The sequence below is a fragment of the Undibacterium sp. Di24W genome (assembly GCF_049340325.1).
In the GTDB taxonomy this organism is placed as follows: Bacteria; Pseudomonadota; Gammaproteobacteria; order Burkholderiales; family Burkholderiaceae_D; genus Undibacterium.
The window spans coordinates 1-57,671 of the sequence record NZ_JBMPOP010000008.1 but is presented as its reverse complement, the minus strand read 5'-3'; the positions used below and the strand labels follow the sequence as shown (position 1 = coordinate 57,671).

General features: G+C 45.7%; 44 protein-coding genes and 1 pseudogene (1 of these 45 running past the window's edge). 25 read left to right on the top strand and 20 right to left on the bottom strand.

Annotation, left to right across the window (positions count from 1 at the left end; genetic code table 11):
• Window positions 1–414 carry the 3' portion of a LysE family translocator gene (locus tag ACO0KZ_RS16845; protein ID WP_422997326.1) on the top strand. The gene continues 195 nt to the left of window position 1, outside the view, so 414 of the gene's 609 nt are visible here — the last part of the coding sequence; its start codon lies off the left edge, out of view; it ends in the stop codon at window positions 412–414.
• A 9-nt stretch (window positions 415–423) separates the two neighbouring features.
• Window positions 424–1,884: a PLP-dependent aminotransferase family protein gene (locus tag ACO0KZ_RS16840; RefSeq protein ID WP_422997324.1), complete on the top strand. Its 1,461-nt coding sequence runs from the start codon at window positions 424–426 to the stop codon at window positions 1,882–1,884.
• Window positions 1,885–2,189: 305 nt separating this feature from the next.
• Here the strand turns inward: ACO0KZ_RS16840 and ACO0KZ_RS16835 are convergent, their stop codons facing one another.
• From ACO0KZ_RS16835 to ACO0KZ_RS16800, 8 genes are all read right to left on the bottom strand, one after another.
• On the bottom strand, window positions 2,190–3,971 hold the full coding sequence (locus tag ACO0KZ_RS16835; RefSeq protein WP_422997322.1) for a M14 family metallopeptidase: 1,782 nt from the start codon (window positions 3,969–3,971) through the stop codon (window positions 2,190–2,192).
• A gap of 1 nt (window position 3,972) precedes the next feature.
• Window positions 3,973–5,760, bottom strand: coding sequence for a M14 family metallopeptidase (locus ACO0KZ_RS16830; RefSeq protein WP_422997320.1), 1,788 nt, complete (start codon window positions 5,758–5,760; stop codon window positions 3,973–3,975).
• Window positions 5,761–5,888: 128 nt separating this feature from the next.
• Window positions 5,889–8,012, bottom strand: a complete 2,124-nt coding sequence (locus ACO0KZ_RS16825; RefSeq protein ID WP_422997318.1) for an amidohydrolase family protein — start codon at window positions 8,010–8,012, stop codon at window positions 5,889–5,891.
• 187 nt (window positions 8,013–8,199) lie between these two features.
• Window positions 8,200–8,712: a TPM domain-containing protein gene (locus tag ACO0KZ_RS16820; protein ID WP_422997316.1), complete on the bottom strand. Its 513-nt coding sequence runs from the start codon at window positions 8,710–8,712 to the stop codon at window positions 8,200–8,202.
• Window positions 8,712–9,638 (bottom strand): TPM domain-containing protein, encoded by a 927-nt coding sequence (locus ACO0KZ_RS16815; RefSeq protein WP_422997314.1) that lies wholly within the window; start codon window positions 9,636–9,638, stop codon window positions 8,712–8,714. The genes ACO0KZ_RS16820 and ACO0KZ_RS16815 overlap by 1 nt, the downstream gene beginning before the upstream one ends.
• Before the next feature lie 8 nt (window positions 9,639–9,646).
• Window positions 9,647–10,246 (bottom strand): LemA family protein, encoded by a 600-nt coding sequence (locus ACO0KZ_RS16810; RefSeq protein WP_422997312.1) that lies wholly within the window; start codon window positions 10,244–10,246, stop codon window positions 9,647–9,649.
• A gap of 75 nt (window positions 10,247–10,321) precedes the next feature.
• On the bottom strand, window positions 10,322–10,777 hold the full coding sequence (locus ACO0KZ_RS16805; RefSeq protein WP_422997310.1) for a YhcH/YjgK/YiaL family protein: 456 nt from the start codon (window positions 10,775–10,777) through the stop codon (window positions 10,322–10,324).
• Between the two features lie 239 nt (window positions 10,778–11,016).
• Entirely contained in the window at window positions 11,017–11,349 is a 333-nt protein-coding gene (locus ACO0KZ_RS16800) for a DUF3579 domain-containing protein (protein WP_422997308.1), read from the bottom strand.
• Window positions 11,350–11,797: 448 nt separating this feature from the next.
• Here ACO0KZ_RS16800 and ACO0KZ_RS16795 point away from each other — a divergent pair, with 448 nt between their 5' ends.
• Window positions 11,798–13,252 (top strand): M20/M25/M40 family metallo-hydrolase, encoded by a 1,455-nt coding sequence (locus ACO0KZ_RS16795; protein ID WP_422997306.1) that lies wholly within the window; start codon window positions 11,798–11,800, stop codon window positions 13,250–13,252.
• A 53-nt stretch (window positions 13,253–13,305) separates the two neighbouring features.
• Here ACO0KZ_RS16795 and ACO0KZ_RS16790 read toward each other — a convergent pair whose 3' ends face one another.
• A complete protein-coding gene (locus ACO0KZ_RS16790; RefSeq protein ID WP_422997304.1) occupies window positions 13,306–14,049 on the bottom strand; it encodes a YoaK family protein in 744 nt (247 codons plus the stop codon).
• 768 nt (window positions 14,050–14,817) lie between these two features.
• On the opposite strand from ACO0KZ_RS16790, the gene ACO0KZ_RS16785 reads away from it, so the two are divergent.
• Window positions 14,818–17,451, top strand: coding sequence for a TonB-dependent receptor (locus ACO0KZ_RS16785; RefSeq protein WP_422997302.1), 2,634 nt, complete (start codon window positions 14,818–14,820; stop codon window positions 17,449–17,451).
• 81 nt (window positions 17,452–17,532) lie between these two features.
• On the opposite strand, the gene ACO0KZ_RS16780 is transcribed toward ACO0KZ_RS16785, so the two are convergent.
• Both ACO0KZ_RS16780 and ACO0KZ_RS16775 read right to left on the bottom strand, forming a co-directional pair.
• Window positions 17,533–18,240 carry a DUF6445 family protein gene (locus ACO0KZ_RS16780; RefSeq protein WP_422997300.1) on the bottom strand — a complete coding sequence of 236 codons (708 nt, stop codon included), beginning with the start codon at window positions 18,238–18,240 and terminating at the stop codon, window positions 17,533–17,535.
• Between the two features lies 1 nt (window position 18,241).
• Window positions 18,242–19,774, bottom strand: coding sequence for a tryptophan halogenase family protein (locus ACO0KZ_RS16775; protein WP_422997298.1), 1,533 nt, complete (start codon window positions 19,772–19,774; stop codon window positions 18,242–18,244).
• A 961-nt stretch (window positions 19,775–20,735) separates the two neighbouring features.
• On the opposite strand from ACO0KZ_RS16775, the gene ACO0KZ_RS16770 reads away from it, so the two are divergent.
• The 6 genes from ACO0KZ_RS16770 to nagZ all read left to right on the top strand — a co-directional run bounded on the left by ACO0KZ_RS16770 (window position 20,736) and on the right by nagZ (window position 29,520).
• Window positions 20,736–23,525 carry a TonB-dependent receptor gene (locus tag ACO0KZ_RS16770; protein WP_422997296.1) on the top strand — a complete coding sequence of 930 codons (2,790 nt, stop codon included), beginning with the start codon at window positions 20,736–20,738 and terminating at the stop codon, window positions 23,523–23,525.
• Window positions 23,526–24,076: 551 nt separating this feature from the next.
• Complete coding sequence (locus tag ACO0KZ_RS16765) at window positions 24,077–24,994, top strand: BadF/BadG/BcrA/BcrD ATPase family protein (RefSeq protein ID WP_422997294.1); 918 nt, start codon at window positions 24,077–24,079, stop codon at window positions 24,992–24,994.
• 30 nt (window positions 24,995–25,024) lie between these two features.
• On the top strand, window positions 25,025–25,759 hold the full coding sequence (locus ACO0KZ_RS16760) for a GntR family transcriptional regulator (RefSeq protein ID WP_422997292.1): 735 nt from the start codon (window positions 25,025–25,027) through the stop codon (window positions 25,757–25,759).
• A 5-nt stretch (window positions 25,760–25,764) separates the two neighbouring features.
• Entirely contained in the window at window positions 25,765–26,886 is a 1,122-nt protein-coding gene (nagA, locus tag ACO0KZ_RS16755; RefSeq protein WP_422997568.1) for an N-acetylglucosamine-6-phosphate deacetylase, read from the top strand.
• Window positions 26,879–27,889, top strand: coding sequence for an SIS domain-containing protein (locus ACO0KZ_RS16750; protein ID WP_422997290.1), 1,011 nt, complete (start codon window positions 26,879–26,881; stop codon window positions 27,887–27,889). The genes nagA and ACO0KZ_RS16750 overlap by 8 nt, the downstream gene beginning before the upstream one ends.
• Before the next feature lie 116 nt (window positions 27,890–28,005).
• Window positions 28,006–29,520 carry a beta-N-acetylhexosaminidase gene (gene nagZ, locus ACO0KZ_RS16745; protein WP_422997288.1) on the top strand — a complete coding sequence of 505 codons (1,515 nt, stop codon included), beginning with the start codon at window positions 28,006–28,008 and terminating at the stop codon, window positions 29,518–29,520.
• Window positions 29,521–29,788: 268 nt separating this feature from the next.
• Here nagZ and ACO0KZ_RS16740 read toward each other — a convergent pair whose 3' ends face one another.
• The gene (locus ACO0KZ_RS16740) at window positions 29,789–31,105 is read right to left on the bottom strand and encodes an MFS transporter (RefSeq protein WP_422997286.1); all 1,317 of its coding nucleotides are present in this window, start codon (window positions 31,103–31,105) and stop codon (window positions 29,789–29,791) included.
• 355 nt (window positions 31,106–31,460) lie between these two features.
• Here ACO0KZ_RS16740 and ACO0KZ_RS16735 point away from each other — a divergent pair, with 355 nt between their 5' ends.
• The 3 genes from ACO0KZ_RS16735 to ACO0KZ_RS16725 all read left to right on the top strand — a co-directional run bounded on the left by ACO0KZ_RS16735 (window position 31,461) and on the right by ACO0KZ_RS16725 (window position 34,797).
• Window positions 31,461–32,555, top strand: coding sequence for an acyltransferase family protein (locus ACO0KZ_RS16735; protein ID WP_422997284.1), 1,095 nt, complete (start codon window positions 31,461–31,463; stop codon window positions 32,553–32,555).
• A gap of 187 nt (window positions 32,556–32,742) precedes the next feature.
• The gene (locus ACO0KZ_RS16730) at window positions 32,743–33,894 is read left to right on the top strand and encodes an HD-GYP domain-containing protein (protein WP_422997282.1); all 1,152 of its coding nucleotides are present in this window, start codon (window positions 32,743–32,745) and stop codon (window positions 33,892–33,894) included.
• Between the two features lie 111 nt (window positions 33,895–34,005).
• Window positions 34,006–34,797 (top strand): response regulator, encoded by a 792-nt coding sequence (locus ACO0KZ_RS16725; RefSeq protein WP_422997280.1) that lies wholly within the window; start codon window positions 34,006–34,008, stop codon window positions 34,795–34,797.
• 129 nt (window positions 34,798–34,926) lie between these two features.
• On the opposite strand, the gene ACO0KZ_RS16720 is transcribed toward ACO0KZ_RS16725, so the two are convergent.
• The 8 genes and pseudogenes from ACO0KZ_RS16720 to ACO0KZ_RS16685 form a co-directional block, all read right to left on the bottom strand.
• Window positions 34,927–36,606 (bottom strand): DUF3426 domain-containing protein, encoded by a 1,680-nt coding sequence (locus ACO0KZ_RS16720; RefSeq protein ID WP_422997566.1) that lies wholly within the window; start codon window positions 36,604–36,606, stop codon window positions 34,927–34,929.
• A 165-nt stretch (window positions 36,607–36,771) separates the two neighbouring features.
• Window positions 36,772–36,837 (bottom strand): annotated as a pseudogene (locus ACO0KZ_RS16715) (MJ0042-type zinc finger domain-containing protein); the annotation flags it as partial.
• A gap of 61 nt (window positions 36,838–36,898) precedes the next feature.
• A complete protein-coding gene (prmA, locus tag ACO0KZ_RS16710; RefSeq protein WP_422997278.1) occupies window positions 36,899–37,807 on the bottom strand; it encodes a 50S ribosomal protein L11 methyltransferase in 909 nt (302 codons plus the stop codon).
• Window positions 37,808–37,938: 131 nt separating this feature from the next.
• Window positions 37,939–39,306: an acetyl-CoA carboxylase biotin carboxylase subunit gene (accC, locus tag ACO0KZ_RS16705; protein ID WP_422997276.1), complete on the bottom strand. Its 1,368-nt coding sequence runs from the start codon at window positions 39,304–39,306 to the stop codon at window positions 37,939–37,941.
• A 152-nt stretch (window positions 39,307–39,458) separates the two neighbouring features.
• A complete protein-coding gene (accB, locus tag ACO0KZ_RS16700) occupies window positions 39,459–39,917 on the bottom strand; it encodes an acetyl-CoA carboxylase biotin carboxyl carrier protein (protein ID WP_422997274.1) in 459 nt (152 codons plus the stop codon).
• Between the two features lie 134 nt (window positions 39,918–40,051).
• The gene (aroQ, locus tag ACO0KZ_RS16695; RefSeq protein ID WP_422997272.1) at window positions 40,052–40,489 is read right to left on the bottom strand and encodes a type II 3-dehydroquinate dehydratase; all 438 of its coding nucleotides are present in this window, start codon (window positions 40,487–40,489) and stop codon (window positions 40,052–40,054) included.
• Between the two features lie 79 nt (window positions 40,490–40,568).
• Window positions 40,569–41,108: a TlpA family protein disulfide reductase gene (locus tag ACO0KZ_RS16690; RefSeq protein WP_422997270.1), complete on the bottom strand. Its 540-nt coding sequence runs from the start codon at window positions 41,106–41,108 to the stop codon at window positions 40,569–40,571.
• Window positions 41,098–41,706 (bottom strand): hypothetical protein, encoded by a 609-nt coding sequence (locus ACO0KZ_RS16685; protein ID WP_422997268.1) that lies wholly within the window; start codon window positions 41,704–41,706, stop codon window positions 41,098–41,100. Before ACO0KZ_RS16685 ends, ACO0KZ_RS16690 begins: the two co-directional genes overlap by 11 nt.
• Before the next feature lie 153 nt (window positions 41,707–41,859).
• Between ACO0KZ_RS16685 and mpl the strand changes: the two genes are divergently transcribed.
• The 12 genes from mpl to ACO0KZ_RS16625 all read left to right on the top strand — a co-directional run.
• Window positions 41,860–43,278, top strand: a complete 1,419-nt coding sequence (mpl, locus tag ACO0KZ_RS16680; RefSeq protein WP_422997266.1) for a UDP-N-acetylmuramate:L-alanyl-gamma-D-glutamyl-meso-diaminopimelate ligase — start codon at window positions 41,860–41,862, stop codon at window positions 43,276–43,278.
• Window positions 43,279–43,291: 13 nt separating this feature from the next.
• Window positions 43,292–43,873, top strand: a complete 582-nt coding sequence (locus ACO0KZ_RS16675) for a YqiA/YcfP family alpha/beta fold hydrolase (protein WP_422997264.1) — start codon at window positions 43,292–43,294, stop codon at window positions 43,871–43,873.
• Entirely contained in the window at window positions 43,863–44,453 is a 591-nt protein-coding gene (locus tag ACO0KZ_RS16670) for a chorismate--pyruvate lyase family protein (RefSeq protein ID WP_422997262.1), read from the top strand. The genes ACO0KZ_RS16675 and ACO0KZ_RS16670 overlap by 11 nt, the downstream gene beginning before the upstream one ends.
• 70 nt (window positions 44,454–44,523) lie before the next feature.
• The gene (locus ACO0KZ_RS16665; protein WP_422997260.1) at window positions 44,524–46,602 is read left to right on the top strand and encodes a ribonuclease catalytic domain-containing protein; all 2,079 of its coding nucleotides are present in this window, start codon (window positions 44,524–44,526) and stop codon (window positions 46,600–46,602) included.
• 34 nt (window positions 46,603–46,636) lie between these two features.
• Window positions 46,637–47,533, top strand: a complete 897-nt coding sequence (locus ACO0KZ_RS16660; protein WP_422997257.1) for an energy transducer TonB family protein — start codon at window positions 46,637–46,639, stop codon at window positions 47,531–47,533.
• Window positions 47,530–48,480, top strand: a complete 951-nt coding sequence (gene aroE / locus ACO0KZ_RS16655) for a shikimate dehydrogenase (protein ID WP_422997255.1) — start codon at window positions 47,530–47,532, stop codon at window positions 48,478–48,480. The genes ACO0KZ_RS16660 and aroE overlap by 4 nt, the downstream gene beginning before the upstream one ends.
• A gap of 29 nt (window positions 48,481–48,509) precedes the next feature.
• Window positions 48,510–49,166: a monofunctional biosynthetic peptidoglycan transglycosylase gene (gene mtgA / locus ACO0KZ_RS16650; RefSeq protein WP_422997564.1), complete on the top strand. Its 657-nt coding sequence runs from the start codon at window positions 48,510–48,512 to the stop codon at window positions 49,164–49,166.
• Window positions 49,167–49,183: 17 nt separating this feature from the next.
• Window positions 49,184–50,158, top strand: coding sequence for a magnesium/cobalt transporter CorA (gene corA / locus ACO0KZ_RS16645; protein WP_314861351.1), 975 nt, complete (start codon window positions 49,184–49,186; stop codon window positions 50,156–50,158).
• Between the two features lie 234 nt (window positions 50,159–50,392).
• On the top strand, window positions 50,393–52,660 hold the full coding sequence (locus ACO0KZ_RS16640) for a type I secretion system permease/ATPase (protein WP_422997253.1): 2,268 nt from the start codon (window positions 50,393–50,395) through the stop codon (window positions 52,658–52,660).
• Complete coding sequence (locus tag ACO0KZ_RS16635; protein WP_422997251.1) at window positions 52,657–54,069, top strand: HlyD family type I secretion periplasmic adaptor subunit; 1,413 nt, start codon at window positions 52,657–52,659, stop codon at window positions 54,067–54,069. Before ACO0KZ_RS16640 ends, ACO0KZ_RS16635 begins: the two co-directional genes overlap by 4 nt.
• A 29-nt stretch (window positions 54,070–54,098) precedes the next feature.
• Window positions 54,099–54,701: a LuxR C-terminal-related transcriptional regulator gene (locus ACO0KZ_RS16630; protein ID WP_422997249.1), complete on the top strand. Its 603-nt coding sequence runs from the start codon at window positions 54,099–54,101 to the stop codon at window positions 54,699–54,701.
• A 101-nt stretch (window positions 54,702–54,802) separates the two neighbouring features.
• The coding region (locus ACO0KZ_RS16625) for a retention module-containing protein (RefSeq protein ID WP_422997247.1) at window positions 54,803–57,671 on the top strand (2,869 nt) is incomplete at its 3' end.

Here is a 57,671-nt window from a genome sequence, read left to right as displayed (position 1 = left end):
GGACTCGGTAGTGTGTTCACCACTTACCCGCAGCTACAGCAAATCTTGCGAATTGCAGGCGCGATTTACTTGCTTTATTTAGCTTGGATATTGAGTGGTGCGAACGTCGTAGAAGGACAAGAAATTAAGCAGGTTAGTTTTATCGAAGCGGCGATTTTTCAAGCGCTCAATCCTAAAACTTGGGTCAAATCTGTGACTCTGGCCTCAGTATTTATGCCGACAGGATTTGGCACCTTGTCTGGTGCTATCCTCGTCGCGATGATCGGTGCAATGGTCGGCACACCTTGTAGTGTGATGTGGACACTATTTGGTGTCGCTATCCGTAATTTATTGAGAGATCCTTTCAAACGTCGTGTTTTCAATTTGAGCATGGCGGCGACCTTGATGGTGCTGGCACTGCTGTTTTTGCGTTAAACTGCGGTGATGTTCTCACTCGACCGCACCTCACCCATCGCGCTATCACAACAAATCGAAAATCGTTTTCGAGAGATGATAGAAAGCAGAGCCTTGCCCGCTGGCGCAAAACTGATGTCGATACGGCAGTTGGCGACTCAGCTTGGCGTCAGCACCAATACCGTGGTGGTGGCGTATGATCGTTTGGTGGCGGCGGGTGTGATTAGCTCGCATGGTACTGCAGGATTTTTTGTCAGCTCGGTGCATGACGCGACTCATGCGATGCCCGACGATATCACCTTAGAAGCGGGCGATGAGCAAGAACCTGTGTGGTTGGCGCAGCAGTCAAATGATCAGCGCGCAGGCGTCTTGCTGGCCAGTAGCGGCGCGCTGCCGCCTACCTGGTTGCAAGATGCGGTACCAGCCTCGATTGTGCAACGTGCTTTGGCGAATAGTTCCGCTGGTATGGCATCGCGTTGTCCACCCCAGGGTTTGCCAGAATTACGCGAACAAATAGCGATGTTAATGCGCGGGATTGGTGTCCCTATTGACGCTGGAAAATTGCTGACTTGTTTTGGTGGTACCCACGCAATTGATTTAATTTGCCGCAGTTTTCTCCAACCGGGTGACACGGTCTTGGTCGAAGATCCCGGTTATTTCTTGATGTTCAGTAAACTGCTACAGTATGGTGTGCGCTTGATTCCTATCACGCGTAGACCCGATGGTTTAGATCTGCATGAACTTGAAGATGCGTGCAAGCTACATAGGCCAAGACTGCTGTTTGTACAGACCGCTTTGCATAGCCCAACAGGCTGGAGTAGCAGCGCCGCCAACTTGCATAAAATTTTAATGTTGGCCAAACAGTATGGCGTATTAATTGCGGAAGACGATGTCCATGGCCATTTTTTACCCGGCCACGCAACCCGTTTGGCGGCACTATCGAGCCTAGATGGTGTGATTTATTATTCCAGCTTTTGCAAAGCTATGAGCCCTGCAATGCGGATGGGCTATATCGCCGCTGAGCCTGCTCTGCTGAAAATTTTATTGCGCGCCAAAATTTACTCGATACTCACCACGCCTGCCTTGAACGAGTTTGTGCTGTTAGAAGTGCTCAAGGCGGGAAATTGGCGTAAGCATTTAGATCGATTACAGCGCAAAATGACGGTCGCGCGCAATCAAAGTTTGCGCCAATTAACCGAGGCGGGAATTCGTTTCGAACATGTGGGTGAAGCGGGTATGTTTTTGTGGGGAACACTGCCCGACGGCATCGATATTGATGTGCTGGTACAAGATGCCTTTCGCCACAAAATTCTCTTGATGCGCGGAGCCGCTTTTTCTGCCAGTGATGCATCGAATCGCTATATCCGTTTTAACATCGCGTTTTCTCAGCAACCACGTCTTAGCGAGTATTTGAAAGAACGCTTGGGTGCGATCAAAGCTGCACAGTCATTAATCGAGCAAGGTCGCGGGAAAATTTCCTCGACGACTTAAGGTTCGTGTGATTAGCCTACCAATTGTGTCTATGGGTTTATCCGAACGTATCATCTTGCTGGGATCAATTGCTTAGTGAGACCTCTGCACAACCTACTGCGCGGTCGAATTTTGAATTTCCGGTGCTCGCTGTGCTCGAGCACAGGTCCGCTCCTCAATTCAAACTTCGACCGCTCGCTACGGTTGTGCAGAGGTCTCTAGTAGTTCGTGAAATATTGTTCACTGTAAAAGTATCGCCGTAAAAAAGCCACCATGAAAATTCCATGATGGCTTTTTGCTTTGACTAAGAATGACTTCAAGTCGATTTATTTCAAGTTGACTTTTTGACTCAATTTGCCGCCTTTGATACTGTCGTAATTGACGACGATATCACCGCCATTACTTTCCACTAAAAAGAACAGCGTTGTGTTTCCAAAACCCGGAACACCATCCACCATTAAACGCTCTGGTCGGTTCTGTTGCAAATCAATTTGATTAGTGTAAGGATTACGTACGATACCGCTGGAAATGACTTTGCCGTGATTGACGGTTGCCAGATCTACGCGATGCAATTTATTCGCGATGACAATGCTACTGACGCTAGGAATCGCACGTTCATTAATCAGCGGTAGTTCTACATGCCACAAATTTGCGCCTACTTTTTTGACGGTCGGTTCTAGGAAGCGCAGCTTCGGTACGTTCATCGCATTGAGTAGTACGAAGGCGGCATTGCGATGCGTTTCCTCCTCTAGCATCCAGCCTTCTGGCATGCGGCCCGTATCTTGACGCCAGCCGCCGATTTCTATCTTGCCGTATTGCGGATGATCGGCTTCTTTAAATGGAATGAATTGGCGGCCAAAGGTCAACATATCGTTCCATTTAACTTGATCGTAACCTTTAGGTCCCGTTGGCGCAGGACGCACAGGATCGCCAACTTTGGGTGCTGGATCAAATCGGATGATATTGTTATCGTCCATGACACGACCGAATAATTCGGGCACAAATCCAAACGCACCAACCACACCGTAGAAGTGATCGGTAGTGCTGCCGTAAGCGGTGTATAGATCACGCCAGGTAATCATGTAGCTATAGCCTGGCATCATTTTTTCACCTTCGCGACCGAGATAATCGAAGGTGCGATTATCAGCGGCGCTAACGGGTGTTTGTGTCGGCGAACCCGGACCACGCAATATCATGCGGCCAGAATTATGGAAACTGATGACGCTGGAGACTTCCAGATGATCGAGCGCCCAATTGGCGATACTGCGGGTTTCTGGAATCTGTAATGGATAATCGGTCGCACCATTTTGAATATAGCGCGGCGCCCAGTCATAACCCCAAGTGCGATTTGGATCGGCATAGCCGACACTGTCTTCGCCCATCAAGCCATCGCCATCTTGATCCACCGCTTCTTGACCAAGGAATAAATAGTCGCCGAGCTCACCTGGTTCTAAAGGAAGTAAAACGCGTGGGTCTTTCGGATCTAGCTTACGGTTACCCATGCCCATTTGGACTTTCTTGCGCATCGTAGTGATGACGCCATCTTTGTTGATATCGACGGGGCCATCTTCGTCAACTTTGCCATCGCGGTCGTCATCAAATGGCCAAGGTGAAGAGCGTGGATAACTTGCTGTGGCGGGTTCATCAAACCATTTTGCTCGACTGTTTGGGCTGACACTAGGTACAAAGTACAGCGTTGATCGATCCACTGTTTCGGTAATCTTGTCGAGCTTGCCGTAATTTTTGAGGATGTAATCAATGGTGTAGAGCACCGTGTCGGCTGCTTGTGCTTCGTTGGCATGGATCGCACCATCGACATAAGTAGCGGGTTTGTCGCCAGCTTTGCCAGTCTTTTCATTATTAATGGTTAGCATCCACATATCGGTGCCGGCCGCTGTTTTGCCTAAACTTTTTACTGTGACCAGATTCGGATAAGCGGCGGCATAGGCCTTCATGTATTCCACAATTTCTTTATTGTGATGGACACGATTGAAGTGCGGTTGCGGCGCTTTGGCGGTATCGGCAAAGCTGGGTGCTGCGAACAAAGCACAAGCGAGACCGATGGCGCTGAGTTGAATTTGTCTTTGGGTTTTTATTGTCGTTTTCATCTCAGTGCGCCTTTCCTAAAGTAATCGTCGTCAGTGCTTGTCCAGCTTGATCTGTCCACAGACCAATGTTGACTGTGCTGCCGCTTGCGCCTTTCACTAACCATTCGCCTTTAATTGTGCTGGATGGCTCTAAACGTTCTGTGGTTGCGGCACGATTTAAAGTGAGTGCGGTGACCCCTTTGCCTGGACGCATTTCTAAGCGTACAGGGAGTTTGTTGCGCATTCTGGTAGCTAGTTTACTGTGGGTTGGGAATTCACCTTGCATGCCACCGATGACGGTGATCTGCCAGACATCATCACCTTTGGCGATGGCCTTGGTTTCTAATATTTCCAATTGCGCGAGTTTTTCGCCCCAGCTTAAGATTTGTTCAGTGTGTACTTTTAGGGCAGGTTCTAATACTTTGGCTGCCGGTGCATATTCGGCATAAGGATCTATACCACCCACTTCAACTTCAGTACCGTCGGGGAGTTTTACTTTTTTCCAAGCAATGATGGATTCTGGTGAGTTGCTGGTCAGATAGCTGATCAGGTCATTTTCAGCATCGCTCTGTTTTGCTGCCGGATTGGCACCGCTTCCGCTTGGTCGCGCTGCGTTTCCGCTTCCGTTGGCGGTAGAGGTTGACCCAGGGGCAGCCGCAGGAACTGAATTGGCTTCCGGTGCGTTCGCCTTGGCAACTGGTGCACCCCAAACATCTAACTCGATAGTTTGCACGCCATAATGAAAGTACAACCAATTTGCGAGGCTACCTTTACCAGTTTGTTTGGCACTGCGCTTGCTGTCTAATCCAGCTTGATCTAAGGATTTTTTGTAGGCTTCACCTAAGTTGGCTAGCACTTTCAGGTCATCGGCTTCAAGTTTGTTGACTTCAGCCGCTGGTGTTGCGCCAGGTGGTGTGATGCGGTCGAAACCAGTCGGCGCGGATAGCAATTGATTAGCCGGGCCGAACACGACTGCCATGGCAATATTTTTGTGAGAAAGTACCGCATCCATAGTCGCTTTCGCTTCTGGTGTCACACCTGGCCAGGCACCTGCGCTTGTGTCTGCCACAGGAAAACCAGCAGGGAAGTTACGATCTGGATGCACACCACCGATGCCGTCTTCGTTATACATACCATCTTTGTCGTCGTCTTTACCTTCGATAAACACGCGATGGGTACCACGTTCGCCTTTACTGATATCGGCTTTAATCATGCGGCGGGGGTCTTTAGGATCGACAATCATATCGCCGCTAGGATCTTTAATTCGCATCTGCGTGATGATGCCATTACCATCGAGGTCATCAGCGCCGTCTTCTGCGACTAAGCCATCAAGGTCGCGATCGAGTTTGCCGTCGTTACCTGCGCGTAATTGGCGCGGCGTAGCGAACAAGCCATTGTGTGCGTCAGGATTTAAAACAGGCGCGACATAAAACGTTCGCTTGGACAATAGATCTTCAACTTTTTTCTCATTGGAATTTGCCAAAGTCTCGATCAGATGCATGGCAGCTTCAGAGCCAGCATTGTGAAATCCAGCGATATTAGCGCCAACAAATAAAGCAGGGCGCTTGTCCGCGTTGACATTGCCTGCGCCTGCAACTTGTACGAAATACAGAGCGCGGCCGCCAGCGCTTTTACCTACGGATTGCAGCTTAATACGCTCAGGATGTTTTTGCGCAAGGCTTTGTAATTGTTTTTCTATCGTCTCAAAGTTGCGATAGTCTGTATTGGCAGCGAGGCTGGATAGCGATGTTGCGCCCAAGCATAAGCTCAAACTTAGTTGTATTGCGGATTTTTTTAGTGGTCTTACCATGTCACCCTCCATTGGAAATGTGGGCTTTTGACCGTTTTACTTAATTTTTAGTTCAAATCTTAGGCTCGCATTTCGCGTTGAAACTTGCTGACAGACTGCACTAGCCTGTCAGCGTCTTGTTATGTGCTTTAGTCGTGACGTGCAGTACCGAAATAACGCTGCATGGCACCTTCATTGATACCAATAGCGTTGGACGTTGATATTGGTTTTAAGGCTTTTAACTCAGGCTTACTATCGACAAAGGGTTTGATCCCCATGTTTTGGTGAATCTCGCTTGGGTAGACCAAAAAACCTCGCGTTATCACGGCCGACACTTTACGCACATCCTCAATATTTTTAGTGGGATCACCATCGACCAAAACCAAGTCAGCCAGTTTGCCAACGGTGATAGAACCACGCTCGTTTTGGGTGCGGGTATAGATAGCGCCGTTACGTGTTGCGACTTGTAAAGCCTGCGCTGGTGTCAATCCGGCTTTCACCAATAGCGCCAATTCAGAATGCAAGGTGAAACCTGCTAATTCATCCGTACCTGCGACGATGGGTACACCTGCTTTGTACAAACGGCCGACGAAATCGACCATCTTGGCGTATGATTTTTCATAACGTTTATGTGCTGCTTCATCCGCAATCTTCATGGTGCCAACCGAGAAGCCTCGTCTTACATCAGGTGGCATATGATCTGCAATGGTGGCGAAAGGTTCATTCATCGTGCCGTCTTTTTGGCGCAAGAAAGAGAAGGTCGCAAGCGTAGGATCAATCGCAATTTGTTTGGCTTTCAAGCGGGCGATAAAGTCTTTCACTGGTTTAGAATCGAAATCCAGATCGGCCGTTTTCTCAGATGGCAAAATGAAGCGATCTAAGGTGCGAGTATCGGTTTTTGGTGTCGCTAAAAAATTCAACATGACTTGATTAATATGTTGAATCTCGTCGTATCCCGCATCTAAAGCTTCGAATGCGCGCAAACCAACAGGGATGTGACCGGAGACGCGCATGCCACGAGAGTGGGCGTAAGCAACTGTGTCCTTCAAAATTTCTTTAGGAAAGGAATTGTAAATCTTCAGTTGTGGGTAGCCATGTTGCGCATACCAGTCGATCGCATTCTTGGCTTCTGCCAGATTTTTGATTACAAAGCCATTGTTAGCAGAAAATGGACTTTCGCCTTCCAAGAAACCTGCAGGCACGACTTGTGGCCCCAGTAGATCGCCTTTATTGACTTCATCGAGAATCAATTGCATCTGCGCATTGTCATTACCCATATCGCGGACGCTGGTGACGCCGGCGGCGATATTCAAGCCACCATCCCAACGTCCTACGTGACCATGCATGTCAAATAAGCCGGGTAACAAAATACGACCTGCCGCATCAATTTCAGATGTCGCACCACGCACTGGCGAACCAGCTGGCAAGATCGCTGTGATCCGACCACGCAATACATAGACATCGGATGCCGCACCGACTTTGGCTTTTTCACTATCAAAAATACGGGCGTTACGAATGACGGTTAAACCAGATAGCGGATGTTGTAATTTTTTTGCCCAATCAACCAAGACTTTGCTTTCGGCGGCTTTCTGAAAATTGGCCATTGCCTCGCCATTCGCTTGCCAACCTTCTTCTATTGCTTTCATGTAGCCAGGAATGACCACTGCAAACAAGCGGGGGTTGTCGCCCGTTGTTGCCCAGGCAAAGCTAGGTGACAAACCTATGCCAGTTTGTGCCAGTAACTGCACGGTTTGTTTTTTGTCGCCATTGACGACTTCTAGCTCACCGATTTTGCTTTGCGATAATGTGCCAGAAGGGAGTAACTGTAGTTTTTTATCCTTTGATTTTTCTAAGGCGGCGATTGAGAGAGAAGCGATCGCAAAAGAACTATTAAGTGGAATGTAGAGTGCAGATCCAGCGACGGTTTTACTGCCTTTCTCTGACGTCGATTTCCATTCTGCTTGGTCGCCTACCCGCTTGTAACTTTCATTGATTACCGCGCCAAAAGTCGAGCTGCCAGTAACCTTATAGTCGGCGATTAGGCCATCTGCACCCAAGCGAAACTCTTCGTTAAGCTCAGGGCCGCGACCGTTGTCTTTGAATACAAAACGAACCTTGTGCAAGCCACTGTCATCTCGCTGCACGATTTGCTCACCAGCTTGTTTGCCGTTCTCAACAAAGATTAAATACTTAGTGGTTTGGGTATCAGCGAAGGCGCTGGCTGCGTACAGGGCCAGTAGGCTGGATGCAAGAATAGTTTTGGCTAATTTCATGGGAATGCTCCATATTGAATGAATTGAATTTTTTGAAGGATAAAGACGAAAAAAAGCCCGGCTACTTTAGCACGGGCATGTAAGCTTGAATATTCGCTTTAGGATAAACGGGCGTTTGGTGTGGGCAAAACGCGAATTTGGTGGATAGTCGTGAAGATGTAACTTGATCCGGCTTGTTTTTGCAGGTTCAGGGAATGAAAATTAATTCATTGCTTAACTCATTTGGATTATTCACTTGTCTATCGATAGGGTAGTGCTGTCGCAATAAATTACCGAAATCGGTAATTGCCTTACTTAAACCTTCAAGTACTTGATCAGTACCCAGTTGATTTTGCAGTTGCTGACAGATCTTGTTCCATTCTGCCTGTTCCACTAGTTTTGCAATACCGCGATCTGCAACGATTTCAATCTTACGTTCAGCAAGTATTAGATAGAGCAAAATGCCAGAGTTTTCTTCAGTATCCCAAACGCGTAAATCGGCGAAGTAGCTGATGGCGCGTTGACGTGGTGAAATGCCGGCTAACACGATGCCGATTGGTAATTGGCTTTCCACCACAACACGAATTTCACCGCGATGACCTAGTTCAGCTGCTGCGATTTTGTCGCTAAGCAGCTTTGTATTCTCTGCATTAAAGTGTTGGCGATAAGGGTTGCTACGCAAATGCGAACGCAAGTTTTGCCAGAGTCGATTATTCTTCATTACCAATCTCCAGAAGCGCCACCGCCGCCAAAATCGCCACCACCGCCACTGAAGCCATCGTTGCTGCTATGACTACCACCGCCATGTCCACCGCCAAAGCCACCAACCGCACCGCTTTGCAATACCGCACCTGCAATATCCCAAAAGACACGACTTGCTAGTAGGCTATACACAGCTACCATCATTAAACCTGCCAATATAGCCATGACCAGCGGCGTACCGGCAATCATTGCGGCTGCAGTACTGCCAGCGGCCAATCCGCCACGACCTAACCACGGGCCCAAAACTTTACTGAGCACCAAGCCCGCAACCAGAAGTCCCAACCAAACTAGTGGATTGAGTCCGAATATATTCAGATCTGCATTATAGTTGGCGCTATGACCTTTGCTCGGTGGCGGTGCTGGCAGCGCTTCACCTGCAATTACTGCACTGATTTTATCAATGCCAGCATCAATCCCGCCGTAGAAATCATTTGTCTTGAAGGCGGGGCGTACAAATTCACGAATAATTCTTGCACTGCTGACGTCGGTCAAGGCGCCTTCTAAGCCGCGTCCGACTTCTATGCGTACTCGCTTATCATTTTTAGCGATGAGGAATAAAACGCCATCTGCTGTGCCTTTGCGTCCCAATTTCCATTCATCGACCACGCGTATAGAAAACTGTTCTATACCTTCTTCACCCGTAGTTGAAACGATCAAAACTGCGATCTGGCTACCTTTGGCTTTTTCCACCGATTCCAGTTTCTGCGCCAAGGTTTCAACTTGTTGCGCCGACAGAGTTTGCGTTAAATCGGTAACACGTTTAGATAGTTTGGGAACCGGAATTTGTTCTGCGCTGGCATCACTACTTCCGAATATAAAACAGAGCGGGAGCAAAAGTGCCAGTGAGGCCAGAAGCGCAAAACAGAATTTCTTATATGACTTCACAGTCAACATTATTTCTTACCGAAGTCGACTTTAGGTGCATTAGAAATCGCTTTTTCGTTTTCTACTGTGAAGCTAGGTTTCACTTCCATGCCAAACATTTTTGCTGTTAAATTGCTAGGGAAAGAACGTACTGTCACGTTGTAAGTTTTGACCTCTTGAATATAACGATTACGTGCCACTGTGATGCGGTTTTCTGTACCTTCTAATTGCGCTGACAAATCGCGGAAATTATCATTCGCTTTTAAGGCTGGATAGTTTTCGGAAATCACCATCAAACGTGATAAAGCGGATGTCATACCCGCTTGCGCTTCTTGAAATTTTTTCAGTGCTTCTGGGTCTTTTGCCAGCTCTGGTGTCATTTGTATGCTACCAACTTTAGCGCGCGCTTCAGTCACCCCTAATAAAACGTCTTTCTCGTGATCAGCATAGCCTTTGACGACGTTGACTAAATTGGGTACCAGATCAGAACGACGTTGATACTGATTTAAAACTTCAGACCACGACGCTTTTACGGTCTCGTCTTGCGCTTGCAAAGTGTTGTAGCCGCAGCCACTCAGACCTGTGACTAAACTAGTTGTTAATACGGCCGTCAAAAATAAGCGTTTCATTGAAATCACTCCAAAAAAATAAGAAAAATAAGGAACCTGCGCAGCATACTCTATGCGCTGCTAAAAAATCTTCGGTTATTTGGCTAAAATTTTGATCACCACTTTTTTTATCTGCATTGCTTGCGCTACGGCACGGCAGGGACGATGCAATTCGCCTGGGAAAAAGATCGCATACATGCCGGGTGTTAGCACAATCCTTGTTTCATGGGTTTGCTGCGCTACAAAAGCGATATCTCGTTCCTTTAAGCGATCATCGTGCGGTACCAGCTCCTGATTAGCGGGTAAGTAGCCTAGCGCTTCTTCTCCACTCAGAAGGTATTGCACGTCAATATGGCGCTCATGAAATTCTGGAAAACCAGTCTCCCACGCTTGCGTTATTGGATCTTGTACCAGTGCAAACATCTGATCGCCGTGAATAGGATATTTGCCAGGTTCGCGCAGGAGATAATCGTTTTCCCGTAAGTGTTGCAGTGCCATTTCTAGGTTGGCAGCAAGCGCTGTGTGAGTATGCTTAAGGTGGCCCAGGATCATATTGTAAAGAGTCATTTAGAATGACTAAAGTAACTTCGACAGTCTAATTATGGCAGAGATTGCCAAGCTGGCTTAAATAGATGAAGACAGATTATTTATGCGCTCGAAGGGATTTGATCGAAACGAAAACAAATGCATTGGAGAATTTTGACTTTTGCAAACCGAGTTATCACATCGGTCGGCATGCCCATCCAGATAGGCGGGAACTACGGAGAAGTCAGTTGCTCGTGCTGCTAAAGTCAGGTAGCTGGAGGCTCAGGGAGTAAGCACGCATCAACTATTTGCAGGTCATTGTCTTTGGCAAAGCTCATGACGAAATGAAATGCGAGGGGCTCAATTTCTCTTAAAGCCTCGTTGACAACCACGGAACGAACGCCATTGAGCAGAATTGGGCGTACATAGGGAGAATACTGTAAATGCGCGTTGCGCCCGCCTTCGGGACGAAAGCACGACATAGCACCGCATAAGCGTTCAGCCCAATCACTGGGCCGAAACTGTTTGCCATCGCTCGTGAGTCCTTGGATAAAGAACTCGCGTTTCGGCGTCGAAGGTTTGCTTGCTGTATCGGTCATGTGATCCGCACACTAAAACTACGTTGCTGCTATGTTGAAAATTGCTTGAAGAAAACGATCAAAAAAGTTCAGTGCTGTTTGAATGCACCAGGACTTTTCATATTTTAACTTACCTAGGTATTATATCTTATAGAAGACTTGAACTAAAAAACGATTTAAAAAATTTCTTTAGTGCAATGATGTTAAGTATAGTCGATATTCATCTGGAGTAAAGTTTCGCTTGAAATCTATTTGCTATTGGAAAATAGTTATTTGATTCAAAGGCTTAAGATTTTGAAGAAACAGTTCTTAAGTCAATAGTAGGTATTCGTCGATACTTGATTTCGTGTATTTGGGTTCGTTTCACGAAATATGAAGAATCAAAACCGCTGAACTTTTCTTGCAAAGCAAGGTCATTTCATTTAACCATCTTCAATGGCAACACAAAAACATTAAAAAAGGGAAAAACATGTTTATTCGTCAAGATATCATCAAGGTTTGTAGGCAATCAGTTCTGTGCCTTTTGGTCAGCTCTACTTTTTTGCACAGTGCAACTGCTGCAGATAAGCCCAACGTTGCACAGTTATTTACTGAAAAAGAATTGCAAACCGCGACCTGGATACGTGACGCGGCCCGCAACGATAACCTGAGTTATAAGATTCTTGAATCATTGACGACTGAAGTCGGGCCTCGTATGGCAGGCTCGCCAGGTGATGCACGCGCAGTGGCTTGGGCTGAAGCGAAATTCAAAGAGTTGGGCTTTGACAAAGTTTGGAAAGAGCCGGTGACCTATCCTACCTGGACTCGCGGAATTGAAAAGGCGGAAATTGTTGCACCATTTCCGCAGCCGCTTTTGATTACCGCTCTTGGCAATAGCGTGGCGACACCTGCAAATGGGCTAACCGCAGAGTTAGTTGAATTTGCCAGCTTGAAAGAAATGATGAGTGCCCCTATAGAAAAAATGCAGGGCAAAATTGTTTTCATCAATCACAAAATGCAAAATGCTAACGAGTATGGATTGGTCGTGCCCGGGCGTTCTGCTGGCGCTTCAGAAGCAGCGCGCAAAGGTGCAGTCGCGATTGTTATCCGTTCGGTAGGTACCGACAATCATCGTTTTCCACATACAGGCGTTATGCAATATGCACCAAATGTGGCGCAGATCCCTGCTGCTGCAATGTCAAATTCTGACGCTGACATGGTGGCGCGCATGATCAAACGTGGTAAGCCAGTTTCTTTGAAGTTGGAATTAAGTTCTGCCGCCGCCGCAACTTATACCTCCTATAACGTAATTGGTGAAATGACAGGTACCGAGCTACCTAATGAGTATGTCTTAATTGGTGGTCATTTGGATTCGTGGGACTTGGGTACTGGTGCAATTGACGACGGCGCCGGCTGTGCGATTACGATGGCAGCGGCCGAATTTATTAAACGCAGTGGTTTGAAGCCTAAGCGCAGTATCCGCGTGGTTTTATTTGCCAACGAGGAGCAGGGCCTATTTGGCGGTAAAGCTTATTTAGCCGCGCATCAAAATCAGATAGCGCAGATTCAAGCCGCTGCTGAGGCCGATTTGGGGCAAGGTCCGGTGATCAAAATGGCGTCGTTTGTGCGTAGTGAAGCCTTGCCATTGGTAAAGCAAATGCACAGCGTTTTAGCTCTATTGGGTATAGAGCCGGGTGACAATAATGCCTTCCCCGGTCCAGATATGGGTGACTTGCGTATGGCGGGTGCAGCGAGTTTTGGTTTGTCTTTAAAGGCAGATGACTACTTTAATTTACATCATACGCCTGACGATACTTTCGACAAGATTGAGCCAGCGAGAATTAATCAGGCAGCGACTACCTATGCCGTATTCGCTTGGATGGCAGCGCAGGCGCCAATTAATTTTGGCTCAGGTCAAGAATTATTGAAAGCGGCAAAAAAATAAGTTTATGAGTTAAATTCATTTGGCGGCGTATCTTGAGCATAGATGCGCCGTTTTCATTTGCCGCTTGTTTTGGAAAATGCCGGTGCAATCGCCAGGCTTATCAATGCCAGTGATAAGGGCACACTGGCGATAAAACCTAAATACTTAAATCCCGCAGCTCCCATCACAGCACCGATTGCAAACGATAAAACGAGTTGACTGTGCAGTCTGAGTTTTTGACGATTGACTACGACTTTCGTCTCTTCTGCATGTGCGTCATCACGGTTCCAATACAACATTTTTCCCAGTTCGATTCCGATATCAGTGACTAAGCCGGTGATATGTGTCGTACGAATTTCTGCATTTGAGATCTTTGTAATCAAAGCGTTTTGTAAGCCCATCATGTAGCACAATAAAATCGCTGTGAAAGATACGGTAATCATTTCGTGCTTCAGCAAACCTTGACCTAGCATGCCGAAAATCAGTAAAAGTATCGCCTCCCAAAATAATACGGGAGCGTATACGTAACGAGGTATATGGCGTTTCGTGTAATTCACTATGAGTGCAGTGCATGCCGCGCCACAGATAAAAGACAGCAACATTAACAGGGCTGCCAATGCCGCCTTGCTATGTCCTAGTATTAGTTCGTCTGCAGCGCTAGATAAGAGCCCGGTCATGTGTGATGTGTACTGGCCCACGGCTAAAAAACCTCCCGCATTTAGTGCTCCGGCAATCCAACACAAGGTTACACCTAAGTGCAAATTAGTTTTTGCGCTGCGTTGTGGTGAGCTCAATTGGGCGAGATAGTGCTGTGGCATGGCATGCTTTTCGTGGCGGGAGAAAAAGCCGGTGAGTGGTCATCAACGTATCGAAGTTCTAGCCTTAATAGTACACACAATGAACCCGTCAAGTAAGATTAAGATCAAATTTCGAATATTCTCGTGCGTTATTTTAAAAACAGAAAATACGAATAATTAATTTGAGTGGAGATGAATCTGAGTCTTTTCTTTAAACACGTCACGGCCGAAAAAAAAGTCCTTTTTTTTCAATTGGTATGTTGGATTGAGTCAACATACCAACTCAAGAAAAAAGCAATTGTTTTCTATAAATAGCTATTCAAATCAAACGCTTATAAATGTTGCCCCTGATTTGCTTGCATACCAATCGCAATAGTTGCGCAATACCAATTAAATAAAACTAATACCACATGAATACCGATTGACAATTGGTATTGAAAAATCTAAAGTTCAGTTACCTCGAAAATCATTGTGTTTGGTTTCAATGAAGTAGCAAAACTTGAGATATAGCGTGGTGAGTGTTCCTGTGGGGGGAGTTTTTCGAGGAACTACAAGATGCAAAAAAGAGCTAACAAAGTGGGTTGAACCTTGTTGGTTGTAGGGGACGATAAGCCGATAGATCTCATTGTAAGTGGCTCTAATCTGGTTTTATAAATCCTTATAAAGTGGTTTTGATCCACGTGACTCTAAGTAATAAATAGTAATTTCGCGCCCGATTGATTTTGTTAGTTTAAGTCTATCTGGCATTAAATCCGTTTTTAGTTTTTATGGAAGTCTTGGGGGAAATAAATGAAAAGTAATTTGAAGCCTGGTTTGACGCCAATCGCAGCAGCTGTTTCTGTCTTGGTTATGACGGTAGCGATGTCCGCACAAGCTCAGCAAGTAGAAGCAAAGAAAGATGAAGCCCAGCAAGTGACGGTGACGGGTATCCGTATGGCTTTGCAAAGTGCAGTAAATATCAAACGTAATGCTAATTCTGTCGTTGATGCCGTTTCCGCGGAGGATGTCGGTAAGTTGCCAGATACTGATGTGGGTGAATCTCTGGGTCGCATCCCAGGCGTAACGGTTGGTCGTGCTTTTGGTCAAGGCGCATCAGTTTCTGTGCGTGGCTCTGATCCGCAAATGACATACACAACTTTGAACGGCCAAACGGTTGCTTCTACTGGTTGGTATGATCAACAGGCTTTAGATCGTTCTTTTAACTATTCTTTGCTCCCTTCTGAATTGATCGGTGGCATGGATGTGTACAAGTCTTCTCAAGCAGATTTGACTGAGGGCGGCATCGGTGGCACGGTCATCGTAAAAACCCGTAAGCCTTTAGATTTGAAATCCGGTACTGCGTATGTTGGCGTAAAGGCGGGTAAAGGTAGTGTCAGCGATAAAGTAGCGACGGATATTTCTGGTTTGGTTAGCTGGAAAAATGATGCTGATACTTTTGGTATTTTGATTGCTGGCGCAAATGAAAAAGGCGATTACATTCGTCGCGGTGTTGAATCTGATTCACGCTGGTCAGCTGACGTTGCGCCAACAACTTTTGTGCAAGAACGTAAGCGATCCGCATTGAATATCAATTTACAAGCTCGTCCAGTGCAAGGTTTAGATCTTGGCTTGAACTATATGAAATTGGAACTCGATGCCGATAATTCCAACACTAGTCATTATATTTTCCATGACCCAAATTGCACGCAGCGTAATACTAGTGTGAAATCTGCTTTCAACCCAGACGGTGTTTGCTTGAAGAGCAATACGGTAGCAACAAAAGCATCCGAAGCATTTATTCAAACTTGGGCTCGTCAAGGAAAAATGACTTCTGACAGCTTTACTCTGAATGGTACTTACAAAGGTGATGGCTTTAAGTTTGATGCTGTTGCTGGTACGACCAAAGCAGATGGCGGTACTTCTGCTACAACCAACTATTCTTATTTCGGTGGAAATTTGCCGAAGTGGACGGGGGCGATTGACGCTACCGGTAAACAAATTGTGATCACGCCAGCTTCAAATCAGAACGTTTCAGTGGCTAATTTTCCTGCATCGACAGGCCCAGCGGGTTCATGGGCAACTTCACGCGGCCCAAATTCTGATAAAGAAAATTTTGCACAAGCTGATTTGTCCTTGAACGTCAACTGGGGTGCGATTACTTCTTTCAAAACTGGTTTGCGTAAATCAGACCATACTTTCCAAAAGCAGACTGATCGTGCGGTGTTCGCTGCAACTGCTAAAGAAGTTGCTACATCTAGTTTGTATGATGGCACGATGGCGATGGGTTCTTTGGGCTGGGTTTCTCCACGCCCTAACATCGCGGCAATGATGGCTAACACGAATCAAAACGTGACTGGTTGGATTGAAGAGCGCGGTGGCTACGGCAAGCTGAAAGAGGACAATACTGCGGTGTACGGTATGTTTAATTTTGAACAAGATAAATTGCATGGTAACTTTGGCTTACGCTATATCAGTTCTGATGTAACTGCTGAAGGTTACAAATTGGACGGTACTGCAGTTGCTACAGGCGACATCGCTCAAAATGCAGGTTGGGGTCGTTCTAAGAAAACAGAGACAGCGAAATACAACGATGTATTACCAAGTTTGAATGTGGCTTATGATGTGAATAGCAACACGATCTTCCGTGCGACAGCAGCACAAGCCATTACGCGTCCAAACTATGAAAATATGTTTATCGCGACTCAAACGGGTTTCCAGGATACAGTGGCTGGTAACGAGTCAGTGAGTTTCGGTAGCGTTGGTTTGAAACCGATGAAGTCGACGCAATTTGATTTGGGTCTGGAATACTATTACGGTAAGGGTGACCTGATCTCCGTGATGTACTTCCACAAAAATATCAACAACTTCATCACGACAGCAACCAAGATCAATCAAAGTATTGGCGTAGTAAGCCCAGATAGCAAGAAAGATAGCTGGACTGTGAATCAATACATCAATGCTGGTGGCGGTAAAATTGATGGTATCGAAGCACAGATCAATCATTCTTTCGATAATGGTTTTGGCGTAGTGGCAAACTACACTTTGTCAAACGCGACAGCACCATCGACGAGCTATCAAGATCAGTTGAACGTGTTCACTTTGTCCTCTAAGCACAATACGAATTTGGTAGGCTACTGGGAAAATGAAACTTACTCTGCACGTTTAGCTTACAACTGGCGTTCAAAGTACATGGTTCGTGAAACTGGCTGGTATGGCAATCGTATGCATGATGCCTATGGTACATTGGATGCGAGCTTCGGCTGGAATATCAACAAGAACTTCAGAGTAGCATTCGAAGCGACTAACTTGCTCAAGCAAGATGATATCCAGTATGGCGCAGCGGCAGCAAATACGACGGTGAAAGATCCATTGAAATTAGGTTATCCAGCTTGGTCCTTCATCGGTGAAAGAACTTACCGTATAAGCCTGAGCGCGAAGTTCTAATTGGACGCTGAACTTAGGTCGATTCAGAGCTAAGTAGTCATTTGGTTTGAAATGGCCCGGTTTTTGCCGGGCCATTTTGTTTTAAAAATCGTAGAAAGTATTGACGGTTAAGCGCCCACTGTCTGGTCGCGCGTCTATGCTAATCGCGGGATTAATACAAGCGGTATGCAACAAGCTGCCACGATAGATCACTAAGCGATTGAACTTTGCCGGAATCATTCCAAGAAAAGTGAAGTATTCATTCGAGTTATCGAAATATCGTTGAGCCGGACGTCTGCTATTGATCTCCTGATAGTACACATCAAGATAATGTTCGCGGTTTGCCTCAGTGATTTGTTGTAATCCGGTGGCTTTATGGCGATAGAAACCGGTTCCTCCATGTTTTTCATTGCAGAGGTAGAGTAGTACCGCCATATGGTGTGGTGTACTAGAGTCAAAATGTGGCGTTCTTTGTAGCGGCCCAAGCTCCGCCGACGGCATGGTAGTCAGAGAGAATGCACAAATACTTTTACGCAGCTCAAGAGGTTCCGGTACCTTGAAATGTGCTTTGATTAAAGGTTCAAGAAAAGTGGTAATGTTGCCGGAGTAGTTTTCGGGCGCTTGCGCTCGAATACCTGGGTAGCCCTTGTGTTCAGCGTAACCCGGATAGTTCTCAAATTGGCTTCGCCTTGCCACTTCTAGCATGGCATCTGGATTCTGTAAAAAGTCATCGATGATGAGTGCTTGGTGCTCACCGATATTCACCGCTTGCAGGTCGGGTGTTAGGTTGATTAAAAAATCTGCTTTCATATTATGCTTTCAACGACTGGCTATAAGCCACTTTGAATTTCTCCAGCCATTCGCGATGCCCCAATAATTCTTGGGAGAGTTTGAGTCCTGTGAATTTTATATTTTGAATTTCATGTTCGTAGTATTGTTCTTCATAAGGCGTCATGTTTTTCTTGTTTGTTGTAAATTTCATGCCATACAACACGAAGAGAAAATTATCCACATCGAATAAGTCAAAACGGCTAAAAAAGTCGGATTTCTTTGGTGCGTTTATTTTCCATATGGCGAGCCTTTCGGTTAGCACTTCGGATAACTTTGTGTCGTATTTATTAGTGCGCCAAAAGCTCGAATCTTGACGATCTGAGAGGTAGTAATGCAACTGAATAAAGTCGATAACACGCTCCCACGTGTAAGTGACCACTTTATTACAGTAATCCGCGGCTACTGACATGCTGTCTTTTTCAGTGGAAAAGTTGCGGGCGAACAGTTCGGCGGCAAAGTCGGTGACAAAGATAGACGTGGCTTCTAAAGGTTCGACAAAACCCTGTGCAAGTCCTAGTGCGACAGCATTTTTATGCCAGAATTTTTCCCTGTAACCCATGCGCATAGGAATTTTTCTAGGAGAGAATTTTTCAGCATCCAATTGAAGATGTCGCGATAGTTGTTCAATTGCAGCCGATTCGGTCATGTGGGCGCTCGAGTACACAAAACCTACCCCGCGCCGATTGGTCAAGGGAATATCCCATAGCCAGCCAGCTGAGTGTGCCTTTGCGAGAGTATAGGGCGGTATTTCTGCTGTTTGCTCTGTAGGAATCTGCACTGCGAGAGCGGTATCTGTCCTTATTTGAGAGGATTTCTCAACGAAAGGGACATTGAACATTTTTCCCAGAATTAAAGCGTGAAAGCCTGAGCAGTCGACATAAAAATCGAAATGAAGTTGTTCGCCTTCCTTACTAATTAAGTAGTCGACTTCACCGCTTGCATTCAACTGTGCATCGATGATGGTCGCTGCCTTGTGTTGTACGCGTAATTTTTCTTTCGCGTTCTTCGCTAAGAGTTGCCCAAATTTGACCGCATTAAAATGGTAAGCATAGTTAGTCCAACCTTCATATTCAATCGAGGAAATTCTTTTTGGGGATTTCATCGCTTCAGCTAATTGGGTAACCTCAGTCACTTCCGAAAAATTCATCGATTTAGAATTTTTTAAGTAGAGTGAGGTGACATCAACACCTGCGGGATAGGGCGAAGAAAAAGGGTGGTAATAGAAGTTATTTGAAGGATCTTTACTTGGAGCCATCCAATCAATAAATTTGATACCTTTTTTAAAGGTCGTGTCGCAGCTAGCTAGTAATTCAGCTTCTGAGATGCCAAATTTCATTAGTGATTTTCTGATGTGTGGCACAGTGCCTTCGCCAACACCAATAATGCCGATTTCAGGCGATTCGATCACTGTGATGGTGATATCTGTTTCTGCTCTTAATTCTACTGCTAAATGATTCGCAGCCAACCAACCTGCGGTACCTCCACCAATAATCGCAATACGCTTAACTTTCATTTTTCCACCAAGTTGAAATAAAAAAGGGATAAAGCGCAACGCTTGCTGCGCTTTCTTTACATCAATGTGGGAGGAGGATTTTGTTTCGTGAAGGTGGTGAGATCAAAATAGCTGAGCTTAAGTATTCCATATTTTTAGGTTGATCACAAGTAGGGCATCTCTAAGTCAAAAGTAATCCAGAAAAGTATGATGAAAAGTTGGCAGTCATCAGCAAATAAATTGAATGGCATGTCCTGTAATACTTTTTTATTGATCAATTGCATCGGAAAAGTCAATCTAGTCTATATCGCATCAGAGATGCTCATATAGACTGAAGCTTGCCAAGTTCGCTATCGACACAGGCCATCTTTTTTAAATATAGCCGCAAAAAAAAGTGTCTTGAATAAGGATTGCGGCAGCAAATTCTGATACTTTCGACTGCAATGTATGTTGGAAGTGGTATTTTTCTATTGGGTGTTGGATAGAGTCAACATACCATTGCATGCCAATTGGCAGTGAAATGCAAAAAAACCTTTTATAAACATGTACTTGTATATGTAGATGGGTATTTGGCATTAATACCAATGCCTAAAAATTATGCAATACCAATCAATTAAATCTAATACCACATGAATACCGTTTGACAATTGGTATTGATGAATTTAAAGTGAAGACTCTTCAAAAAAGAAAATGTTTGGCTGATGCTTGATGTTGATGTATGAGTAGTGATGTCGTAAATATTCCTGTGGGGGGAGTGTTTGAAGTCGCAGTAGTCATATAAGTTATGTTTAGCAAAGTTGGAGATTTCGCAGTGATTGGGTTGATGTAGATTAGACGTGTTAACCCGATTCTTGTAGAAGGATATCAATTGGTTCGATTTTTCTTAATAAGTGGAAATTCGCGCAAAGTAAATCCTAAATCGATAAATTTACTGAGCCAAATTACCTTTATAAATGTCTTTATGGAAGTCTTGGGGGAATACATGAAAAGTAATATGAGACCGGGTTTGACGCCTATAGCATCTGCTGTCACAGTTTTGATGATGACCGTGGCAATGTCTGCACAGGCACAACAGGCCGATACAAAGAAAGCTGAAAAAGAAGAGCAGCAACAAGTTATCGTGACTGGTGTTCGCGCTTCAATGCAGCAATCTTTGAATCAAAAACGCAATGCAGAATCACATATTGAGGTCATTACTGCCGAAGACATTGGCAAAATGCCAGATAAGAACGTTGCCGATTCTTTGCAACGTGTTTCCGGTGTGACGACCAGTTCCGCTTCTGGTAATGAAGGTGGTTTCGATGAGAATGATCGCGTTAGTATGCGCGGTACTAATCCAAGCTTGACGCAAACGCTGATCAACGGGCACAACATGGCGGCAGGCGATTGGTTCGTGTTGAATCAGTCTGGTGCAGGTGTGGGTCGTTCTATCAGTTACACATTGTTGCCTTCGGAATTGGTGGGACGTATTGAAGTCAATAAAACCTCTCAAGCTAGCTTGGTAGAAGGTGGCGTTGCTGGTTCTATTAATGTAATTACGCGCAAGCCTCTGGAGTTTAAGAAGCAATTGACTGCAGAAGCCTCTCTTGGCTTGGTTTATGCTGATCTGCCAAAAAAATCTGACCCTCAGTTGAGTGGTTTGATCAACTGGAAAAATGATGCAAACACGTTTGGCTTGATGGTGCAGGCATTTTCTGAAAAACGTAGCTTGCGTCGCGATGGTCAGGAAACGTTGGGTTGGTCGCAAATCTCTGCGACTAGTCCTATGGCAAAAACCAATCCAGATTTGGCCGGCGCTTACTATCCGAGTTTAATGGGTTCTGCGTTGTTCGAACAAACTCGCCATCGCACTGGCGGTTTGATCAGTGCGCAATTTAAACCAAGTAATGAATTTGATGTGGTCTTGAGTGGTTTCAGTTCTAAATTGGATGCAGCAAACTACAACCGTAACTACATGTTGTGGGGTTCTCATTTTATTGATAATGGTAATGGTCAGGCGCCAGAGCCAGGCTATACCGTTGCTACAAAAAATGGCATTAAGACTTTAACTAGTGCGACTTTTAAACCAGTGTCAGGAACGACTTACGGCGTTTATGATCAGATCTCTCGCCCAGATGCCGGCTCCGAGGTCAATTTCTTCAGTGCTGAAGCGACCTGGAAAGCAAGTTCTGATTTGCGCTTCAACGGTCAGCTGGGAACTTCAAAAGCTAAGGGTAAAACGCCGACTCAAGACGTGGCTGAGTGGAACGTAGGTAATGGTTCTGGCGCATCATATAAAATTAACGGCGTGAACAATGCGGCGGACTGGAGCTTGGGCAATACCAACTATGCTAGTCGTTCAAAAGACACTTTAGGCTGGGTTTTCGGTTATCAAAATACCTTGGTCAATGATGAGGAATCATGGGCAAAATTGGATGGTGAATATCAGTTGAATCAAGGTGTGTTTAGTTCTTTGAAATTTGGTGTTCGTGCTACCGAGCATAAGCGTGATAGTGGTGCAGCTTTAGGTCAGGGTCCTGGTTGTAAGAATAGTGCAGGTACGCAGGCAGCATGGGACTGGTCGCAATCTACTTGGTGTCCAGTTGGTACGGTTGCACAAAACGATCCAGCTAAATTCCCATCAGCGGTCAGTCAATATCCATCGAATTATGGTTCTGGTTTAGGCGGCAAATTTCCTTCTAACGTTTGGTATTACACGCCAGCGCAATTGGCTGAGTTTAATAAATACTCAAATCGAGATAACAACGGAACACGTCTCGATTACGGTACTCAGTTTGCTTTGAAAGAAAACGTCAACGCTTTCTATGTTCAGGGTAATATGGAAGGCCAAGGTTGGAGTGGTAATGTTGGCGTACGTGTTGTTCAAACTAAAGAGAGTGTGATTTCCACTTTGACTGGTCCAGGCGCAGGGGAGAAAACGTCGGACTTTGGTACTTTCCATTTCGAGAAGAGCGACAATACGTACAATGATGTACTGCCTAGCTTGAACTTGCGCTTCGATGTGCAAAAAGATCTGGTAGCCCGTATCGCTGTTTCTAAAACGATGACGCGTCCTGATTTTGGTGCTTTGGCGAGTGCGATTAGCTTGAGTCCACCGTCGACCGCAACTGGTACAGGAAGTGGCAGTGGTGCGAATCCAAATTTGAAACCAATTCGTTCGAATAACTTTGATGCATCTTTGGAATGGTACTTTGCACCACGCGCTTTGGTGTCTGGTAGCCTGTACTACATGGATCTGACTAGTTATGTCGGTATTGGTCAAACGACACAAAGCTACTTCACTACCAGTTCTGCGATTCCTAAAGGTGCAATGGTTCCTTACGTGTTGAGTGTTCCAGTTAATTCTAGCGCTAAGGTTAAGGGTTTCGAATTGGCGTACGAACAACCAATTAGTTCAAACTTTGGTTTCGCAGCAAATTTCACTTATGCTGATGCTAAAGATGCGAAAGATCAAGAAGTCGTTGGTGCTTCGAAGAACACGTATAACTTGAGTGGCTACTATGAAGATGACACGTTTAACGCACGTTTGTCTTATAGCTACCGTTCAGCCTTCTATAGTGGTCTGGACCGTGAAACAGCGTTCTCTCAAGCTGCGACAGGTTCTTTGTCGGCTTCATTGGGTTATAAAATTAACGAAAACTTTGCTGTTTCTTTCGATGCACATAATTTGAATAACCCAACTTTGAAGTATTTTGCTTTGAATGATAATCAACCACGTTCAATTTATCAAAGTGGTCGTCAGTATTATTTGACTCTGCGCGTGAAGATGTAATTTAGGCGTAAGCCAGATCGGCGCAATTGATGAACTTGGTAGTTCAGTTTTGTGCGATTTGGTTTATGTATCTTTAACTGTAATTAAGAAAGGGTGACGAGGCGGAAATTGCTTCGTCACTTTTTTTTAGGCCATGTTATTTGTTGAGCCTATTGCTTGATCAAATAGTTGATATTTAAGAAGGTTTATTTTTTCTTTTTTGCTTGTGAGTTAGTGGTCTTGGATGAAACTGTTGGCCTTGATTGAGTCGGTCTCGGCCGTAATTTTCCTTTTCCTATGGACTGATTTGGTGCTGGTTCATAAAGGTAAAAATAAGATTTTTGGGAATTTGTCGCAAGTTGAGGTGTCGTGAAAACGATTCGATTTTTGTCGTAAATTATTCAAAAATAGAGATGTAAATTGTAAATAGTTTGAATACCACTTAAATACCTATTGACAGCCACTTTGGAAACACCTAAAGTGTACTTAAGTCGTAATTTCTGTTTAGATTTCTGTTGCACTATGCCAGTGTTGGCATAGCTGAGAGCAGAGTTTTTTTGTTGGATGATGCCGTGAACGATTTTAAGCAAGCGCAGCCGCAACTTCAGTTCCAGTCGCAGTTTCAATACCTGATCGGTGTGGACGGTGGAGGCACGGGAACCCGTGTTTTATTGGTCGACAAAGACGGTACAGAATTGGCGCGTGCTAGTGCTGGTCCTTCAGGCTTGATGCATGGTGCAAAGGCCGCATGGGAATCTATTCTAACGGCAATTGACAAAGCATTTGCAGAAACTGGTATTGCTACCCCCGCGTTTGAGAAAATGGCGATAGGTTGTGGGTTGGCCGGTGTAAACAACAAGGTATGGGCAGATGAATTTCGTGCCACCAACCCGGGTTTTGCTGGTTTGGCATTAGAGACTGATGCAGGTACTACGCTACTTGGTGCGCACCAAGGTCAGCCCGGTGTCATTATTGCGCTGGGAACTGGTAGTGTTGGCGAGGTCATGCATGCGGATGGCAGTCGACGTGAAGTTGGTGGTTGGGGTTTCCCTTCTAGTGATGAGGCGAGCGGTGCGTGGATGGGCTTGCGCGCCATGAATCACGTACAGCATGCACTCGATGGTCGTAGTCCTATGGATGTTTTCGCTCAAGCTCTGATCGATTTTTGTGGTGGCAGTCGTGATGCGGTCTTCGCTTGGCTGGGTGGCGCAAATCAAACTAAGTTCGCACAATTGGCACCTTTAGTAATTGAGTATGCGGGTCATAATCAAAAAGCGAAAAATATCTTATTGGACGCTGGTCTAGAAGTTGAGAAAATGGCGCATGCCTTAGATCCAACTGGTATTATGCCAATTGCACTTTGCGGTGGTTTGGCAGACGCAATTTGGGCGTATTTGCCAGAAAAATTATTGCAACGTGTGACTAAGCCTATTGGTGATTCTGCCGCAGGCGCCTTGATTTTAGTCAAAAAGCAATTTTTGAAGTCGTAATAATCATAGCGAATTCAGAGGATAGAAAAGATGTTGGCACAACTACTTGATTTCAAACCTGATGGTGATAGTTCTACACCACTTTATTTGCAACTCGCGAATAAGTTGGCAAACGGTATTCACAATGGCTACTGGCAGCCTGATGAGGCTTTACCCTCTGAGCGCATGCTAGCTGAAGCTTTAGAAATCTCGCGCGTCACGGCTCGTAAGGCCATCGAGATGCTTTGTGAGCGTGGTTTGCTGACTCGTAAGCATGGTTCTGGTACTTACATCACGCCGAAATTGGAGCAGCCATTGTCACGCCTCACTAACTTTAGTGAAGAGTTACGCCAACGTGGTTTTATGCCAGGATCTCAATGGTTGTCACGAGATACTGGGGTTGCCTCTCCAGAAGAGATTTTGTCTTTGGGTCTGTCGCCGCATTCGGTGGTATCGCGCTTGAAACGATTGCGTACTGCAGACAATGTGGTGATGGCAATTGAAAGCACGACCATCCCAAATGCGTATTTGCCGAATCCCAAATTGGTCACGGATAGTTTATACGGTTATCTGGATCAAAATAATGCCTCCCCAACTCGCGCTTTGCAACATATTCGCGCGGTGAGTGCGACCGCAGAACAGGCAAAGTTAATTGGGCTTAAACAAGGCACGGCGATGTTGTTAATTACTCGCGTCGGTTATCTCGCGAATGGTGCTGCGGTCGAGTTAACACATTCCTATTGCCGTAGTGATTATTATGACTTTGTTGTGGAGTTGTTTAGATGAGTGCAATGGGATCAGTCGCACAAAGTATAGATGGCAATGTGTTGACACCAACCGGTTGGGTAAGCGGTCGTATTAGTTTCGATCAAAAGATCACCGCTTTGCCAACCCAGGCAGTCGATCCAGATGCAAATCGGGCTTACTATGTTTTGCCGGGTTTTATTGATCTGCATGTTCATGGCGCGGGTGGTAAAGACACGATGGAAGGTGAGGGCGCGATTGATGTGATTTCGCGCATGCATGCACAGCATGGCACGACCAGTATGTTGGCAACCACCATGACGGCCCCCATGTCTGATCTAGAAAATGCTTTGCGGGCTTTGACGGCCGTTTGTCAGCAACGTGCTAGCGGTGCTGCCAGAGTGTTAGGCGTACATTTGGAAGGTCCTTATATTAATCCTGGCAAGTTGGGAGCTCAACCTGACTTTGCCCATGCTGGTTCGTTGGAGCAAGTACAGTATCTGGATAGTATTGCGCCCATTAAATTGATTACTTTGGCACCTGAAGTTGAAGGTAACCTAGCGATGGTGCGTCAATTGACGGATCTAGGTATGCGTGTGCAACTTGGTCATACGCTGGGTACTTACGAAGATGGTGTCGCTGCATTAGAAAACGGTGCAAGTAGTTTTACGCATCTGTATAACGCGATGTCGCGTTTAGATCATAGAGCACCAGGCATGGTTGGTGCTGCGTTGGCGCATGCGAATTTCGCCGAAATTATTCCTGATTTATTGCACGTGCATCCGGGTGCAATCCGCGCCGCTTTGCGTGCGATTCCTAAAGTGTATTGCGTAACTGATTCCACTTCAGCCTCAGGTATGCCTGATGGTGAATATATGCTGGGACGTCAAGTCGTGCATAAGTGCTTGGGCGGTGTGCGCCTGGCTGATGGCACGCTAGCTGGTAGCACCTTGACCATGGATCAGGCATTAAAGAATTTAGTCAAGATTGGCTTAGAGCTGGAAGATGCGTCTAAGCGTGTTTCTACCTACGCAGCAGATTTTTTAGGATTATCTGATCGTGGTCGTCTGCAAGTCGATGCTTATGCGGACCTAGTAGTTCTTGATCGGGATTTGAATCTAATTGCTGTTTATATTGAGGGGGAAAAAATTGAGCTCAAAGATGCTTAAAGAAGCGTGTTCGTCAGGGGAATTTGTCGCTGCACAGTTAAGTCAAGATCGTGATCGTTTAGTCGAGTTGGGACAATCTCTACGCGCAACGCCACCGTCATCAGTCGTTACTATTGCGCGCGGAAGTTCTGATCATGCGGCAAATTATGCAGCGTATTTGATCATGGCGCGCTTAGGTCATATCGTCGCTTCTTTACCTATGTCCTTAGTGACTTTGAACAAAGCACCACTGCACGTAAAGAATGCATTGGCAATCGCGATTTCACAATCGGGTCAAAGTCCAGACGTGGTGGAGCCGATTCGTTACTTCCGCGAAAATGGCGCAACGACAGTCGCGCTGGTCAATGATGCAAGTTCACCCTTAGCGCAAAGTGCGCAATGGACCATGCCCTTACATGCAGGCCCTGAGTTAAGTGTTGCAGCGACAAAAAGCTTTATTACATCCCTGGTGGCTGGTGCACGTCTGGCAGGGCACTGGCAAAACGATCCGGCGTTCCTTGCTGGCATTGAAGAGTTACCTCAGGTCTTGCATGAAGCGACCCAGTTGGATTGGTCCAATGCTTTGGACGTGTTAGCACCAGCGCAGAGAATTATGGTAGTAGGCCGTGGCATTAGTTTTTCTGTCGCTTTGGAATCAGCTTTGAAGTTTAAAGAGACTTCGGTAATTCAAGCGGAAGCGTTCAGTGGCGCGGAAATTAAACATGGCCCTATGGCTTTGATTGACGATGGTTATCCATTGTTGATTTTTGCAACACGTGGCCCAGCGCAAGCGGGTCTGATCGCATTGGCTGAGGAGATGCGCGGTCGTGGTGCAAATGTATTGTTGGCAGCACCTGTTGACGTTAAGGAACGTAATTTGACTTTGGCTACTGCTGCGACGCCTGATCTTGATCCTATCGCAGCGATCCAATCGTTTTACGTAATGGCGGCGCATTTGTCCGTCGCACGTGGTTTAGATCCAGATAAGCCACGTCATTTAAGTAAGGTCACCAAAACGAATTAATTAGCCGAAGCGGGAAATCAGACAATTTGATTCCCGCTTTTCTTTGGGTATTTTTTTCCGTATTTTTAATCCGAATTTTTAATTTCGTATCTCTATTTGGAGAACTTGGAAAAGCAATGAGTAACCTGATCAGTAAAGAAGAAGCACGTCGTATCGCTGGGCAATCGATCATGATCCGCATGCCAGAAACGGTCTTGAGTGAAGCGACTGCCAATTTTATTCGCGACAATCATATCCGTGCTATCTGCCTGTTCCGCCAGAACATGGTGAATCAAGAGCAGTTATCAAAACTGACGGCTGATTTGCGTGCAGTGATGGGACCTGAGGCGTTGATTGGTATCGATCAAGAGGGTGGTGCGGTCGTACGCGCTACTTGGGTGCCGCAGCCACCAGCAGCGATGTCCTTAGGGGCAAGTAATGATCCCGATTTATGTCGCCAAGTTGGTGCCGCAGTTGCTCGTAGTATAAAAGCTTTAGGCTTTAATTGGAACTTTGCACCAGTCTTGGATTTAAATAATAACGTGAATAATCCGGTCATATCCGAACGTTCATTTGGGGCGGAGCCAGTGCACGCGCATAAGCTTGCTAGCGCCTGGATGGAGGGTAGTTTGGCCGAAGGCGTTGCTTGCTGTATTAAACATTTTCCTGGTCATGGCGATACGCATGTCGATTCGCACCGTGATTTGCCGGAAGTGGACAAGTCTCGCGAACAGCTTGATGCTTTAGAGTTAGCGCCATTTAAGGCGGCAGCAAAAAATGCGCCAGCAATGATGACCGCACACATTGTATATCCGCAAATTGATCCAGAAAATCCAGCAACGATGTCGAAGACGATACTCACGGGTATTTTACGTGATGAATGGAATTATCATGGTGTCGTGATTACCGATGGTATGGATATGCACGCAATCGCAGGTCGTTACGGCGTAGGAGTCGCTGCAGTGAAGGCATTGGCCGCAGGTGCGGATATGGTCATGGCTTTGGGTAATACTGAAACTCAATTAGAGACATTGGATGCGCTGAGTGCCGCGATCCTCAATGGAGAAATTGACTACGCTAGCTTGCAGAAAAAGTTGGCGCGTATTCGACACTTAACTGAAACTTATCCTAGTCTCAGCGGTACTTATACTGAACAGACGGATGCAGCAGATCGTGTGCTGATGGCGCAAGCTTGGCAACGTGGATTGACGCCATATCGCCAACCTCACGCGCCGCAGTCAGGGAGTAAAGTTCGATTGGTAATCAGCGCAGATGTCGTGAGTGACGGCGTCTCCGAAGCCGGCATTCCTGCGCATAAAGTCGCCGCCATGCTGGCGCAAATTTATGATCTCGAAATAACGACATTTGACGATGCCAATAGCTTCGAATGGTCCAGCATACCTAGTGATGGGCGTACCGTGATTCTGGCTTCTACGGTGCGTATTCGTTACAACGATTATGCGCGTAAAACCTGGAAGCCAGATTTGCATCTGGTTCTGTGGAATCCCTTCCAGAGCTTGGATATCGCGGCACCGGCTTTGATTACTTATGGTTTCGCCGCACCCGCAATAGAAGCGGTGGCTAATTGGTTATCTGGTAGAGCTGACGCCACAGGTCAGGTGCCTGTGGCTGATTTTGACCGACTTGCTTGATGCAATATTGGTTATGGAAACTGTCGACGTAAGTCGAATAAAAGCAAAAAAACCGAAATGCAGATTTGCATTTCGGTTTTTTTGTTTGTTAAATTCGAATTCGATATTGGCTTCTTGGCCAGTCTATTGTTAAGTAGGCTTCGTGAATACTTTCAATGTATAGGCGGCATTCTCTTGATGCACCGTGTTATATCGAACAGAAAACCCTATACAAGTAATTTTCTGTGCGAGCTATTTAAAAGCTTCCGTCTCCACGGTTCTTAAAAAATTAAGCCTTGGCGCTAACTTCATTATCTTTAGTAACGCTGTTTTCAATTGTGCTAGGCTCTTGATCTTTGATCTTCAAGAAGCGACACATCAATAATACAGGTAGTGCTGATAGCAAGACCCAGATAAAGAAGTTGTGATAGCCAAGCATGGTTTGGATCTTGCCGCTGATCATTTTTGGGATGACAAGACCTAATTGCATAACACCGGTTGCTAGTGCGTAATGAGCGGTTTGATATTTGCCGACTGCGACCACTTGCATCATGAATAGAATTAGTCCAACAAAACCGAAACCATAACCGAACATTTCTATGCTGAGTGCCGAGCCTATGATCAATAAACTTTCTGGCATTGTGGTGCTGAGAAAGAAGAACGATACATTCGGAAAATTCATCGCAATAATGAGCCAAGGTAAGGCGCGACGTAAGCCTAGCCATGATGTGAAATAACCCCCGAGTATGCTACCAACCAAAAAGGCAATAGTGCCAGCGGTACCGTAAACTAAGCCTACCTGTTCATTACTCAGACCAAGGCCGCCATTGGCTTTCATTTCCTTCAAAAATAGTGGGCCTATCGTTTGGATCTGACCTTCTCCCGTTCTAAACAAAATGATGAAGAGTATCGCCATCCAGATTCCCGGCTTTTTGAAAAACTCAATGACGACATCCACTGTAGTGGTGTAGATGCTATGCATAGATTGTTTCGATTCATCTTGTTTTGTATTTGGTAAAGACCAACTGTGATACAGCGCTAGGGCAACCATCATAGCTCCCAACAAACCAAAAATAATTGACCATGCCTGTGCAGGGGGCATGCTCTTTTCTAGATGACCAGCTAGAATGACTAGGCCACCAAGAGAGATAAATTTGGCTGCATTGAAGAAAGCACCTTGCCACCCAGCATAGGCAGCTTGCTGTTTGTTATTTAAGCTGGCGATGTATAAACCGTCGGCTGCAATATCGTGGGTCGCCGATGAAATCGCGACTACCCCGAGCAAGGCGATGCTAATAGCGAAGTAATTGGGTAGTTGCATAGATAGCGCCACCATGCCTAAGCTCACGCCACCGATTAATTGAAAGCACACTACGAGAAATTTTTTGCTACGTGCGGCCTCTAAAAACGGACTCCATAAAGGTTTGAATACCCAAGCAAAACCAATTGCGCCAGTCCAGTAAGCAATGTCCTCGTTCGAGACACCCAAACTCTTATACATTAAGCCCGCTACCAGAGCGACCGCGAAGAAGGGCAGTCCTTCTGCAAGATATAAGGTCGGCACCCAAGAAATAGGCGAACGCGAGTGATTTTTTTTGGTTGTCATGAACGAATTCCTAATGATGACATGGTGATGATTTAGCTTTTTTGTGCTTTACATCGTACAACATACTATCCTCAATTATTCAGGTCAACTGGTTTTACATAAATAATGCCACTTAAGTACCAATATACAACTAAATCTTGTTTTTCATGGTTCATTTATTACAAAGCCTGATAAAAAAACCTATAATTTGAAGAAGTTAAGACTTGTCGACCTAGATTTTAAAAGTGGTTGAACCTAATCGTTGTTTCTACTCTTTCCTTGAAAAAAAGATGAACTGGTATGGTGTTAGTTGTATGAGCCGGGTGCTAGGAAGAATGGCTTTTTTGTTAGTTTTTAGTTTGCGAAAGAAATAAATATGCTTGAAGTGAAGAGTCCTCAACGATTTTTATCTGTTGATGCCCTACGCGGCTTGTCCGTCGCCGCGATGCTGCTGGTAAATAGTGCCGGTGATTGGGATCACGTATATCCATGGTTGGAGCATGCAAGTTGGCATGGCGTCACGCCCGCAGATTTTATTTTTCCTTTTTTCTTGTTTATTGTAGGCGTCTCTTTGTATTTAGCATTGACGCCGAAGTTGGAAAAAAATTTGGCGAATGGGCTGAGTAATTCAGTATTGGCGCGCGTTGTAATGTGGCGTGGCGCACGTATCATCGCCTTGGGTGTGTTCTTACATCTCATCGCTTACGCATTAATTCCTGGCCGCGAGTTTCGCTTGATGGGGGTGCTGCAAAGGATAGGACTGTGTTTTATCTTCGCAGGTTTGTTGCTAATTTATGTGCGGCGTTTTTCTGCACTCGCGATAATTTCCGGGGCAATTTTATTGTTCTATTGGGGTCTTTTAAGCTTGGCTGGATCGTATGAGCCACATATCAATTTGGTAGATCAAATTGATAGCAGAGTGTTGGGTAAGCTTGCTTATAGTTTTGATGCGAGGACCGGATTGGCGCAGGAGCCTGAAGGATTATTGAGCACCATACCTGCTCTGGTTTCTGTGTTGCTTGGGGTATTCGCTGGCACCTTACTACGCACAGGTCAAACACAACGACTTTTGCAATTCGCGATTTTTTTCGCAATATTGGCATGGACTTGGTCCTTCTATTTCCCCATGAATAAGCAGCTTTGGACTTCGTCTTTTGTCTTGTGCACGACTAGTTTTGCATGTGTCGCATTATGGCTGGCGCATCGATTGATTGATCAAGCTCAGTGGCCCGCGATTGGCATAAGTTTTGGTATTAATGCTATTGCGGCTTATGCTGGCTCCTGGATATTGACCTGCATTTTGGCTGGGACAGGCTGGATGTCGCCATTTTACCAGCGATATTTTGCTGCTAACCTAGTGTCAATTTGGGGTGCTGAGTTTTCCTCTTTTATTTTTGCCGCGAGTTTTACAGGTTTCTTTGCAGTTTTGATGTTCGTCCTACGCAAAGTCGGCTGGCGTTTTTCGATTTGATGAAATAGCGAACAGACATTCTTTTTAGGTGTAACCAGAGTGCCATTTGCCCACGTGTTGTGAAAACCTCTAAGGAAACTAATGAAAGACGTGCAATTGTCCAATCCTCTGTTAGCATAAGAGTTTCAAGCTATGAGCTTTATTTGGTTAGCTTTGTTTTTTATGGTAGAGCATGGCTGGGGTAAGTATGTCAAATAAGCGTATTTCAATATCCGATATTCAACTCGGACAGCCTTTGAAGTGGGATGTTTATGGGAGTGATGGCGGCCTGCTTCTGCGCCGCGGATTTGTTGTAACTAATAGCAATCAAGTGGATATTTTGTTACAGCGTGGTTTATACCTTGGTGACGACGATGAAAAAGAGGACCCTCTAGTCGATGCTGATGGTAGAAAAATATTTCCCAAAACACTAGAGCGATCCTCCGTCGTTCGTATGATTTCACACATACGTGAAGAGCTTGCCGTTCTCTCATTTAATCTTGATCAAGAGCCTGAGGCAAGAACTAAGTTTTTGGCGCTCGCCAAGCAAACAATGATTGCTACTTACTTAGATTCCGATGTGGCTTTGGGCTGCATTTTGTTGCATCAAAATGGCGGGTACGCGGTCAGGCATTGTGTCGATGTCGCTGTAGTATCAATACTTGTCGCAAAAGCGCTTAAGAAGAGCGATGATGAAATCATATTTTTGGTCGCCGCATGTTTGAGTATGAATATCGGTATGTTAAGTCATCAAGAACACTTACAAGGGAAAAGTGAAGGACTTAGCCGGGAAGAGCAGGAAATGATTTTTCATCATCCTGAGCAAAGCGTACAAATGCTAAAGGCTGCTGGCGTAAATGATGAGACTTGGCTGTCTTGGGTCTTACATCACCACGAAAACGAGGATGGCACCGGTTATCCGGGTAAAAAAGGAAGTGCTGATATTCCTAAAAACGCAAAAATTATTTCGATAGCGGATCGTTATTGCGCTCGTATATGTTCTCGGAGTTATCGTAAATCTTTGCTGCCAAGTGCGGCACTGCGCGATATCCTGATTGGAGGAAAATCCACAGTAGATTTGATGCTAGTTGCTTTGTTCGTTCGCGAACTAGGGACTTATCCTATCGGTACTTTTGTGAAGCTAGAAAACGGCGAGATGGGTGTCGTAACCAGTAAAGGTGCAAGTGCCACCACACCGTATGTACACGCACTTACCAGTCCGTGGGGAGCGCCACTTCCGGCGGCAATCAAACGCGACACGCAAAAGACTTTACATGGTATCCGTGAAGTCCTACATAGAGATCAGGTTCCAGTGAGATTTAGTATGCGCCATTTGTGGGGTGAAATCGCAATGGAGTAGATGTCTTATTAAATACTGGAGATAGATTTTTTTACGAGCCTTGGCCGTAATTCATTGTTCCCAAATATTGAGTAAATTATGCAGAAAAATTCTGAGTTGAACGAGCAAACTATGAACGATTCATTACAACTAGGGCAAACTCGCCAGTTTGATTTGGTCTATGTATATGCTGCGAATATTACATATGGCGCAGAACTCGCTCAACTATTGGGATTATTTAATTATGAAGTAGTCCATTTCAGCGATTTGGAAGAGTTTCGTTCTGCCATTCTAGTCAGAGCACCTGCTGCGGTCGTATTGGATATTGATTCCGAAGAAGGGCAGCGCGCCAAAGCGGCTATGGCGGTTCGGGTCATCACGACTTTTCCGGCGATCTATGTCTCCTCGCGAGATAATTTTGATGATAGATTGGTTGCAGTACGAGAGGGGGCAGAAGGCTATTTTATTAAACCAGTTGATGTTCAAGCATTAAGTGTGCGTATTGATGAAAAGATTGCCAAAAATACTGTACGCTCATATCGTGTTTTGGTTGTTGATGATGATGAATTTTTTTTGAGCTTCTTTGAAGCGGTATTGAGTAGCGCGGGTATGCACGTGATGCCCTTAGTTGACCCTACACAAATTTTGATGGCGATAAAAAAGTTTAAGCCAGAATTAATTTTGACCGATTTGCATATGCCGCAGTGCAGTGGCATCGAGATGGCGAAATTAATACGTCAGAATAATCATTATTTGGATATTCCGATTGTTTTTTTATCGTCAGAAACAGAGTCAGAGAAGCAAATAGGGGCTTTGGAAACAGGAGCGGATGATTTTCTGACAAAGCCAATCGATCCTGAGAAATTAATTTCATCGATTTCAGCACGTGCTGAGCGTTATCGAAATTTGCGAAAGAAAATGTAAACCAAATACACCGCGGTTTTTACAATTGACTCAAACAGTTATTGTTTGCTTTCGAACCTCTTGAAAATCTATTTCATCGTATAGTGAAATCGATCTAGATTTAATTTTATCTCTGCACGTAAAGAAATTTTAAGGATAAAAAATTTCTACAGTGTAGTCGGAGGCCTTGAGTCCGTTTAGTTGGAAAAATATTTTGTGATTTGACTCGCTATTTGCCGCCATACCTTTGTTTAGCAATTCTTTGTTTTCTAAGTATTGTGTTGGTGCGAATGCCTTTTGTAAAAGGTCTTTGCCACGTCTGTCTTTCAGTGTTAGATCGAAATGAGGCCAAGCTTGTACAGTGCTACTCTTATTCTGGATTTGAACTGAAAGCGTGTTCATGCTGAGTTCTTCATTCACGATTAACAATTCACTGCCCGTAATTTCAAGCAAACTCTTTTGCGCCGGCAACTTAATTTGGCATGACAGCGTTTTGCAGATACTAAGCAGTTGTGGTTTCAGTTGCGGCGCCATCGCCGCGATGTCTGAACGAAGAAAGTAGATGGTCTGCGCTGCTCCAATCAGCACAAATGAAAAAACGCCTAAGCCCAATCCAAATCGTTTCCATTTGCCATAGCGCTGTGCTCGTTCTGCTTGTATTACAAAAGCAGGTGTGATGTCGGGTTTTTCTACATCCTGACTCCTGTCAGAATTGACTTCCAAATCAGCCACACTGTCGGTCTTGCGGTTGGAAAATCTCAAGTCGCTGAGCGTTTGATGTTTTACATTTGATTTAAGTGAGGCTTGTTGAGTGGGTGCGAAATCACCAATATCATCGAGTATCGGCTTTAATTCTTTCAATGAATCTATAAAACCGTCTTGTACTGACTTTGGTTCATGATTTGACCAGTCGTCAGTCGCTTCGTCGAGCACGGCTGCGCGTGTTTCTAATTCTAATTTGTGGATATAGGCAATTTCGTCAACCGATTCTCGTTCTTCTTTACTCAGCTCAAAATCCAAACTGGCTGTGAGTGCACCTGGTTTTTTTGCTGTTTTTTTTGTTTCAGGTGCTAATTGAGGCTTGGCAGATTCGTTTTCTTTTTCTTGGGCTTTTGCTGCTAAATCTATGTGAGAATCCGCCTGAGATTTTTCATGAGAGTTTGCGTGCAAATTTGCTTGAGAAACAGTTTCTGTATTCAGCTGATGACTGTTATTGGTGGTCGTGCTGCCAGTTCTTGTATCTGCCTTGACAGTCACATCAGTTTCGTTGTTTGCTATTGGCTGTTTAATGTTTTCTGAAAAATCAGATTCTGAGTCATCTTCTCCAAGATCAAATTCCAAGCTTAAAGCTGATGAAGTCGAATTTGATTCTAGCGAAAGGTTTTCGTTTATGCTTGAATTTGCTGCCGGTTCAATGGTGTTGATCTTATCTGTTTCGAAAGAGGCAGATAAATTGGATGCATCGGGTAAATCAGCCGTTTCAATGCCGGAATGTCGTTCGGGCTCTATTTGATTGTTGAGATTTTCTTGAACAACTTTGGTATTCATTATCTCCATCAATGAGGCTTGCGATCTGTCGCTGCTCATACTTGATATCGGTGTGTCTATCCCCTGGCCTTCTACGTTTGATTCGATTTGTTCTTTAGATTGTGGGTCGTCGATCCGTGTTGAAGAGGTAGTGGTTATCGTAGCCAAATCTACTTTGTCGACGGTGTGGCTTATCGTTTCTTGCACGTCTGCTGAAGCTTTCACTGGAGTTGCGTTAACCTCAACAGTAGAATCAATCTCAGCTTTAATTTTTACTTCTGTATCGCTTGTTTCGTGACGCACAACATCTGTGGAACGGTGGTCCCCGTTGTCGGGCGCGGGTGCCGAAATTTCTGAAGACTGTTGTGGACTCGGAGGGCTCTTTGGCGTCGCGCCGGGAGCTAGCAAATGTTCAATACCGTTGAAGGTTTGCTTGCAAGAGCCGCAACGTACCATGCCTGCGTGCAGTTTTAACTGATCGTTGGCTACTCGAAAACTGGTGTAGCAATGAGGACATTGGGTTGCGAGTGCCATGATATTTCTTAATTAACGAAAGTCAAAACTGAAGTAGGCATTGATGGACATCATTTGAAAACTAAGCGAGGCGACCGTGTAAGGCTACCCAGCCTTCACGTTCTTGCCACACACTCAATTGAATAAATGGTGCGTAAGCCGCTGCAACTTCTTCTGCCTGGCGCGCTAGCACGCCTGATAAAATCAGGGCTCCATCAGGTGCAACGCGACCGGATAGCATCGGTGCCATCAGCTTCAGAGGGCTGGATAAAATATTCGCAACGACGACATCGAACTGATGTGCCGTTGGATATTTTTCACCGAACTCTTCAGGTAATGAGAATTCAATGTCGCACTGATTGCGTTCCGCATTGAAATTTGCTGATTCAATCGCTTGTGGGTCAATATCGACGCCGACCACTTTGTCGGCGTGTAATTTTTTCGCTACCATTGCCAGAATACCAGAGCCGCAACCGTAATCGAGTACCGATAGATTTTGTGGTGCGTGAGCCTCCAGCCACTCCATACATAAACGAGTAGTAGGGTGACTACCCGTGCCAAAAGCGAGCCCTGGATCTAATTCTAATACCAAAGCGCTTGGATCCGGGACTGCGTGCCAGCTTGGTACAACCCAAATGTTTTTTCCGATATGGATAGGTTCAAATTGGGATTGGGTTAAGCGCACCCAGTCTTGTTCTTCGACGTTCCTAGTAGTGAATGCAGGCACTTCGGTCAGTTTGATGGAGGCCGCAGCTGCCGCGACTAAGGCAGCATGATCAATGTCAGTATCGGCTAAAGCGACCACACGGCTACGTTCCCAGGCACGCTCGGTAATTTCCATGCCAGGCTCACCAAACAAGGGTTTTTCCGCATCGGTACCTTCGTCAGCATCTTCGACTGAGACAGATAAAGCACCAGCGTCCATTAAGGCATCGGATAGATTTTCTGCGTGATCGCGTGCTACTTCAATGATGATTTCTACCCAGGCCATAATATGCTCTCAAATTCTAAAAACAGCTTCGTCAATCACAAAGACGGTGATGACTTAAATCAAAAAACGCGATTGAATATAGTATCTCAATCGCGTCGTGGAAACTACCAAACTAGCTATGCTGTGAAGGTTTATTTTGCCTTCTTAGACAAAACTGGCATGTCCGCTAGTTTATGCTCGAGGTAGTGAATATTTGTACCTCCTTCAATGAAGCGGGCATCCACCATTAATTCACGGTGCAAAGGAATATTCGTTTGTATGCCTTCTACGACCATTTCAGACAAAGCGATTTGCATACGACGTATCGCCTGTTCACGAGTCGCGCCGTAAGAAATCACTTTACCTATCATAGAATCATAATTAGGTGGTACAAAGTAGCCAGCGTAGGCGTGTGAATCTACACGTATTCCGGGTCCGCCCGGTGTATGCCAAGTAATGATGCGACCTGGTGATGGTGTAAACTTAAATGGATCTTCGGCATTGATACGGCATTCGATGGAGTGGCCACGTAGTTCAATATCCGACTGTTTGAAACGTAGCTTGTCGCCGAAAGCGATATGGATTTGCTCTTGAACGATATCGATACCCGTAATCATTTCGGTGACTGGGTGTTCAACTTGTACACGGGTATTCATTTCGATGAAATAGAATTCGCCGTTTTCGTATAAAAATTCAAATGTACCCGCGCCACGATAGCCGATTTTTCGGCAAGCTTCTGCGCAACGGTTACCGATTTTTTCAATAATTTTACGTGGAATACCAGGTGCTGGCGCTTCTTCAATCACTTTTTGGTGACGGCGTTGCATAGAACAATCTCGTTCACCCAGCCAAACCGCATTACCGTGTTGGTCGGCCAAAATCTGGATCTCCACGTGACGTGGGTTTTCCAAGAATTTTTCCATGTAGACTTCAGGATTGCCAAACGCTGCACCCGCTTCAGTCTTTGTCATGGTGACTGCATTTAATAATGCAGCTTCGGTGTGAACCACACGCATACCGCGCCCGCCGCCCCCGCCAGCTGCTTTGATGATGACCGGATAGCCCACTTTACGCGCAGTCTGCACGATGACTTTGGGGTCGTCTGGCAGTGCGCCTTCTGAGCCAGGTACGCAAGGTACGCCAGCCTCGATCATCGCGTGCTTTGCGGACACTTTGTCACCCATCAGGCGAATCGATTCGGCACGTGGACCGATAAACACAAAACCTGATTGTTCTACGCGTTCTGCAAAGTCTGCATTTTCGGAAAGGAAGCCATAACCTGGATGGATAGCCTGCGCATCCGTTACTTCAGCCGCGCTGATGATGGCAGGCATGCTCAAATAGCTCAGATTGGATGCGGCAGGGCCGATACAAACAGACTCGTCAGCTAACTTGACGTATTTGGCTTCACGGTCAGCTTCAGAGTGAACGACCACAGTTTTAATACCCATCTCGCGGCAAGCGCGTTGGATACGGAGAGCAATTTCGCCGCGATTGGCGATCAGAATTTTTTCAAACATAATGTATTTTGCTTTGGCAGAGGTTGCAGCCCGGGAGCTTAAGGTCAGTCAATTTTGTGTTCGCCAGATATCCTAGCAAAGTAGCAGCTAGCGAAGCAAACAGCGTCATCAAGCTGCAGGCGACGGTGCTAATGCCAGCGCCAATGATTAACTTAACCAATGATAAACAAGGGTTGACCAAATTCAACAGGTTGGCCATTTTCGACCAAAATTTGCTTGATGCTGCCTGTGAAATCGCTTTCGATTTCGTTCAGTAATTTCATTGCCTCGATAATGCATAGCGTATCGCCAGCACTGACATTTTTGCCAATATCAACAAATGCAGCAGAACCTGGCGATGCCGCACGATAGAAAGTACCGACCATAGGGGATTTGACAATGTGACCTTCCACAGCAGGCGCAGCGGCAGGCGCGGTGCTAGCAGCAACTGGTGCGGCAACAGGTGCTGGTGCAGCTTGTTGCATTTGTGGTTGCATCATCACCATTTGGCCTTGTGGCACGGGTGATGATTTAACAATACGTACTTTACCTTCGCCTTCGGTGACTTCTAACTCAGAAATGTCGGATTCCGCAACGAGGTCGATGAGGGTCTTGAGTTTTCTTAAATCCATGTGAAATCTCCTGAAAATGTGCCGTATAAGCTTACTTTTGGTAGCTTAAAAGTGGTTATTGGAATGTACGCAACGCATATTGAGAATCATTTTTGTATGATTGATGTATGTTAATTGCGTGAAGATGCGAGAATTTAAAGGTTTTTTAGTGCAAAGTCAATTGCTAAGCGATATCCATCGATGCCGAGGCCGCAGATGACGCCTTTCGCAATGCTGGAAAGATAAGAGTGTTGCCGGAAAGCTTCTCTTTGATGAATATTGGAAATATGAACTTCTAAAAACGGGATGGCAACACCCGCCAAGGCATCTCTTAATGCAACACTGGTGTGGGTAAATCCGCCGGGATTGATCACAATGGCATCAATATTTTCAGCGCGCGCCGCGTGAATTCTGTCGATTAATGCACCTTCATGATTACTTTGAAAGCAATAAAACTTAGCTTCAGCAAGTTCTACTTGTTGTCTTGCTGCATCTTCTACGTCAGTCAGTGTTTGACTGCCATAGATTTCTGGTTCACGTGACCCGAGTAAATTCAGGTTGGGACCATTGATGAGCAAGATCGAGCGTGCCATAGAATTTATTTTTTTGCCGAAGTTGCAGGCATTTTGCCGTTATTTACCTGTTATTGGCAAGTAAAAACACGGAATCTTTTTAACTTTTTATATTCAGGCGTTGAATATCGGCACGTAATTCATTCATTTTTAGGCGGCCAGAATACGTTTTCACCACTTTTCCTTCGGCCGAAATTAAGGCTGTGTAAGGCAGACCACCTGCTTTGTTTCCCATAGCTTGCGATAGGCTCGTGCCATCCATTCCCGCCGCGAAAACGGGGTAGCTGATTTGGTATTTTTGTGTAAATTCCGCAATATTTGTTGGGGTATCTATGCCCAGCCCGAGTAGTTGTACGTTTTTTGTTGCCAAGTCTTTTTGCAATTGTACCAACTCTGGCATTTCTTCAACACAAGGCTTGCACCAAGTTGCCCAGAAATTCACAACCAGGAATTTACCTTGCCATTGTTTAATGGCTTGTGGTTTGGCTTGAGCATCATTTAAAGTTAATGCAAATAATTTTTGGACGGCATTGTCTGCGGCCGGCGCCGGTTCGAATTTCTTGGCACCTAATGTTGCGCCCAAACCTGTAAATACTAAGCCAATAACTATGGCTGAAATTGTAAATCGTTTATTCATCATCGTTCTCAGCTTGTTCTATCAAAGTTCTCAGGTTGGCGAGATTACCCCGCTCTTTTTTGTCGGTATGACGTACATCATCCATGTCATGAACTAATAAGTGTACGCCTTCGTTTTTAAACATAAAACTTAGTGTCTCCACTGGGTCACCTCGTTTGCCTTGGTGTTCAGACACTTCGTAATCGATCCCTGCATTAATTAAAAAAATGGCGACATCTTTACTGTTGTCAGTATACAAGTGAAGATGAATGTCGGAATGCTCACCTGCTGTTCCATTAAGCACTGCGCCGATTAGGTAAGGATTAAATTGTGCGAATTCTTGCATCAATATCGCTGCTGTCTGCCGCAGGTGATGTAATCGCGCAGGTTGTGTCTCAGCAAAAAACAAGGCCTGATATTCGCGGACTTCTTGTTCTATTTGTTCGTTATCTGGCAGGATATTGCCGTTGATTTTTTGATTGCCGAGCAATTGTTTGACGGCGCGACGTTTTGCCGTGCCATATTCAGCACCTTCTTCTGCGATAAATTTGGCAGCGAGTGATGCTATTTCATCACGTATTTGCGTTGCCGAACCGCCTTCATTAAAAATAAAATTCGTCATTTGCGCATCATATCGCATTCGGTTTAGTCGTGTCAGTCTGCTTGCTCAGGTAGAATTGCGGCAATTGTTAAAAATTGGTCAAATTGAATGAAAAGCGCAAACTTTTGCCTGTCTTGTTCATGATCAAGTATTGTGGAAAGTTGGCATTATCTTATGCATATTCATATTTTGGGTATTTGTGGCACCTTTATGGGGGGCTTGGCAGTACTGGCAAAACAGGCGGGACATCATGTGACTGGTTGTGATGCCAACGTGTATCCGCCCATGAGCACCCAGTTGGCAGCGCAGGGAATCACTTTGATCGAAGGTTTTCATCCAGAGCAAATTGATCTTGCGCCCGATTTATATGTGATCGGCAATGTCGTGTCGCGCGGTAATCCTTTAATGGAAACGATTTTGAACCGTGGTTTGCCCTATGTTTCTGGCCCACAATGGATAGGTGAACAATTATTAAGTGATAAATGGGTGCTGGCAGTTGCCGGCACACACGGTAAGACGACAACGGCGTCGATGTTGGCATGGATTTTGGACTATGCGGGTTATGCGCCTGGGTTTTTGATCGGTGGTGTGCCTTTAAATTTTGGCATATCCGCGCGCCTGTCCGGCGAGACCATCGAAGGTGCTGGGAAAGAATCTAATTTCTTCGTGATCGAAGCAGATGAATATGACACTGCGTTTTTTGATAAGCGCAGTAAATTTGTGCATTACCATGCGAAAACGGCGATCTTAAATAATCTGGAATTTGATCACGCAGATATCTTTCCCGATGTTGCTGCGATAGAAACGCAGTTTCATCACTTGGTGCGCACTGTGCCGGGTATCGGGCGCTTGATCGTCAACGCACGAGAGGAGTCGCTACACCGTGTAGTACAGCGTGGCTGTTGGAGCGATAAAGAATTTTTTACTGACGGAAAAGAGAGTGCCGAAAGTGATTGGCATTTGGTCCTGCAAGAAGCTGAAAATTTTGATGTTTATTTCAAATCAGCATTGCAAGGTACCGTGCGTTGGGCTTTAAACGGTGCACACAATCGTATGAATGCTTTGGCAGCCATCGCGGCTGCACGTCACGTTGGTGTTACGCCCGCGACTGCGATTACGGCTCTATCAGAATTTGTTAATGTAAAGCGACGTATGGAATTACGTGGCGAAGCGGGTGGTATTAAGGTTATTGATGATTTCGCTCATCACCCGACAGCGATTGCAACGACGGTGCAAGGTTTGCGGTATCAGATTGGCCAATCTCGTATCTTGGCGGTACTAGAACCGCGTTCAAATACTATGAAAATGGGCGCGATTAAGCAGGCACTTCCTGGCAGCTTGAAAGATGCTGATTTGGCGTTTGTGTATGGTGCACAAAGTGGTAAAGATGCATTAGGCTGGGATCTCGGCGAGACTTTTGAGGAATTGGGCGATAAAGTCAGAGTTCATCATCAACTGTCGACCTTGGTGGCAGATATTACGCAGGAAGCGCGGGCCGGAGATCACATCTTGGTGATGAGTAATGGCGGTTTTGGTGGCGTACATCAATTGCTGCTAGATGCGCTGGCATTAAAAACAGCGAATTCGCACTAGACGGGCTCTGTTCATGATTTTGTATTTACACGGATTCCGTTCCTCGCCTGCGTCTTTGAAAGCGCGACTATTGACTGATTACTTCGCTGCACGGGAACGCGCAGCAGAATTTATTTGCCCGCAATTACCTGCATCGCCTGCGCAAGCAATTGCTTTGGCGCAGCGCCTAATAAATCAACATTTAGATCAAAATTCCGCAGAAGAGTTAAGTTTGATCGGTTCTTCATTAGGTGGTTTCTACGCGACTTATCTCGCGGAGAAATATAATTGTAGAGCGGTGCTGATTAATCCTGCAGTGACGCCGCCACGCGAATTAGAAAAGTATGTGGGCGTGACGACGGCTTACCATAGCGACGAGGTATTTGAATTTAAAGCTGAGTATGTTGAGGAGTTGAGGCAATTAGCCGTGTCGAAAATTAGCCGCCCGGAACGCTATTTTTTATTGGCGGCAACAGGTGATGAAGTGCTTGATTGGCGCGAGATGGTGGCACATTACCCAGCCGCTAAACAGCATGTAATTCAAGGTAGTGATCATGGTATCAGCGAGTTTGCTGATTACTTAGATTTGGTCGTGGCGTTCTGTGATGCGGCATAAGGGATTATCTCCAACAATGGCGAAGTGGCATACGCACGTTAATCATGTGCAAGCATCACCGTCTATGGCTGATTGGCTGAGTAATCGCGATTCATTGACGGAGCGACTCATGGCGCGTAGTACGCATTTTCGTGTGCAACGATTGTATCAAGGTCGCGGTATATGCTTGCAAGATGAGTTCGCCGAGGTTCAACTGCATAGTGCAAAACAAGTGATGGAACGCGAGGTCTTACTACGTTGTGACGAAGTGCCGGTGGTTTATGCGCATACCGTGTTGCCTCTGCATGCGAATGCGCAGCAGTGGCCGCTATTCGCATCCTTAGGTAATCGCTCCTTGGGAACGACTTTGTTTAGCGATCCTTTAGTACAGCGTGGTGATTTAAGTTACGCTCGTTTGCGTCCGGCACATCCTTTAATGCGCCGTATCGCAAAATTGGCTTTGTTTGAATTGACGGAACCTTATTTGTTGGCGCGTCGTTCGATTTTTATGCGACGTGGTGCCAAGCTATTGGTCACGGAAGTTTTCTTGCCTGCGATTCGAAACTTAAATGTGAATGCGGAAAGTCGGAACCAAGAATAAAAGTTAGCGGGTAACGTAGATAAGAATAACGACAGAAGTAATCGTAATAATTTTAAAAAAGACTGACAGAATGAATTTATTTTTTGAAGAATCGGGTGACTTTAAAGCTGGCTCAGTGTTGTCGCAAGCGGGTGAAGCATATCAAGTTGAATTGCCAAGTGGTAAGCGCACCAAGGTGAAGGCAAAGGACGTACTTTTGCAATTTAGCTCACCTGATTCAGCCACATTGTTGGAGCAAGCAAAGGCGCAAGCTGCAGAAATTGATTTGGAATTTTTGTGGGAAGTAGCGGGGCAAGAAGAGTTTGGTTTTGTTGAATTGGGTACAGAATACTTTGGTCACGCGCCGCAAGCGACGGAAGCTGCGGGATTAATTTTTGCTTTACATAATGCGCCATTTTATTTTTATAAAAAAGGCCGTGGACGTTATAAAGCGGCACCGGAAGCTGCGCTCAAGGCAGCACTAGCAGGCATAGAAAAAAAGAAACAACAAGCTATCATTCAAGCTGCGTATGTAGACGAACTCAAACAATTGCGTTTGCCTGAACAGTTTAAAGTGCTTGGTTTGCAATTACTATTTAAACCGGATAAAAATAGCATTGAATACAAGGCCTTGGTGGAAGCTTGTTCTGCTTTGCAAATGAATCCAGCGCGTCTTATGTTAGCGACGGGTGGTTTGCCAAATGCGAAACAGTTTCATTTATCTAAATTTTTGTTAGAAAATTTCCCTAAAGGCGTGGTATTTCCTGTCACTGCTTTACCAGTTCTACCTGAGAACTTGCCGGTTGCTGACGTACGCGCATTTTCAATCGATGATGTCACCACGACAGAAATTGATGATGCGTTTTCCATCACTACTATTGACGAAAGTACCGTTAAAGTCGGTATCCATATCGCCGCACCTGCTTTGGGAATACGGCCAGGTGACGCGCTCGATCAGATTGCGCGTCATCGTATGTCGACGGTGTATATGCCGGGTGACAAAATTACGATGTTGCCTGACGCTTTAGTGGATATTTACACCTTGGGTGAAGGGCAGACCCGACCAGCAGTGTCCTTGTATGTCACGTTGAAGACGCAAGACTGGCAGATTCTTGCGACTGAGACCAAGATTGAAGCCGTGCCTATGTCGGCTAATTTACGCCACAACGACTTGGATAGTCTGGTTACCGAAGAGAATTTGGCGAATGATGCTGGCGAATACCCACATAAAGCAGACCTTGCTTTGTTATGGAAATGGGTGCAGGTTTTGGAAGCTGGGCGTATGACAAAACGCGAAAGTTTTGGCTTGAAAGCTGAGCAGACTAATCGCGTTGATTTCAATTTTTATGTGGAAGATGACGTGGTCAGCATTGTTCGTCGCAAGCGCGGTGCACCGCTCGACAAAATCGTCGCAGAATTGATGATCTTAGCAAATAGCACTTGGGGTAAGCTATTACATGATCACGGCATCCCTGGTATTTATCGTGCGCAGGGCGGCGGTTCTGGAGGTTGGGCGGCGAAGATGCAGGTGCGCATGGTGACGCACGCCGCACCCCATCAAGGTTTGGGTGTGGATCAGTATGCTTGGAGCACATCACCACTGCGTCGTTATACTGATTTGGTGAACCAATGGCAAATCATTGCGTGCGTGCAGCATGGTGTAACGGCGGCATTGGTTGCACCATTTAAGCCTAAAGACGCCGACTTGTTTGCTATCGTTTCTAGTTTTGATGCAGCGTATGCGGCCTATGCTGACTTTCAAACTAACATGGAACGTTATTGGTGTTTGCGTTGGTTGGCGCAAGAGGGACAACGCCAAGTTGAAGCCGTTGTGCTAAAAGATGAGGTTTTGCGCTTGCTAGAGATTCCTTTAATCATTCGCTTACCGGGTATGCCACAAGTTGCTCGTGGTGCGCAGGTGCGCCTTGAGATTTTGCGTTGGGATGAATTGGATTTGAGTATTGAAGCGCGCTTGTTGGAAATGTTGGCAACGGTGACGGATGAAGATTTAGAAGAAGTAGTGGAAGACGATATGTCGCCGATCGATGTAGCAATGGAAGAAAGTTCAGCAGAATTGGATGTGGTGAATACGGAAGGAGTTGAAGCCGGAAATCTGGAATCAGTTTCTGAATCGGTGTCTGATGCAGAAAACGAAAGCCCTTCGGAATAACGCAAAGTTGCTAGTGGATTTATTGGATTAATTTGTGAAGACGATACTCGATAATTTGATTTTAAGCGCGGCCATTTTGGTGTCCGTGCTGTTTCACACCGTGGTATTGCTGGTGCACTTTGTTATGCCTAAGCCAGAAGAAACTAGTGCTACTGATCCTGGTTTAGAGATTATTCTGGTCAACGCCAAGCATGATAAACGTCCAATGAATGCACAAGCTTTGGCACAGGTCAATTTAGATGGCGGCGGCGCGCATGATGAGGGGCGCGCTAAGTCACCCTTGCCAGATATGCGTCGTACAGAAGATGGTGATAGTGTATTGGTCGCACAGCGTAAAGTGCAGGAATTGGAAGAGCGTCAGCGCCAGTTGATTGATCAGGTACGCAATGAAACCCGTTTCAAATCACAGCGGGTATTGGATAAAAAACAGCTGGAAGATAACCAGCAACAAGAGAACGGGCGTGATCAGGTCGATAGCAGTAAAGCTTTAGCACGTTCGATTGCGGAGATTTCACAGACCATTGAGGATCAAAATAAGCGCCCGCGTAAAACTTTTTTATCGCCAAGTACCCAAGCAGTTGGTCATGCGATTTATTACAAAGCTTTGCAGAAGAAAGTGGAAGACGTAGGCACACTGAATTTCCCGCAGGTGGATGGGAAAAAAATATATGGCGAAGTCATTATTTATATTCCCATCTTTCAAGATGGGACGATTTACGAAAAAGGCGGCGGGCCGAAAGTTGAAAAAACATCTGGCAATCGCGTTCTCGATAATGCCGCATTGAAGATCGTGCGTAAGGCAGCACCATTTGGTAACTTTCCACCGAATATGCGTTCGAAAGACAAAGACGACATCTGGATCGTGATTACTCGTTTTAAATTTACTCGCGATCAAGTACTAGAAACCGAGATGCGGGGAGGTGCCCAATGAGTAGTTGCTTCAGCACCGGCATCGAAAGTAATCGCAGTGTCGCAGAATTGACGACAGATCGCTACGTCGTATTTGGTAATCCTATTGAGCATAGTAAATCGCCGTTTATTCACTCGATGTTTGCACAACAAACGCAACAGTCTATCGATTATCAGAAATACCTGGCACCAGTTGATGGATTCGTCGAAGCAGTTCGCAGTTTCATTGCGGCAGGAGGGAAAGGTGCAAATGTCACCGTGCCATTTAAGCTCGACGCCTTTGCGCTTGCAACAAAGTTGAGTGAGCGTGCCGCGGTTGCTGGTGCTGCCAATACTTTGAGTTTTCTCGGTGGGGAAATCATTGGGGATAATACGGATGGTGCCGGATTGGTGCGTGATATTGTTGTGAATGCTGAGGTTCCGATAGCTGGTTCGCGCGTCTTGTTAATGGGTGCTGGTGGTGCGGCACGTGGCGCTTTGTTAGCTTTGTTGGCGGAACAACCAGCATGCTTAGTCATTGCGAACCGAACTTTAAGTAAGGCTCAGGAATTGGTGAGAATTGCTAACGAAGTAAGTCAAAAAAATGCCGCCGTCGCTGCGAGTACTTGGGAGCAGTTAGCTGAAAAATCAGATGAATTCGATCTGATTATTAATGCGACATCGGCGAGTTTATCTAGCGATGTGCCGCCATTGCCAATAGCCGTGTTCGCGAAGCACTGCCTAGCATACGACATGATGTATGCGAATGACCCTACCAGTTTTATGAAGTTCGCTGCGCAACACGGTGCCAAAACCAGAGATGGTTTGGGCATGCTGGTTGAGCAGGCGGCTGAAGCATTTTTTATTTGGCGAGGCCAGCGCCCAGATACGCAGCCAGTCCTTGCAGAGTTGAATAGACAGCGCAAGTTGCAAGGCAATGCACAAGCAGTCGGACAAAGTAGCAAAGAAAATGGAGGTGTGCGTCCGTGAAAAAACGTATTTTTTTATGGTTGATCTTGATGCCTTTGGCGCTGTTCATCGTTGTACAACTCTATTTTTTGATTCATATTTTATGGTGGATTAAATACAATCCATCATCAACTAGTTTCATGCGTCAGCAAGAAGCTATTTTGTTGGAAAAAAATCCCAAATTTGTATTGCAACATAAATGGGTTGCCTACGATCGGATTTCGAATAATTTGAAGCGCGCGGTCATTGCCTCAGAGGATGATGGGTTTTCAGAGCATGAAGGTGTGGATTGGGATGCCATGCAAAAAGCCTTTGAAAAAAACAAGAAAAAAGGCAAAGTGGTTTCAGGTGGATCCACCATTACGCAACAGTTGGCAAAGAATTTGTTTTTGTCCGGCGAGCGCAGTTATGTGCGTAAGGGGCAGGAGTTAATTATTACCTATATGCTGGAAATGTGTATGGATAAAGAGCGGATTTTTGAAATTTATCTAAACGTGGTGGAGTGGGGCGTAGGAACTTTTGGTGCGGAGGCCGCTGCCAAACATTATTACGGGATCAGTGCCGCGGCCCTGTCGCCATCTCAGGCTGCACGTATGGCGGTGATGCTGCCTAAACCACGTTTCTATGACAAGAACACTGGGTCTGCTTATTTGCAGAGACGGAGTGAGATTATTTTGCGTCGCATGAACTCGTCTGAGTTGCCGTAGCGATCTAGGAGTTAAGTATGATTAATGTATTTGTACTGCATAACGGGCGCTTAAGCCAAATTCATATTGAGAGTCGGGAAGATCTTGAGAATACTTTGCCAGTTTGGGTTGATCTGACTGATCCAAATGAGGAAGAGCGTGAGTGGGTTAAAGGAATTTACGGTGTGACGCTGCCAGGTGAGGATGAAGTTAAAGATATTGAAGCATCGGCCCGTTACTATGAAGCAGATAACGGCGATTTGCATTTGCGTACCGATTTCCTGATTGATGACGACGATGATGATGAACCAGCGCGGACGGTCACGGTCGCGTTTATTTTGGCGCGCGAGATTTTATTCTCAGTACATACCGTTGATTTGCCAGTGTTTCGTTTAGTTCGTATGCGCGCCCGTTCACGCCCCGGATCAATCGCGGATTACAAAGACGTATTGATGGATTTGTATGCGACTGATGCCGAGTATTCTGCGGATGCCCTAGAAGGTATTTACCAAAATTTAGAAGACGTTAGTCGTGCAGTTTTACAGAAAGACTTTTCAGATCAAGATGCGGCGGTGGCCTTGAATGCGATTGCGCAAGAGGAAGATTTGAATGGTCGTATTCGACGTAATATGATGGACACACGTCGTGCAGTCAGTTTTTTGATGCGAGGACGTTTGCTTAATGCAGAGCAGTTTGAAGAAGCCCGTCAGATTTTGCGCGATATTGAATCACTGGATGGACATACTTCATTTTTGTTCGATAAGATCAACTTCTTGATGGATGCCACCGTCGGTTTTATTAACATTAATCAGAACAAGATCATTAAGATTTTCTCTGTAGCATCGGTAGCATTTTTGCCACCAACTTTGATCGCCAGTATTTACGGTATGAATTTCAAGGTCTGGTTCCCGGAATTGGAGTGGACTTTAGGTTATCCATTCGCGCTTGGATTGATGTTGGTATCGGCGATTACGCCATTTTGGTACTTTAAGCGTCGTGGTTGGTTGAAATGAGTATAAAAAAGCATACAAATGCATAGAATAGCGGGTAGTTCTTGTTAATAAGCGGTGTAACTTTGTTAAGAATTGTCAATAGTGTGATTTGGCAGTAGATTTTCTCTCCGGAAAGTTATTACTATTGTAAAATTAAGCATATGAATTCATTGTAAGTTCTCTCTCGTTGATAATTGTTATCTACGATGATTTAGCTTAGCTGACTCTCCTAACGAATTGCGATGGCGAAAAGGCATGACACAACAAGAAAAAAAATCTTCTCAAGATGCTGGTGCTAGCTTGGATGCTGCGTCGAATAAAGTCTTGAACAAAACGATTGATGTCAATGCGACTCAAGCCACCAATAATATTGGCTTCGGCTCTGGCATACGTGAAGATTTATTGCATCGAGATCCTTTGTTGGATTGCCTAGTGGAGCTAACTCGAATTCATGGTCGCCCAAGTACTCGTGCTGCACTGACGGCGGGTTTGCCTTTATTGCCGCAAGGCTTGACGCCCTCATTATTCGCACGTGCTGCCGCCCATGCCGGCTTTTCCGCTAAAGTTGTACGCCGCGATCTCGTGAAGATTGATCAAGCATTATTTCCCGTGATTTTGCTGCTCAAAAATAACGAAGCATGCTTGTTGCAAGCCTGGAGTAGTGATGGTGCGACAGCGCAGCTTTTGATGCCGGATTCAGGGCAAGGTGCCGTCAATTTAACGCGCGAAGAATTGGCGGCGCGTTATACCGGCGTTGCGATTTTCTCTCGACCACATTTCCGTTTTGATCGACGTACGCCTCCCTTGGTTGAGGTACCTCAACGCCATTGGTTTTGGGGCGCGATCTTAGAGCAAAGTCCTATATTTAAAGATATTTTAGCGGCTGCTTTGCTGATTAATCTGTTTGCTTTGGCGATGCCTTTGTTCACCATGAATGTGTATGATCGGGTGGTGCCGAATTTCGCGGTACAAACCTTATGGGTGTTTGCGGGTGGGATTACCTTGGTCTTGATTTTGGATTATGGGATTCGTTTATTGCGCGGGCATTTTATTAATTTGGTGAGTAATCGTATTGATTTAAAATTGTCTGCTCTGATAATGGAGCGGGTGCTAGGAATGCGCATGTCGCAACGTCCGGCGTCAGTTGGTGCATTCGCCTCGAATTTACGATCCTTTGAAGCCGTGCGCGATTTCATTGCTTCTGCCACAGTAACAGCGCTGATTGATTTGCCTTTTGCAATACTGTTTTTGTTTGCTTTGGTGTGGATATCCTGGCCTATTGTGTTGTTGCCTATCATCGGCATTATTATTGTCGTTATCTACAGCTATATGGTGCAACATAAAATGCGTGAATTGTCTGAGACAACTTTCCGCGCAGCTGCCTTGCGTAATTCGACGCTGATCGAGAGTTTGACTGCGTTGGAAACTATTAAGGCGCATGGTGCAGAAAGTCAGATGCAGGCCAAATGGGAAAAGACCACGGCATTTTTGGCGACGGTAAATTCTGAATTGAAATTGCTGTCTGCGTCCAGCATGAACGGCGCGTCGCTTATTCAGCAGTTGGTGAACGTGGCCGTTGTAGTGGCTGGTGTGTATCTGATTCAGGAAAGAATGTTGTCTATGGGGGGCTTAATTGCAGCCACGATGTTGGCTGGTCGAGCAATGGCACCGGTAGCACAGGTTGTTGGTTTGATGTTGCAATTCGAAGGCGCTAAAAACTCTTTGGCGTCTCTCGAGAAAATTATGGCAACGCCGACCGAAAGAAGCGATGAAACTGCTTTTGTTCACAGACCCGAAATTAAGGGCCAAATCGAATTTCGAAATGTACATTTTAGCTACCCTGGACGCACGGAAGAGGCCTTACGTGGCGTTAGTTTTAAAATTGCGCCAGGCGAACGATTGGTCATTATCGGTAGAATCGGGTCTGGCAAATCGACACTGGAAAAATTGATTTTAGGCTTGTACGCGCCGACCAAAGGTTCCGTGTTGTTAGATGATGTTGATTTGCGCCAATTAGATCCGGCTGATTTACGTCGTAATCTCGGTTATGTAGAACAAGATTCTATGTTGTTCTATGGCACGCTCAGAGAAAACATCACGATTCGTGCCCCTTACGCAGATGATAGGGCGGTGGTTGCCGCCGCTGAATTGGCAGGTTTGACTGAATTTGTGAATGGTCATCCAGAAGGTTTTGATATGCTCATCAGCGAGCGTGGCGAATCTATTTCTGGTGGACAAAGACAAAGCATTGCAATAGCGCGCGCCGCATTATTGGATCCTCCTGTGCTATTGCTTGATGAACCTACCAGTGCGATGGATTATCCTTCCGAGGCGCAATTTAAAGAACGCATCTCTCGTTATGGTCAGCATAAAACGATGATCATTGTTACGCATAGACCTAGCTTGATGGATTTAGCGACTCGTATCATTGTGGTCGATAGTGGCGTCATTGTGGCCGATGGTCCGCGCGATAAAGTTATGCACGCTTTACAAAACGGTCAAATTGGAAGAGCAAAATTATGAGCTTCTGGCGTCGCTTCGGACTAGCAATTATCGCGCTGCTTGAAAAATTGCGTTTGAAATTTATGTTGTCTCCCGGCGGCTGGTTGCAACGCTGGAAGGATAATGTCGCGCTTCCTGAATCTGATTTTATGCGTGACGCTGAAACCATCATGATTCAGCAAGAACCAATGCGTGCACGCATTTTGTTGCGTTCTGTGTTGTTTGTTTTTGTGCTGTTTTTGATTTGGACAGCGTTGGTGAGTGTCGATGAAATTACTAAAGGTGAAGGGAAAGTTATTCCTTCGCAGCAGTTGCAGATTTATCCAAGTTTGGATGGCGGTATTGTGACCGACATCTTGGTGAAAGAGGGGCAAGTCGTTAATGAAGGGCAAATCTTATTGCAGATCGATACGACCCGTTTTGAATCTTCGGTAAAAGAAAATCGGTCTTTGTATCTGTCGTTGACTGCAAAGGCAGCTCGTTTGCGTGCGATCGGCGATGGTAAGCCTTATGTACCTCCTGAAGAAGTAGTAAAAGAGGATCCTAAAACCGCCGAAGAGGAGCAGCGATTATATGAAACTGCGACTTCAGAATTGCATTCGCAAGTGTCAATCGCACGTCGGCAATATGAACAACGCAGTCAGGAACAAGCGGAAGCTAATGCTCGCCAAAAACAAGCGGCGAATGCGTATGAGTCGAGTCTGAAAGAATACAATTTCACCAAACCACTATTAAGTACTGGTGCAGTTTCTGAAGTTGAATTGTTGCGCTTGGAGCGTGATGTTTCTCGTTTTAAGGGCGAGCGAGACGTTGCGGCAGCACAGATAGCGCGTTCTGGCGCCGCTATGTCGGAAGCGATGGGGAAAATTCAGGAAGTTGAATTGGCTGTCCGAAATAACGCCAGTAAAGAATTGTCAGAAACCATGGCGCGTTTAAATTCATTAATTCAAAGTGGCACCGGTTTGGCAGATCGGGTCAAGCAGTCGGCAATCCGGTCACAGGTACGTGGCACGGTGAAGCGTCTTTTGGTGAATACTGTGGGTGGTGTGGTGCAGCCAGGTCGAGATGTAGTGGAGGTTGTGCCTAGTGATGGTCGTTTGATCTTAGAAGCCAAAATGGCGCCTAAAGATATTGCATTCCTGGTGCCGGGGCAAAAAGCAGTGGTGAAATTTACTGCTTATGACTTTTCTACTTATGGCGGCTTAGACGCGAAGTTGGAGCATATTGGCGCCGACTCTGTGACCGATGAACGTGGCAATACGTTTTATACCGTGCGTGTTTCTACCGATAAATCGACCTTAGCCGGCGGTCAGCCGATTATTCCGGGTATGGTTGCCGAAGTCGATATTATTACCGGCAAAAAATCCATTTTGACGTATTTGTTGAAACCTGTCCTGCGCGCCAAGCAAGCCGCTTTTACTGAGAGATAGGTGCATAATTGTCGCAACAAAATCTTTTTATGATGCATTACTTTTGTTCAGACGGTATGGAAATCCCTATGGGGTTAGCCAAGGCGTTTCCGCAAATTCAAATGGTCGATCAGCGGTCTACTTTGCATGTTAGCTCGGGAGCCGCAATAGTATGGCTGCATTTACGACCAGGTCGAACTGTAGGGCAGCAAGTGCAAGCACTTAAACAACAAGTGCCGGGTGCGTACTTTGTTGGTATGAGTGATTTGCCCAATGATTTGGAAGCACTGGCCGTGTTTTCAGTAATGGCAAAAGGATATTGCAATACTCATGCTGGAGCAGAAGTACTTCTAAATGTCGCCAGTGTAGTGCAGCAGGGAGGCGTCTGGATAGGCGAATCGTTGATGCAGAAGTTGTTAGGAATGCCACCAGCTGCGCCGCAGTTGGATATGGTCGCGGAAACCTGGTCAGGCGTGTTGACGGGGCGTGAAACTGAAGTCGCAAAAGCGATCGCAGTGGGTGCTACCAACAAGCAAATCGCAGCGCAAATGGGAATTACCGAACGAACCGTGAAGGCTCATGTAGGTGCGGTTCTTGATAAGTTGAAGCTAAAAAATCGCCTGCAACTGGCTTTATTGGTAAAAGATCGTTAAATCATTGTTTTTAGCCGGTTTCTAGTACCTTAGTACAATTGGCTAGACCCACCTCTGTTGTTACATTCTGGACATTCACTATTTTCGTCTGGAGTTCTGTAATGGCAAATTCGACAAGTATTATCGGTAAAGTAGTTGCGCTGCAAGGTCAGGCAATTGTTAAGTCTCCCGATGGTAAGCAGCACCAGTTAAAAGTGGGCGATGTTGTCTATGAAAAAGACGTCATCATCACAATGCCAGGTGCGCAAGTCGAGCTAGCTTTTGATTCCGGGCATTCATACTCTATTCGTCAAAATGAAACCCTTAGTCTTGATGCCAGTGTATTCGCACCGGCGCAGGTTGAAGTGGCCAATGCCGCTTTATTACCGCAAGATGCTTCAGCACAGAACATCGCCAATGCCGTTGTCGGTGAAAATAGTCTTGATAAATTATTGGAAGAAACCGCTGCAGGTTTGGGTGGCGGTGATGTGGGTGATGGTAATAGTTTTGTCCGGATTGATCGTATTGCCGAAAATGTGACGCCGAGTACGAATAATGCAGTGCCTTTGGCGACTGCCTCGCCTCCTGCAGATACGACGCAAGCTGGCCCACCAGCGGATGGTGGTGTTCAAGTGCTTTCAGTTTCCTCTCCAAGTGCGCCTGAAGGCGGATCTCAAGACTTTGTGGTTAAATTGTCTGGCCCAAGCGCGCAAACAACACAATTGAATTTAGCGTTGTCTTCTGGTAGTGCTACGGTTGGTGTTGATACTGGATTGCAATTAATTTCATTTGATGGTGGTCAAACATTTGTAGGTTTTAGTAATGGAAACGTTGCAGTTCCTGCAGGTGTTACAAGCATTATTGTGCGCGTCGCTATTGCGAACGATGGTCTGATTGAGGGAACAGAATCTTTATCACTTGCGGCAAGTACCGCATCGAATACCGGTGTAGTCACAGGATCAGGTGTGATTATCGATAGCGTTGCGCCAACGATTAGTATTGCTGGCCCACTCGAGGTGAGTGAATCTGCTGGGGTGGCGACATTCACGGTCACTTTGAGTTCTGCGAGCACTGCTCCAGTATCAGTGAATTACGCGACAACAAATGGTACTGCTATTGCAGGTAGTGATTTTACCGCAGTAGTTGGAAGTATCGTGTTCGCACCGGGTGAAACAAATAAGACTATTTCGGTACCGATTACGGCAGATCGGGTTTTTGAAGGTGCAGAGAATTTTAGTGTCAATTTATCGAATCCGAGTAATGCTGTGGTTGCTAATGCTAGTTCAAGCGTAACTATCAGAGATAGTGGTTTGGTTGTTGATAGTGTTTCCGACGCGACCGTGGCCGAAGGTGGTAATTTGGTGTTTACTGTTAGTCTGAACGGCACTAGTACTACCCCTACATTGGTCAATGTGAATGCCGCTTCTGGTACGGCGACTCTTGGTGTTGATACAGGAAGACAAGAATTTTCTGTCAATGGTGGCGCGAGCTGGAGTACTTTAAACGGCCCTGTCACGGTTCCTCCAGGCGTTAGTAGTTTTCAGGTACGTATTGCGACGCTGACAGATAATCTGGTTGAGGGTGCAGAAACGCTGACCTTATCTGCTGGTACTTCGCAAAATATTAGTCCGGCCGCTGGCACGGGTACCATTACTGAAAGTACTTTGATTACTGTCAGTATTAGTGGCCCAGGTGATGTCAATGAAGGCGCTGGAACGGTTAGTTATACGATTTCCTTAAGTGCTGCAAGCCAGCTTCCGGTGACCGTTAACTATGGCACTAGCAATGGTACTGCGCTTGCCGGTAGCGATTACTCGGCCGCGACGGGCAGCATTACTTTTGCACCCGGTGAAACCAGCAAAACAATCACAGTGTCAATTATTAATGATAGTATTTTTGAAGGACCTGAGAATTTTAATGTTAGTTTATCCGCTGCTACCAACGCAACGATAGCAACTGGTAACGTAGGAACTACGATACATGATGATGGCACTGGGCTGGGAGGCAATGACGATGACCGTATTGTTGTTGTCAGCGTCTCTAGTCCTACCGTGGTAGAGGGCAACAATTTAGTATTTACGGTAAGTTTGAACGGTGTTAGTGCAGGCACAGTTCCTGTTAGTGTCAATGCCGCATCGGGTAGCGCGACCTTAGGTTTGGATACTCGTGGGCAGGAATTTTCATTAGATGGCGGCGCGACTTGGAGTACATTAACTGGTAGTGTTGCTGTGCCTGCGGGTGTTAGTAATTTTCTGGTTCGTATCCCAACGGTAATTGATGGTCTTCTAGAAGGTGATGAAACCTTAAGTCTTGCGGCTGCAACTGCGCAAAATACTAGCCCTGTTATTGGTATTGGTACCATCACCGACGGCGCTGTATCCACAATTAATTTAAGTGGGCCCGTCACTGTAGATGAATCTGCGGGTACGATTTCTTACACTATCAGTTTAAGTGCGCCTAACAATGCGCCTGTTAGCGTTAATTACACCACAAATAATGGTACTGCGTTGGCAGGAAGCGATTACACCTCGACTTCAGGTAGCGTAACTTTTGCACCTGGTGAAATCAGTAAAGTCATCACCGTTTCAATTACTGATGATTTATTAGTGGAGGATAGTGAGACCTTTCAAGTGAAGTTGTCAGGCGCCATTAATGCTGCTTTGGGCGCGGATAGCGTAACGACGACCATCATTGATAATGACGAGGTAAAAGTTCGTACAGTGGAACCCGGCGCGCCAGGTGCTGCTGATAATAACGTGATTGAAGGTAATAGTCTCGTTTATACAGTCAGCTTAAGTGCAGCAACTACTAGCATTTCGACTTTTGCCTATAGTCTTGGTGGCGGTACTGCGACAGCGGGTGCGGACTACAACACGACCCCGGTGTTTAGTAATGGCGTCACCTTGGTCGGTGGCAATGTGATAGTACCGAGTGGTGTGACGGCCTTTACGGTCACGGTGAGCACGATTGATGATACGGTGATTGATTCAG

Excerpts from the sequence above, each read along its gene's own strand:
- ACO0KZ_RS16730 (WP_422997282.1), top strand. The coding sequence starts at position 32,743 with ATGTCAAATAAGCGTATTTCAATATCCGATATTCAACTCGGACAGCCT.
- ACO0KZ_RS16790 (WP_422997304.1), bottom strand. The coding sequence starts at position 14,049 with ATGCCACAGCACTATCTCGCCCAATTGAGCTCACCACAACGCAGCGCA.
- aroQ (WP_422997272.1), bottom strand. The coding sequence starts at position 40,489 with ATGGCACGCTCGATCTTGCTCATCAATGGTCCCAACCTGAATTTACTC.
- ACO0KZ_RS16820 (WP_422997316.1), bottom strand. The coding sequence starts at position 8,712 with ATGAAGAATAATCGACTCTGGCAAAACTTGCGTTCGCATTTGCGTAGC.
- ACO0KZ_RS16740 (WP_422997286.1), bottom strand. The coding sequence starts at position 31,105 with ATGACAACCAAAAAAAATCACTCGCGTTCGCCTATTTCTTGGGTGCCG.
- corA (WP_314861351.1), top strand. The coding sequence starts at position 49,184 with ATGATTAATGTATTTGTACTGCATAACGGGCGCTTAAGCCAAATTCAT.
- ACO0KZ_RS16770 (WP_422997296.1), top strand. The coding sequence starts at position 20,736 with ATGAAAAGTAATATGAGACCGGGTTTGACGCCTATAGCATCTGCTGTC.
- aroE (WP_422997255.1), top strand. The coding sequence starts at position 47,530 with ATGAGTAGTTGCTTCAGCACCGGCATCGAAAGTAATCGCAGTGTCGCA.
- ACO0KZ_RS16785 (WP_422997302.1), top strand. The coding sequence starts at position 14,818 with ATGAAAAGTAATTTGAAGCCTGGTTTGACGCCAATCGCAGCAGCTGTT.
- accB (WP_422997274.1), bottom strand. The coding sequence starts at position 39,917 with ATGGATTTAAGAAAACTCAAGACCCTCATCGACCTCGTTGCGGAATCC.
- ACO0KZ_RS16630 (WP_422997249.1), top strand. The coding sequence starts at position 54,099 with ATGATGCATTACTTTTGTTCAGACGGTATGGAAATCCCTATGGGGTTA.
- ACO0KZ_RS16825 (WP_422997318.1), bottom strand. The coding sequence starts at position 8,012 with ATGAAATTAGCCAAAACTATTCTTGCATCCAGCCTACTGGCCCTGTAC.
- ACO0KZ_RS16685 (WP_422997268.1), bottom strand. The coding sequence starts at position 41,706 with ATGACGAATTTTATTTTTAATGAAGGCGGTTCGGCAACGCAAATACGT.
- ACO0KZ_RS16640 (WP_422997253.1), top strand. The coding sequence starts at position 50,393 with ATGACACAACAAGAAAAAAAATCTTCTCAAGATGCTGGTGCTAGCTTG.
- ACO0KZ_RS16840 (WP_422997324.1), top strand. The coding sequence starts at position 424 with ATGTTCTCACTCGACCGCACCTCACCCATCGCGCTATCACAACAAATC.
- ACO0KZ_RS16805 (WP_422997310.1), bottom strand. The coding sequence starts at position 10,777 with ATGATCCTGGGCCACCTTAAGCATACTCACACAGCGCTTGCTGCCAAC.
- ACO0KZ_RS16835 (WP_422997322.1), bottom strand. The coding sequence starts at position 3,971 with ATGAAAACGACAATAAAAACCCAAAGACAAATTCAACTCAGCGCCATC.
- ACO0KZ_RS16690 (WP_422997270.1), bottom strand. The coding sequence starts at position 41,108 with ATGATGAATAAACGATTTACAATTTCAGCCATAGTTATTGGCTTAGTA.
- ACO0KZ_RS16670 (WP_422997262.1), top strand. The coding sequence starts at position 43,863 with ATGCGGCATAAGGGATTATCTCCAACAATGGCGAAGTGGCATACGCAC.
- ACO0KZ_RS16830 (WP_422997320.1), bottom strand. The coding sequence starts at position 5,760 with ATGGTAAGACCACTAAAAAAATCCGCAATACAACTAAGTTTGAGCTTA.
- accC (WP_422997276.1), bottom strand. The coding sequence starts at position 39,306 with ATGTTTGAAAAAATTCTGATCGCCAATCGCGGCGAAATTGCTCTCCGT.
- ACO0KZ_RS16760 (WP_422997292.1), top strand. The coding sequence starts at position 25,025 with ATGTTGGCACAACTACTTGATTTCAAACCTGATGGTGATAGTTCTACA.
- prmA (WP_422997278.1), bottom strand. The coding sequence starts at position 37,807 with ATGGCCTGGGTAGAAATCATCATTGAAGTAGCACGCGATCACGCAGAA.
- mpl (WP_422997266.1), top strand. The coding sequence starts at position 41,860 with ATGCATATTCATATTTTGGGTATTTGTGGCACCTTTATGGGGGGCTTG.
- ACO0KZ_RS16750 (WP_422997290.1), top strand. The coding sequence starts at position 26,879 with ATGCTTAAAGAAGCGTGTTCGTCAGGGGAATTTGTCGCTGCACAGTTA.
- ACO0KZ_RS16725 (WP_422997280.1), top strand. The coding sequence starts at position 34,006 with ATGAACGATTCATTACAACTAGGGCAAACTCGCCAGTTTGATTTGGTC.
- nagZ (WP_422997288.1), top strand. The coding sequence starts at position 28,006 with ATGAGTAACCTGATCAGTAAAGAAGAAGCACGTCGTATCGCTGGGCAA.
- ACO0KZ_RS16795 (WP_422997306.1), top strand. The coding sequence starts at position 11,798 with ATGTTTATTCGTCAAGATATCATCAAGGTTTGTAGGCAATCAGTTCTG.
- nagA (WP_422997568.1), top strand. The coding sequence starts at position 25,765 with ATGGGATCAGTCGCACAAAGTATAGATGGCAATGTGTTGACACCAACC.
- ACO0KZ_RS16735 (WP_422997284.1), top strand. The coding sequence starts at position 31,461 with ATGCTTGAAGTGAAGAGTCCTCAACGATTTTTATCTGTTGATGCCCTA.
- ACO0KZ_RS16775 (WP_422997298.1), bottom strand. The coding sequence starts at position 19,774 with ATGAAAGTTAAGCGTATTGCGATTATTGGTGGAGGTACCGCAGGTTGG.
- mtgA (WP_422997564.1), top strand. The coding sequence starts at position 48,510 with ATGCCTTTGGCGCTGTTCATCGTTGTACAACTCTATTTTTTGATTCAT.
- ACO0KZ_RS16800 (WP_422997308.1), bottom strand. The coding sequence starts at position 11,349 with ATGACCGATACAGCAAGCAAACCTTCGACGCCGAAACGCGAGTTCTTT.
- ACO0KZ_RS16780 (WP_422997300.1), bottom strand. The coding sequence starts at position 18,240 with ATGAAAGCAGATTTTTTAATCAACCTAACACCCGACCTGCAAGCGGTG.
- ACO0KZ_RS16665 (WP_422997260.1), top strand. The coding sequence starts at position 44,524 with ATGAATTTATTTTTTGAAGAATCGGGTGACTTTAAAGCTGGCTCAGTG.
- ACO0KZ_RS16635 (WP_422997251.1), top strand. The coding sequence starts at position 52,657 with ATGAGCTTCTGGCGTCGCTTCGGACTAGCAATTATCGCGCTGCTTGAA.
- ACO0KZ_RS16675 (WP_422997264.1), top strand. The coding sequence starts at position 43,292 with ATGATTTTGTATTTACACGGATTCCGTTCCTCGCCTGCGTCTTTGAAA.
- ACO0KZ_RS16810 (WP_422997312.1), bottom strand. The coding sequence starts at position 10,246 with ATGAAACGCTTATTTTTGACGGCCGTATTAACAACTAGTTTAGTCACA.